The sequence below is a fragment of the Paucibacter hankyongi genome (assembly GCF_037482915.1).
Taxonomy (GTDB): domain Bacteria; phylum Pseudomonadota; class Gammaproteobacteria; order Burkholderiales; family Burkholderiaceae_C; genus Paucibacter_A; species Paucibacter_A hankyongi.
In genome coordinates this window covers 1-57507 of the sequence record NZ_JBBHJX010000003.1, presented here as the reverse complement: position 1 = coordinate 57507, position 57507 = coordinate 1, and the positions used below count along the sequence as shown (strand labels likewise).

At 62.4% G+C, this 57507-nt stretch carries 46 protein-coding genes and 1 other RNA gene (1 of these 47 only partly in view); 24 read left to right on the top strand and 23 right to left on the bottom strand.

Annotated elements, in window-relative coordinates:
* The 3 genes from WG899_RS06225 to WG899_RS06215 form a co-directional block, all read right to left on the bottom strand.
* Window positions 1-1071: the 5' end (the start) of an HD domain-containing phosphohydrolase gene (locus WG899_RS06225; RefSeq protein WP_339594764.1), read on the bottom strand. Its footprint begins 1695 nt before the window's first position; only the first 1071 of its 2766 coding nucleotides appear in the window; the start codon lies at window positions 1069-1071; the stop codon falls past the left edge of the window.
* 204 nt (window positions 1072-1275) lie between these two features.
* Entirely contained in the window at window positions 1276-2856 is a 1581-nt protein-coding gene (locus WG899_RS06220; protein ID WP_339594763.1) for a hypothetical protein, read from the bottom strand.
* Complete coding sequence (locus tag WG899_RS06215) at window positions 2853-3725, bottom strand: ABC transporter ATP-binding protein (protein WP_339594762.1); 873 nt, start codon at window positions 3723-3725, stop codon at window positions 2853-2855. The genes WG899_RS06220 and WG899_RS06215 overlap by 4 nt, the downstream gene beginning before the upstream one ends.
* Before the next feature lie 373 nt (window positions 3726-4098).
* Between WG899_RS06215 and WG899_RS06210 the strand changes: the two genes are divergently transcribed.
* From WG899_RS06210 to WG899_RS06195, 4 genes are all read left to right on the top strand, one after another.
* The gene (locus WG899_RS06210; RefSeq protein WP_339594761.1) at window positions 4099-6096 is read left to right on the top strand and encodes an NHL repeat-containing protein; all 1998 of its coding nucleotides are present in this window, start codon (window positions 4099-4101) and stop codon (window positions 6094-6096) included.
* Window positions 6097-6168: 72 nt separating this feature from the next.
* Window positions 6169-7068 (top strand): LysR family transcriptional regulator, encoded by a 900-nt coding sequence (locus WG899_RS06205; RefSeq protein WP_339594760.1) that lies wholly within the window; start codon window positions 6169-6171, stop codon window positions 7066-7068.
* Between the two features lie 126 nt (window positions 7069-7194).
* Window positions 7195-7758: an NADPH-dependent FMN reductase gene (locus WG899_RS06200; RefSeq protein ID WP_339594759.1), complete on the top strand. Its 564-nt coding sequence runs from the start codon at window positions 7195-7197 to the stop codon at window positions 7756-7758.
* 91 nt (window positions 7759-7849) lie between these two features.
* Window positions 7850-8350, top strand: a complete 501-nt coding sequence (locus tag WG899_RS06195) for an OmpA family protein (RefSeq protein WP_339594758.1) — start codon at window positions 7850-7852, stop codon at window positions 8348-8350.
* Between the two features lie 107 nt (window positions 8351-8457).
* On the opposite strand, the gene WG899_RS06190 is transcribed toward WG899_RS06195, so the two are convergent.
* Both WG899_RS06190 and selD read right to left on the bottom strand, forming a co-directional pair.
* Entirely contained in the window at window positions 8458-9999 is a 1542-nt protein-coding gene (locus tag WG899_RS06190; RefSeq protein ID WP_339594757.1) for a methyl-accepting chemotaxis protein, read from the bottom strand.
* Window positions 10000-10069: 70 nt separating this feature from the next.
* Window positions 10070-11158, bottom strand: coding sequence for a selenide, water dikinase SelD (selD, locus tag WG899_RS06185; protein ID WP_339594756.1), 1089 nt, complete (start codon window positions 11156-11158; stop codon window positions 10070-10072).
* Window positions 11159-11340: 182 nt separating this feature from the next.
* Between selD and WG899_RS06180 the strand changes: the two genes are divergently transcribed.
* The 6 genes from WG899_RS06180 (at window position 11341) to WG899_RS06155 (ending at window position 20578) form a co-directional block, all read left to right on the top strand.
* Window positions 11341-12219, top strand: a complete 879-nt coding sequence (locus WG899_RS06180) for a putative selenate ABC transporter substrate-binding protein (RefSeq protein WP_339594755.1) — start codon at window positions 11341-11343, stop codon at window positions 12217-12219.
* 15 nt (window positions 12220-12234) lie between these two features.
* Window positions 12235-13077, top strand: a complete 843-nt coding sequence (locus WG899_RS06175) for a phosphonate ABC transporter ATP-binding protein (RefSeq protein ID WP_339594754.1) — start codon at window positions 12235-12237, stop codon at window positions 13075-13077.
* Window positions 13074-13937, top strand: coding sequence for a PhnE/PtxC family ABC transporter permease (locus WG899_RS06170; protein ID WP_339595142.1), 864 nt, complete (start codon window positions 13074-13076; stop codon window positions 13935-13937). Before WG899_RS06175 ends, WG899_RS06170 begins: the two co-directional genes overlap by 4 nt.
* Complete coding sequence (phnE, locus tag WG899_RS06165; RefSeq protein ID WP_339594753.1) at window positions 13934-14743, top strand: phosphonate ABC transporter, permease protein PhnE; 810 nt, start codon at window positions 13934-13936, stop codon at window positions 14741-14743. Before WG899_RS06170 ends, phnE begins: the two co-directional genes overlap by 4 nt.
* Window positions 14744-14868: 125 nt before the next feature.
* Entirely contained in the window at window positions 14869-18852 is a 3984-nt protein-coding gene (locus WG899_RS06160) for a hybrid sensor histidine kinase/response regulator (protein WP_339594752.1), read from the top strand.
* A gap of 301 nt (window positions 18853-19153) precedes the next feature.
* Window positions 19154-20578, top strand: a complete 1425-nt coding sequence (locus tag WG899_RS06155; protein WP_339594751.1) for a WS/DGAT domain-containing protein — start codon at window positions 19154-19156, stop codon at window positions 20576-20578.
* A gap of 44 nt (window positions 20579-20622) precedes the next feature.
* On the opposite strand, the gene WG899_RS06150 is transcribed toward WG899_RS06155, so the two are convergent.
* Both WG899_RS06150 and WG899_RS06145 read right to left on the bottom strand, forming a co-directional pair.
* Window positions 20623-21396, bottom strand: a complete 774-nt coding sequence (locus WG899_RS06150; RefSeq protein ID WP_339594750.1) for a DsbC family protein — start codon at window positions 21394-21396, stop codon at window positions 20623-20625.
* Window positions 21397-21440: 44 nt separating this feature from the next.
* Window positions 21441-22394 carry a peptidylprolyl isomerase gene (locus tag WG899_RS06145; protein ID WP_339594749.1) on the bottom strand — a complete coding sequence of 318 codons (954 nt, stop codon included), beginning with the start codon at window positions 22392-22394 and terminating at the stop codon, window positions 21441-21443.
* An 83-nt stretch (window positions 22395-22477) separates the two neighbouring features.
* Between WG899_RS06145 and dnaE the strand changes: the two genes are divergently transcribed.
* Both dnaE and WG899_RS06135 read left to right on the top strand, forming a co-directional pair.
* Window positions 22478-26110, top strand: a complete 3633-nt coding sequence (dnaE, locus tag WG899_RS06140) for a DNA polymerase III subunit alpha (RefSeq protein WP_339594748.1) — start codon at window positions 22478-22480, stop codon at window positions 26108-26110.
* A gap of 248 nt (window positions 26111-26358) precedes the next feature.
* Complete coding sequence (locus WG899_RS06135; RefSeq protein ID WP_339594747.1) at window positions 26359-27630, top strand: patatin-like phospholipase family protein; 1272 nt, start codon at window positions 26359-26361, stop codon at window positions 27628-27630.
* On the opposite strand, the gene WG899_RS06130 is transcribed toward WG899_RS06135, so the two are convergent.
* Both WG899_RS06130 and WG899_RS06125 read right to left on the bottom strand, forming a co-directional pair.
* Window positions 27620-27925, bottom strand: coding sequence for a ComEA family DNA-binding protein (locus tag WG899_RS06130; protein ID WP_339594746.1), 306 nt, complete (start codon window positions 27923-27925; stop codon window positions 27620-27622). The two genes, WG899_RS06135 and WG899_RS06130, sit on opposite strands and share 11 nt — an antisense overlap.
* A gap of 57 nt (window positions 27926-27982) precedes the next feature.
* Window positions 27983-29719 (bottom strand): ABC transporter ATP-binding protein, encoded by a 1737-nt coding sequence (locus WG899_RS06125; RefSeq protein WP_339594745.1) that lies wholly within the window; start codon window positions 29717-29719, stop codon window positions 27983-27985.
* 38 nt (window positions 29720-29757) lie between these two features.
* On the opposite strand from WG899_RS06125, the gene WG899_RS06120 reads away from it, so the two are divergent.
* Window positions 29758-30900 (top strand): glycosyltransferase, encoded by a 1143-nt coding sequence (locus tag WG899_RS06120; RefSeq protein ID WP_339594744.1) that lies wholly within the window; start codon window positions 29758-29760, stop codon window positions 30898-30900.
* A gap of 23 nt (window positions 30901-30923) precedes the next feature.
* On the opposite strand, the gene WG899_RS06115 is transcribed toward WG899_RS06120, so the two are convergent.
* The 13 genes from WG899_RS06115 to gyrA form a co-directional block, all read right to left on the bottom strand.
* Window positions 30924-31937: a glycosyltransferase family 2 protein gene (locus WG899_RS06115; RefSeq protein ID WP_339594743.1), complete on the bottom strand. Its 1014-nt coding sequence runs from the start codon at window positions 31935-31937 to the stop codon at window positions 30924-30926.
* Entirely contained in the window at window positions 31934-32932 is a 999-nt protein-coding gene (locus WG899_RS06110; protein WP_339594742.1) for a glycosyltransferase family 32 protein, read from the bottom strand. Before WG899_RS06110 ends, WG899_RS06115 begins: the two co-directional genes overlap by 4 nt.
* 22 nt (window positions 32933-32954) lie before the next feature.
* Window positions 32955-33683 carry a glycosyltransferase gene (locus tag WG899_RS06105; protein ID WP_339594741.1) on the bottom strand — a complete coding sequence of 243 codons (729 nt, stop codon included), beginning with the start codon at window positions 33681-33683 and terminating at the stop codon, window positions 32955-32957.
* Window positions 33684-33696: 13 nt separating this feature from the next.
* Window positions 33697-34845, bottom strand: a complete 1149-nt coding sequence (gene lapB, locus WG899_RS06100) for a lipopolysaccharide assembly protein LapB (RefSeq protein WP_339594740.1) — start codon at window positions 34843-34845, stop codon at window positions 33697-33699.
* Entirely contained in the window at window positions 34835-35134 is a 300-nt protein-coding gene (locus tag WG899_RS06095) for a lipopolysaccharide assembly protein LapA domain-containing protein (RefSeq protein WP_339594739.1), read from the bottom strand. Before WG899_RS06095 ends, lapB begins: the two co-directional genes overlap by 11 nt.
* A gap of 53 nt (window positions 35135-35187) precedes the next feature.
* A complete protein-coding gene (locus tag WG899_RS06090) occupies window positions 35188-35514 on the bottom strand; it encodes an integration host factor subunit beta (RefSeq protein WP_339594738.1) in 327 nt (108 codons plus the stop codon).
* Between the two features lie 108 nt (window positions 35515-35622).
* Window positions 35623-37332 carry a 30S ribosomal protein S1 gene (gene rpsA, locus WG899_RS06085; RefSeq protein ID WP_263536742.1) on the bottom strand — a complete coding sequence of 570 codons (1710 nt, stop codon included), beginning with the start codon at window positions 37330-37332 and terminating at the stop codon, window positions 35623-35625.
* Between the two features lie 154 nt (window positions 37333-37486).
* Complete coding sequence (locus WG899_RS06080) at window positions 37487-39514, bottom strand: bifunctional 3-phosphoshikimate 1-carboxyvinyltransferase/cytidylate kinase (protein WP_339594737.1); 2028 nt, start codon at window positions 39512-39514, stop codon at window positions 37487-37489.
* 60 nt (window positions 39515-39574) lie between these two features.
* Window positions 39575-40453 (bottom strand): prephenate dehydrogenase, encoded by an 879-nt coding sequence (locus WG899_RS06075; protein ID WP_339594736.1) that lies wholly within the window; start codon window positions 40451-40453, stop codon window positions 39575-39577.
* 7 nt (window positions 40454-40460) lie between these two features.
* Entirely contained in the window at window positions 40461-41582 is a 1122-nt protein-coding gene (gene pheA, locus WG899_RS06070; RefSeq protein WP_339594735.1) for a prephenate dehydratase, read from the bottom strand.
* Window positions 41575-42696 carry a 3-phosphoserine/phosphohydroxythreonine transaminase gene (gene serC, locus WG899_RS06065; protein ID WP_339594734.1) on the bottom strand — a complete coding sequence of 374 codons (1122 nt, stop codon included), beginning with the start codon at window positions 42694-42696 and terminating at the stop codon, window positions 41575-41577. The genes pheA and serC overlap by 8 nt, the downstream gene beginning before the upstream one ends.
* Before the next feature lie 54 nt (window positions 42697-42750).
* Window positions 42751-43353: a DUF2059 domain-containing protein gene (locus WG899_RS06060; protein WP_339594733.1), complete on the bottom strand. Its 603-nt coding sequence runs from the start codon at window positions 43351-43353 to the stop codon at window positions 42751-42753.
* Between the two features lie 2 nt (window positions 43354-43355).
* Window positions 43356-46016, bottom strand: a complete 2661-nt coding sequence (gene gyrA, locus WG899_RS06055; protein WP_339594732.1) for a DNA gyrase subunit A — start codon at window positions 46014-46016, stop codon at window positions 43356-43358.
* 263 nt (window positions 46017-46279) lie between these two features.
* On the opposite strand from gyrA, the gene ompA reads away from it, so the two are divergent.
* The 11 genes from ompA (at window position 46280) to WG899_RS06000 (ending at window position 54948) form a co-directional block, all read left to right on the top strand.
* A complete protein-coding gene (gene ompA, locus WG899_RS06050) occupies window positions 46280-46942 on the top strand; it encodes an outer membrane protein OmpA (protein ID WP_339594731.1) in 663 nt (220 codons plus the stop codon).
* 131 nt (window positions 46943-47073) lie between these two features.
* Window positions 47074-47775 (top strand): bifunctional 2-polyprenyl-6-hydroxyphenol methylase/3-demethylubiquinol 3-O-methyltransferase UbiG, encoded by a 702-nt coding sequence (gene ubiG / locus WG899_RS06045; protein WP_339594730.1) that lies wholly within the window; start codon window positions 47074-47076, stop codon window positions 47773-47775.
* The gene (gene gph / locus WG899_RS06040) at window positions 47772-48470 is read left to right on the top strand and encodes a phosphoglycolate phosphatase (protein WP_339594729.1); all 699 of its coding nucleotides are present in this window, start codon (window positions 47772-47774) and stop codon (window positions 48468-48470) included. The genes ubiG and gph overlap by 4 nt, the downstream gene beginning before the upstream one ends.
* Before the next feature lie 13 nt (window positions 48471-48483).
* Window positions 48484-48855: a transfer-messenger RNA gene (ssrA, locus tag WG899_RS06035) on the top strand.
* A gap of 114 nt (window positions 48856-48969) precedes the next feature.
* Window positions 48970-50331, top strand: a complete 1362-nt coding sequence (locus WG899_RS06030; RefSeq protein WP_339594728.1) for a tyrosine-type recombinase/integrase — start codon at window positions 48970-48972, stop codon at window positions 50329-50331.
* Window positions 50328-51095, top strand: a complete 768-nt coding sequence (locus WG899_RS06025; protein ID WP_339594727.1) for a hypothetical protein — start codon at window positions 50328-50330, stop codon at window positions 51093-51095. Before WG899_RS06030 ends, WG899_RS06025 begins: the two co-directional genes overlap by 4 nt.
* A 102-nt stretch (window positions 51096-51197) precedes the next feature.
* A complete protein-coding gene (locus WG899_RS06020) occupies window positions 51198-51392 on the top strand; it encodes a helix-turn-helix transcriptional regulator (protein WP_339594726.1) in 195 nt (64 codons plus the stop codon).
* Window positions 51393-51607: 215 nt separating this feature from the next.
* Window positions 51608-51955: a hypothetical protein gene (locus WG899_RS06015; RefSeq protein ID WP_339594725.1), complete on the top strand. Its 348-nt coding sequence runs from the start codon at window positions 51608-51610 to the stop codon at window positions 51953-51955.
* A 92-nt stretch (window positions 51956-52047) separates the two neighbouring features.
* Window positions 52048-52311: a hypothetical protein gene (locus WG899_RS06010; protein ID WP_339594724.1), complete on the top strand. Its 264-nt coding sequence runs from the start codon at window positions 52048-52050 to the stop codon at window positions 52309-52311.
* Window positions 52295-53122, top strand: coding sequence for a hypothetical protein (locus tag WG899_RS06005; protein ID WP_339594723.1), 828 nt, complete (start codon window positions 52295-52297; stop codon window positions 53120-53122). The genes WG899_RS06010 and WG899_RS06005 overlap by 17 nt, the downstream gene beginning before the upstream one ends.
* 1088 nt (window positions 53123-54210) lie before the next feature.
* Window positions 54211-54948, top strand: a complete 738-nt coding sequence (locus WG899_RS06000; RefSeq protein ID WP_339594722.1) for a PEP-CTERM sorting domain-containing protein — start codon at window positions 54211-54213, stop codon at window positions 54946-54948.
* Between the two features lie 805 nt (window positions 54949-55753).
* On the opposite strand, the gene WG899_RS05995 is transcribed toward WG899_RS06000, so the two are convergent.
* Window positions 55754-56926 (bottom strand): Lcl C-terminal domain-containing protein, encoded by a 1173-nt coding sequence (locus WG899_RS05995; RefSeq protein ID WP_339594721.1) that lies wholly within the window; start codon window positions 56924-56926, stop codon window positions 55754-55756.
* Between the last annotated feature and the right edge of the window lie 581 nt (window positions 56927-57507).

Sequence of the window (57507 nt, the reverse complement as noted above, 5' to 3'; positions counted from 1 at the left end):
ATTCCAGGCCCCCATCAGCTGCGAGACATTGCCGGTCGGTGCGGCGCGGTCTTCGGCGCGGCAAAAATGCACCAAGGCGGTCGCCGGCACGCCCATGTCGATGGCCAAGTCGCCCAGGTAAAGCTGCGTCAGCACATGACCTTGAGAACCGGGCAATTGTTCCAATTCGGCCAAAGCCTCGTTCAGCGAGGTGCGTGCGTCGTTGAATCGACCCAGCACGCGCTGCACCTTGCCGACCTGCATCAGGGCCAGGCCTGTGGTCGGCGGCCAGCCGCCGCGGCGCGCCAGCGTCAGGCCGCGTTCGCCCCAGTCCATTGCGGCGTCCAGGTCGCCCAGCGTCGCCAGCGCATCGCCGGCGTTGCAAGCCGCGTAGATGGCATGGCGCAGCTGACCTGAGGCCATGGCGGCGTTGTAGGACTGAATGAAAAAACGGCTGGCGCCGCCGGGAGAGCCGGTCAGACTGGCCACGATGGCCCGGGTGCTGGCCAGCCAGGCCAATGCGGCGGCATCGTCGCGCGGTTCGGTCGAGGCTCGCTCGGTGTTGAACAGCAGATTCAGCGCGGCGGCGGTGGTGCGCGGTTCATGAAAGGCGTTCAGGGCCAGCGAGCGGGCCTGGGCAGCCAGCAGGCGCTGCCGGTCGCCGGCGACCCGGTAATCTTCGATGGCCAGCGCGATGCATTCATCGCGCAACGGAATATTGCCGCGCTCCAACCAGACCGAGGTCAGCGCGAGGCGTGCATCTCCGGCGCCGCAGCGGTCGCCGAATTGCTCAAAAGCGCTGAGGGCACTTTCGGCCAGATGCTCGGTGGCGTCGATGTGACCGTAAAGCCAGCTGATTTCTGCGCTGACCAATTGCAGGCGCGCGCGCGCCAGTTGCACCGCCTCTTGCTCGGGGTCGAGTTGGGTCAGCAGCGCTTCGGACTCATCCGCCAGCAGCAGTGCGCGGCGGCAATCACGCTGGCGCAAACTCCAGGCCAGAGCCAGCAGGCCGGGGAGGCGATCCAAGCCTTGCTGGCCGGCCAGTGCGGCCTCCATGCGGGCCACGTCTTCGTCCAGCGCAAACCAATCCATGGGAAACCTTGTCGAAGCGGTGCTTGTGTCAAAAGAACACCTGCAGGACTCCGTCTCAGACCGAGAGCTGCAGATGGTTTGACTATCGCCTCGGCGCTCTGTTTTGAAAACAAGAAGTTGAGGGCGCTTTGCCGCGCAAATTGTCCAGACGCCAAGCAGAACGCGCCTGGCGCCCGCCCGACGCCCGCCCGATGCAGGCCGGTCTCAGCGCCGCCGTGACTGATACGCGCACAGGCCCAAGCCAGCGGCCGCGGCCAGCAGACCCAGACTGAGGTGGGTGCCGATCGAGCTCAGCGTGGCTGCACCATTGAAACCGAGCACGTCGAGCAGGGCCAGGTCACGTGCGTTCAAGGCGATGTACAGGCCGAGCAGAAAGAGCGATAGAAAGGTCCGCGCGCTGCGTGAGCCGTGGCCCAGCAAGGCCGCGACGGCACTCAGGCTGAACACCCCGCTGAGCACCGCCAGGCTGAGCGTGCCGCCGTTCAGCGCGCTGGCGCGCAAGGCCAGCAGGCCCATGAACAGCAAGCCCAACAAGCAACTGGCGGCCAATTGACGGACAAAGCGCCGCAGCGCACCGCCTGGCACTGATCCGCCCAGTTCTTCGCAGCCGGCTTGGATGTCGCGGCTGCTGATCTCGCTGATCAACACGCCCCAAAAGCCGCCGATCACGATCAACAGGCTTGGCAGGGCTGACTCGGGCGCCAGGCTCGAGGCCAGCAGGCTCAGCAACAAGGCGAGGATGGAAGCGGGCGATGCGGCCAGGCTCAGCGCGGCATCGGCCAAGACCTGGCCCGGCAGACCGGGCAAGCGGGCCGCCAGCCGGAACAGCGGTTGAACCAGGCGCGAGAGCGGCCGCAGCCAAGTATTGATGAGGGCCAGCGGCGAGCGGCGTTTGGCGGCAGCGCTGAGCTTGACCCGATCGGGGGAGTAGCGATGGAACAAGCGTGCGGCCAAGTAGACGGGCAGCAGCGTCAAGGCCAGGGTGATCACACGCATGCCAATCAGCACGAGCGGCCAGGGCGTGCTCAGCAGCGTCAAGGGCGTCAGCTTGGGGTCAAAGCTGCTCAGGCCCACATTGACCCCTTGGGTATGCAGCAGCGAGGTCAACAGGCCGACCGAACTCAAGAGGCCGGTGAAGTCCAGCAGCACCACCGGGTGCACCGCGCGCTGGGCTTCGTCGACGATGCCTATCATGGCCAACATGGCGACCCAGAAAACGAAGTACAAAAAATCACCGGCCTTGCCCATCAGCATGGGCACGCTATCGAACAAGAGGGCGCAGCTGGCGATAAAGCCCAACAGTGGCAACAGCACCAGCGCATAGTTTTGCAGGTAGAGCAGCGGCTGCAGCGGCCCCTCGCCCAGCTTCACTTGGTAGGCCATGGTGGAGACCATGAAGGCCAGGGTGAGGCCGCCCAGATAGGCGACGCCGGCCAACCATCGGCTGGCCAGAAACAGGCCGTTGCCGACCTGCGTGGCGGCGATCACCTGGCCCACGCCGCTGCGCAGGTCTTCGGCCATGCGGCCGCGAAGCAAGAAGAAGCCCAGCAGGGCCAGCAGCGGCGCGAGCAAGGCGGCGCTGCCCAGCGACAAGGCCGCACTGGTGCCCAGCACGCGGGTGTTGTTGGCCACCAGCATGGCGGTGTTGTCCACCGGCGCGGCCACCATCAACCAAGACAGGCCCAGCATCAGCAAGAGCGCGATCACGGTGCCGAGTCGGCGCGAACGCAGCCGCCATTCATTCAGCAACAAGACCTTGAAAGCGCCGAAGTCTTGCGCGCTCATGCCGGCATCTCCATGCAGGCATAGCGGCGCGCCATCAAGGCCTCTTCCAAGCTTGGCTCGGCGGCACGGGCATCGCGGACCGGCGCATGCGGGTGGGCGATGCGCACATTGACGCTGTGGCCTTGGCGCTGTGCGTGCAGCACATGGACCTGGGCGCGCAGCGCGTCGAGCTCCCCTGCGTCGATCTCGGCCTGCCAAATCTGGCCGCGCGCCGCTTCCAAAATTGCTTCCGGGCTTTCAAAGGCGACCAAGCGGCCCTGGCGCATGATGGCCAGTTGACCGGCAATGCTCTCCACGTCGGAGACGATGTGGGTCGACATGATGACCAGCTTCTGGAAGCCCAGTTCGGCCAGCAAATTGCGAAAGCGCAGCCGTTCTTCGGGGTCAAGGCCGGCGGTCGGTTCGTCGACGATCAGGATGTCGGGGTCGTTCAGCAGCGCTTGGGCGATGCCCAGGCGGCGCCGCATGCCGCCGGAGAAGCTGGCCGCTTGCTTATGCGCCTGCTCTTGCAGATTCACCAGGGCCAGCAGTTGGCGAATACGGTCGGCCGCGTTGCGCACCCCTTTCAGAGCCGCGAAATACTGCATGAACTCGAGTGCCGTCAGATTCGGGTAGACGCCAAAGTCCTGCGGCAAGAAGCCGAGCCGGCGGCGGATCGCCTCGGGTTTTTTGCAGATGTCTTGGCCCTGGAACAGGATTTCGCCGCTGCTGGGCCGGGCCAGGGTGGCGATCATCTGCATCAAGGTGGTCTTGCCGGCGCCGTTGTGGCCGATCAGGCCGACCACACCGCTTTGCAAATCGAGCGAGACATCGTTGACGGCGGTGATGTCGCGACCGAAGGTCTTGACCACATGGCGAAGTTGCAGCATTTGGGGTGTCCTTGTGTTTTGTGGGTGCGGCGGGCCGCCGGTCAGTCCGGTGACAATGCCGGCACGAACTGCATGAACCACACGATAGGGATTCCCGTCGCTGCCGGCCTGTGGCTTGCGACAAAACGTAAAAACGCTGGGATGCACGGTTGAAGTTCGCCCGCCCAAGACCAACTTCGCCCTTTTTCGAGATCCGGCCCCGTACTGAATGAAGCAAAGACTCTTGATTGGTTTGGCCGTGGCGGCTGTGTGTGCGCTGCTGGCGTTTGTCCTTGTTGGCTTGCCCAGGCCGGTGGCGACAAAGCCGGGGTCTCCCGTGGTGGCGGCTCCCCGAGCTGTCGAGCCAGCCGTCCCCGAAGTGGCTGCAAAGCCCATGCCGACGCAGTGGGGTGTCGCAGCGCAATTCAGCCTGCGCGCCGGTGATGGCCATGCCGGCCTGCAGGACGGGCCGGGCCCTCAGGCCCGCTTTGCCGACCCTTATGGCCTGGCGCTGGCCCGCGGCGGCCTGCTCTACGTGGCCGACGGCGGCGCCAACAACCGCATCCGCCGCATCAATCCGGCCGGTCTGGTCAGCACCTTGGCCGGAGGCGAGGAAGGCTTTCGCGATGGCTTAGGGGCGGCGGCTGCTTTCAACACCCCGTCTGGCCTGGCCCTGGATGCCAGCGGCAACTTGTATGTGGCCGACACCGGCAACCATGCGATCCGCAGAATCAGCCCGCGCGGCGAGGTGACGACGCTGGCCGGCAATGGCCAGGCCGGCTTTCGCGACGGGCCTGCGGCGCAGGCGCAGTTCAATGGCCCGATCGGTGTGGCGGTGGACGGGCAAGGCCGGGTGTTCGTGGCCGACACCTACAACGACCGGGTTCGCGTCATCAGCACTGAGGGTCAGGTGTCAACCTTGGCCGGCGGGCGCTTCCCTGGTGATCAAGATGGTCTCGGTGCCAAGGCGCGTTTCGACAACCCCTGTGCGCTGGCCGTCGATGCGCAAGGGGTGCTGTGGGTGGCCGACAGTCGCAATGACGCGGTGCGACGCATCTCGCCCGAGGGACTGGTCAGCACGCTGGTGCGCGGCAATCCCGACGACGACAAGGATCCCTTGCGCCGCCCAATCAGCCTGGCGCTGAGCCATGATGGCTATCTCTATCTGGGTGTGATGCGGCGCGGTGCCATTCTGCAGGTCTCGCCGGCGGGCCAGGTGCATGTGCTGAGCCGTGGGCCTGTGGCGCAGTTGGCGCGGCCGGCGGGCATGGTGCTGAACGATCAGGGTGTTTTGCATGTGGCCGATGCCGCCAGTTACCGCGTGCAACGCCTGCAGTTGTTGGCACCGGGCGAAGCCGAACAGATTCAGCCCGCAGAGATGGGGCCGGCGGCCGATCTGCCGCTGCCGGCCACTGCGGGGCGCTGGCCCTTGCGCCCGCAGCAGCAATGGCATGAGGTGGTGGGCACGCCCGGCGAGGTGCGTGGCCGCCACCGCGGCGACAGCCGAGACCATCTGCATGAAGGACTCGACGTCAAAGGTGTGAATGGCAGCGAGGTGGTGGCGATGGCCGACGCCAAGGTCAGCAGCCCGCTGGCGACCTGGGCCACCGGCCAGACCAGCGAGGGCTTGTCCCTCGATACGCTCAGCTATATCCATATGCGCGTCGGCCGCAATGCGCGCGGCCAGTCCTTCGATCCGAATCGCTTTTTGCTGCAACAAGAAGAGCGTGGTCGCGGTGAACGCATGCGCCTGCGGCGCGGCACGCGCTTCGCGGCAGGCGAGGTGCTGGGGAGCATCAATGCGATGGCCCATGTGCATGTGGAGTTAGGCGTCAATGGCTATAAGCGCAACCCACTCTTGCTCGGCTTCAGCGGCTTTGCCGACCATGATGCGCCGCGCATCGAGGCGATCGAGCTGTTCAGCGACGATGGCCGGACCCGCTTGCAGCGCAAACAGGCCGGACGTCTGCTGGTGCCGCGCGACGCCGCCGGCGTGCAACTGGTGGTTGACGCCTGGGACCGGGTCGACGACAACGAAGACCGTCGCCGTCTCGGCCTGCACAGCCTGGGCTATCAAATCCTGCTGGCGGATGGCAGCCCGGCGCCCGGCTTTGAGCAAGCACGGGTGGAGATCGAGTTCATGCGTCTGCCGATCGATGACGAGGCGGTCAAGACCGCCTATGCGCCGCGCAGTGGCGTCACCGTGCACGGCAGTGCCGTCACTCGCTTTCGTTATGTGATCAGCAACCAGGTGCGCGACGGCCGCGCGGCATTCGGGCGCTGGCAGACCCAGTTATTGCCTGCGGGTGATTACCTGCTGCGCATCCAGGCGCGTGACTTTGCCGGCAACCTGGCCCAACAAGGTCGCGACTTGCCGCTGCGCCTGTACTGATATCGTTGGCACCTCGGCACGCGAGTGTCTGCGCGGCGCTGACTTTGGCTGATGTTCCTGTGAGGCTGTGTTTTGGATCGATTGCATTTGATCAGTGTGTTTGTGGCCGTCGTCGATGCCAATGGCTTCGCCGGCGCGGCGCGCAAGCTCAATATCTCGCCGCCGGCCGTGACCCGTGCCATCAACGAGCTGGAGACCCATCTCGGTGTGCGCTTGCTGACGCGCACCACCCGGGTCGTGCGTGTCACCGATGCTGGCACTCGTTATGTGGAAGACTGCCGGCGCATCCTGGCCGATCTGGCCGAGGCCGATGAGTCGGTCAGCGGTCTGCACAGCGCGCCCCAGGGGCGCTTGACCGTGACCGCCCCGGTGCTCTTCGGCGCCATGCACATGACGCCGATCCTGACCGAGTATCTGCAGCGCTACCCCGAGGTGCAGGCCAGCTGCATGTTTCTCGACCGGGTGGTGAACATGATGGAGGAGGGGGTTGACGTTGCGTTGCGCATTGGCGAGCTACCCGATTCATCGCTGCAGGCGGTGCGTGTCGGCAGCGTGCGTCGCATCATTTGCGCGGCGCCCGAGTATCTGGCCCGGCAGGGCGAACCGCAGCGACCCGGCGATCTGGCGCAACACACCCTGGTTTCGGCGGGCGGCGTCTTGTCTTGGGCGGAATGGCGCGTGATGGAGCATGGCTTGCCGCGCATCATGAAGTTGCAGCCGCGCCTGAGCACCACCTCCAACGACTCGGCCATCAATGCGGCGCTGGCCGGATTTGGTCTGACGCGGCAAATGTCTTATCAGGTGGCCGATCATGTGCGTGAGGGACGACTGAAGATCGTGCTGAGTGACTTTGAGATGCCCGCCTTGCCGGTGCATCTGCTGCACCGCGAAGGGCGGTATGGCTCGCGCAAGGTGCGGGCCTTTCTGGACCTGGCGATCGAACGCTTGCGGGCCAATCCGGCGCTGGCCTGAGCGCGATGGGCGAGGTTCCGACTGACACCAGGTTTCGAGGCCGAAAAACCGCTCATGATCGCGAGCGGTTTGGGCCGCTAGGGATGTTTGAATAGCAAGCACCACTCCTCTCCAAAGCCACCCCTCATGACACTCAAATACTGGCAAGTGCTGACCTTGGCCGGCAGCCTGCGGGCAGCTTCGATGAACCGCGCCATGCTGGACATGGCGGCCGCCTGCGCGCCTCCGGGCTTGCACCTAGAGTCTTTTGACGGGCTGGGCGATCTGCCCTTGTTCAACCCCGATCTGGAGGCGAACGAGCCTGCCGCAGTGGCCCGCCTGCGCGAGGCGATTGCGGCCGCCGATGCGGTCTTGATTGCCAGCCCCGAGTACGCCCATGGTGTCAGCAGTGTGATGAAAAACGCTCTCGATTGGATGGTCGCCCATGGCGTGTTTGTCGACAAACCGGTGCTGCTGTGGAATGCCTCGCCGCGCGCCTCGATCGCGCTGGCCGCGCTGCGCGAGACCTTGTCGGTGATGACGGCCGATCTGGTCGAAGGGGCGGAACTGTGTCTGTTGATCCAGTCGAAAGACGGTCAGCCACCGAGCAACCCGGATCCGGCCGCCATGCGGCGGGCGCTGGACACATTGCAGCAAGGTTTGCAGCGGCGGCAACACAGCCGGTTGGCGGGGCTGGTGTCGGCCGAGTGAGCCTCAGCGAGGCGGCGGGGCTTGTTCTGCCTTGCCTTAGAATCCGCCCCGATCGAATTCAATCCTGCCCGTAACCTTCTGGAGTTAGCCCATGTCCAACGACAACCAAGACAATAGCGAACGCATCGCCCTCTGGCTGGTGGGCCTTGTTGTCGCTTTTGTGCTGGTCAGCGTGACCGCCTTTGTCATCATCAAGCAGCGCCATCATGCGCAAGCACCGGTGGCTGTGGCTGCTGCCGCAGTCGAAGAAGCCTTGTATGACGCACCGTTGAGCGGCGACGTCGTCGGCGTGGTGCTGTTTGCTTTTGCTGAATCGGCCGTGCCCGCCGAAGCCGCGCCCGAGTTGGCCAAGGCTCTGGCTGCCTTGATCGCCGCCCCCGCGCGCAAGATCGTCATCGCCGGCTTCCACGATGCCAGCGGCGACGCCGCCAAGAACGCCGAGTTGGCCAAGGAACGCGCCAAGGCCACTCGCGCCGCGCTGACGGCCGCCGGCATCGACGCAGCCCGTTTGCTGCTGCGCAAGCCCGAGTCCACTTTGGCCGAAGGCACCTCCGAAGAAGCTCGCCGCGTTGAAATCCGCTTGGTCGACTGAACCATCGGCTGAATCGACTGATTCAGTGATTCCAGGGCAGTTGCCCTACAAGAAAGGCCGCTCTCGAGCGGCCTTTTCTATTGTGCGGGCTGCCGCAGCCTGGCTGCTCAGCGCAACTTGAAGACGGCGACGGTCTGCACCAACTCCTCGGCCTGGCTTTTCAGGCTGCTGGCCGAGGCGGCCATCTCTTCGACCAAGGCAGCGTTTTGCTGCGTCGTGTGGTCCATCTGGGTCACCGCCTCGCCCACTTGCGCGACACCGGAGGCCTGCTCCCGGCTGGCCGAGTCGATCTCGCCCATGATGTCGGTGACGCGCTTGATGGAGCTGACCACCTCGGTCATGGTGATGCCGGCCTGATCGACCAGGCTGGTGCCGGCCTCGACCTGCTCGACGCTGGCGTTGATCAGATGTTTGATCTCCTTGGCGGCCTCGGCCGAGCGACCGGCCAGGCTGCGCACCTCGCTGGCCACCACCGCAAATCCACGCCCTTGCTCACCGGCGCGGGCGGCTTCGACGGCAGCATTCAAGGCCAGGATATTGGTCTGGAAGGCGATGCCATCGATCACGCTGATGATGTCGGAGATCTTCTTCGAACTGTCGTTGATGCCCTTCATGGTCTCGACCACATCGCCGACGATCTTGCCGCCTTCGACCGCAATCGTTGAGGCGCTGACGGCGAGTTGATTGGCTTGCTTGGCGCTGTCGGCGTTTTGCCGGACCGTGGCGCCCAATTGCTCCATCGAGGCCGCGGTTTGCTCCAGCGCACTGGCTTGTTGCTCGGTGCGGGCGCTCAGGTCCAGATTGCCCTGCGCGATCTCGGCGCTGGAGGTGGCCACCTGCTCGGCGCCTTGGCGCACGCGCTGCACCACATCGGTCAGGCTGTGCTGCATCTCGTTCAAGCGGGCCATCAGGCTGATGCGGTCACCCGGCTGCAGGACCACCTCTTGGCTCAGGTCGCCGGCCCCCACACGGGCGCTGACGGCGGCGGCATCGGCCGGCTCGGCCCCCAATTGCTGGGCGATGGTGCGTGTGGTCATGAAGCCGAGCACCCCTGCGGACACCAGGCCCATGATGATGGCCAGAAAAGACAGCAGGCGGATATTGTTGTAGCGGGCCACCGCGGCTTCGAATTCCTGCTTGGCCACGTCAAGCTGCAATTGCAACAAGGCCTCGGCCCCTTTTTGCACCGGTGCATAGAGCTGGGGCAGGGTGTCTTTGACCAAGGCCTCGACGGTCGGGATGTCGTTCGCTTTCAGCGCCGCCACGGCCGGCAACAGGCCCTGTTGCACAAATTTCTTTCGATCGGCCGCAAAGGCGGTGGCAAGTTGTTTCTCCTCCGGCGTCAGATAGGTCAGCATATAGGCGTCCCACAGCTTGGTGATGGCGGCGATATTGCTCTCCACCGTAGAGATGGCCGTCTCGATCGCCTTCGGCGTCTGGTCCGCCAGGGCCGTGGCAATGGCCAGGCGGTTGCGCACCACCATCGATTCGATCTTGCCCAACTGCACCGCTGGCACGGTGCGGTCTTCGTAGACCGAACGCAGCGCCTCATTCGAGGACGATATGCCGAACAGGCCGAGGCTGCCTACGCCTATCAAGGCCACAGACAGGATTGCCACCAGGATCATCAAACGCGTCGATATCTTCATCTATTCGCTCCCTTGAAATACCCGATGGGACCGCAGTCCCTGGCCCTTTATTGAAAAGTGCCAATGCTGCTTAGCCTATGCGTAACTGCCCCGGTTTGTCTAGCGCGGTGGCGATATGGCCCAACACCGCCGCCGCCTCAAACCCGTGGCGCTTGAAGACGGCCAAGACCTCGTCCACCGAGTCCGGCGCGCAGGAGACCAACAAACCGCCGCTGGTCTGCGGGTCGCTGAGCAAGGCGCGTGCCTCCGGGGCAAAGCCTGCGGGTAAATGCACATCCTGCCCGTAGGCGGCCCAGTTGCGCCCCGAGGCGCCCGTCACCACGCCCTGTGCCGCCAGCTCTTGAACGCCGGCCAGCAGCGGCACGCGCGCCCAGTCGATGTGCACATCGCAGCCAGCCCCGCGCGCCAACTCCAGCGCATGGCCGGCCAGGCCAAAGCCGGTCACGTCGGTCAGCGCATGCACACCGTCCAGCGCCGCCAAGTCTGGGCCGGGGGTGTTCAGTTGGGTGGTGGTGGCGATCATCTGTTGATAAGCATCGGCACTCAGCCGGTCTTTCTTGAGGGCGGCCGACAAAATGCCGACGCCGATCGGCTTACCCAGCACCAGCACATCGCCGGGGCGAGCGTCGGCGTTGCGTTTGACCCGCTTCGGGTGCACCAGGCCCAGGGCCACCAAGCCGTAGATTGGCTCCACCGAATCGATGGTGTGACCGCCGGCGATGGGAATGCCAGCCGCGCGGCAGACCGAGGCGCCGCCCTCCAGGATGCGGCCGATGGTGGCCGTGCTGAGCACATTGATGGGCATGCCGACCAGGGCCAAGGCCATGATGGGGCGCCCGCCCATGGCGTAAACATCGCTGATCGCATTGGTGGCGGCAATGCGGCCAAAGTCGAAGGGGTCGTCGACGATGGGCATGAAGAAGTCGGTGGTGGCGATCAACGCCTGCTCTTCATTCAGTTGGTAAACGGCAGCGTCATCGGAGGTCTCGATGCCGACCAGCAATTCGGGTGGCACCGGCAGGGCCGTCGTGCCCTTGAGGATTTCGGACAAGACGCCGGGGGCGATCTTGCAGCCACAGCCGCCGCCGTGCGAGAGTGAACTCAGGCGCGGTTCTGTGCCTTGGGGGCCGGGGAGGGAGGTTTGGGTGGGCGCGCTCATGGGGGACTCCAACAGTTCTTTGATCTTGGGCAGCAGGGCAGGCAGCATAGCCGGCCCTTGCCCCGGCTGCACCTGCCGTGGCAAGCGTAGGCGCCTGAGTAGGAGCATGAGCGGCAGACCGGCTAGGATGCGAGGCCTTGCGCAGGGCGACCCGGCCGGCGCGCATTTTTCGGAGCTGTCTGATGTTGAATTCCCCTTTGAGCCCTTCCGTCTTGTCCTTGGCCCGTCGCAGCCTGCTGGGCGCTGCCTTGACCCTGCTGGCTGGGCTGAGCCAGGCGCAACAGGTGTTCCGGGTCACCGCCATTCCCGATGAGTCGCCGACCGAATTGGCCCGCAAGGCGGCGCCTTTGATGAAATATCTGGAGGCGCAACTGGGCGTCAAGGTCGAATTCACGCCGGTGACCGACTACGCCGCGGCCGTTGAGGCCCTGGTCAACAAAAAGGTCGACCTGGCCTGGTTTGGTGGTTTCACCTTTGTGCAAGCCAATGTGCGCTCTGGCGGCAAGATGCTGCCCTTGGTGCAGCGCGAGGAAGACACCAAGTTCCGCTCGGTCTTCATCAGCTCCGACCCGGCCATCAAGACGCTGGCCGACTTGAAGGGCAAGGATGTGTCCTTCGGCTCGCAAAGCTCGACCTCCGGCCACTTGATGCCGCGCAGCTTCGTGCTGCAGGCCGGCATCAACCCCGACAAGGACTTCCGCCGTGTCGCCTACAGCGGCGCCCACGACGCCACCATCGCTGCCGTGTCCGCCGGCAAGGTGCAGGCCGGTGCCCTGAATATCTCGGTGTGGGAAAAGTTTGTGGCCGAAAAGAAGGTCGATAGCGAGCGCGTCAAGGTCTTCTACACCACCCCCCCTTACTTTGACTACAACTGGACGGTGCACGCCGATATGCCGGCCGCACAGCGCGAGAAGCTCAGCAAGGCATTTTTGAGCCTGAGCCGTGACGACGCCGCCGGCAAGGAGATTCTTGAACTGCAGCGTGCCACCCGTTTCCTGCCCAGCCAGGCCGACAACTACAAGGGCATCGAAGCCGCGGCCCGCAGTGCCGGTCTGCTCTGAGGCGACTGAGCGTCAATGCTTGAGTTGAGTTCTTGCGCCGCGGCGCCGCTGCTTCCGGGCGCTGATGCGGCCGGCTTGCGGCCGGTCTTGCGGGATGTCTCGCTGCGCATTGAAGCCGGTGAACAGCTGGCCTTGATCGGGCCCTCGGGCGCCGGCAAGACCACCTTGTTGCAACTGTTGGCCTGCGCGCAACGGCCGCTGCAGGGTGACTATGTCTGGCAGGGACAGCAGCCCTGGCGTTTGCCGCGGCGTGAGTTGCAGGCCTTGCGCGGCCGTCTGTTCCTGGCGCCGCAGGTGCCGCCCTTGCCCCCGCGCCAGCGCGTGGTGACGGCCGTGTTGGCCGCCCGGCTGCCGGCCTGGAGCCTGTGGCGCAGCCTGCGGTCCTTGTTTTACCCCAGCGATATCGAGGCCGCCCACGCGGCGCTGGCCCGTTTTGATTTGGCCGAGAAGCTGTTCGAGCGGGTCGACCGCTTGTCTGGCGGCGAGCGTCAACGCGTCGGGCTGGCCCGCGCCTTGTTGGCGCCGGCCCGGCTGTGGTTGCTGGATGAGCCGCTGTCGGCTTTGGACCCTCAGCGTGCCGCCCAGGCGGCCCAGGTGCTCAGCCAGGAGGCGCGGGATCGCGGCGTCACTCTGGTTGCCTCGCTGCACCATGTGGAGATGGCCTTGGCGCATTTCCCGCGCATCATTGGTTTGCGCCAGGGTCAGGTCTTGTTCGATCTGCCGGCCGCCGCCGTGACGCCGGACCTGCTCGCACAGTTGTATGCGCAGCAGGAAGGCGAGCGCAGCAGCCCAGAGCCGGCACTCGCGCCGCCCTGTGTCGATGCGCCGGTGGCCGAGTTGCCGATGCAATGCCGATGAAGGCCGGCGCTTTGAACGGGCTGAACGGGCGAACGAGCGCGCAGACCGCGGCGCGGCGTGATCCGGCCTGGCTGGGGCGCTTGTTCTGGCTGTCGGCCTGCCTTTTGCTGCTGTGGCCCTTGTTGTGGGTCACCGAGTTCAAGCCCTGGCAGCTGTTTGAGGCGCAGAGTCTGGCGGTGAGCGGGCGATTTCTGGCCGCCTTCATCCCGCCGCGCTTGGATGCGGAGTTCTTGCTGCTGGTCGCCCGCGAGGCCTGGCGCACGGTCGCCATGGCCACCGCCGGCGTCAGCCTGGCCTTGTTCTTTGCCATTCCGCTGGCCTTGATGGCGACGCGGGTGCTGTCGGTGTCGGCCTTGGCCGGGCCGATGGCGGCGGGCCCGGCGCTGCTACGCCGGGCGGTCAGGGGCTTGTTGATTGTTTTGCGCAGCGTGCCCGAGTTGGTTTGGGCATTGGTGTTTGTGCGCGTCGTCGGGCTCGGGCCAACGGCCGGTGTGCTGGCCATCGCGCTGAGCTATATCGGCATGCTGGGCAAGGTGTACTGCGAGGTGCTGGAAGGGGGCGACGCCGAGCCGACCCGCAGCCTGCTGCGCAATGGCGCCGGCCGTATGCAGGCCTTTGCCTATGCCTTGCTGCCGCAGAATGCCGCTGAGTTGAGCAGCTATACCGTCTACCGCTGGGAGTGCGCGATTCGTTCCTCGGTGGTGTTGGGTTTTGTGGGCGCGGGTGGCTTGGGCCAGCAGCTGGACTCGGCCATGAAGATGTTCAATGGCGCCGAGGTGTCGACCATCTTGCTGGTCTTCATTCTGCTGGTGGCCTTGGCGGATGGTTTGAGCAGCGGCCTGCGGCGGATCTTGTCATGAGCCGCGCCGCGATGCCTTCCGCCTCGCCGCTGCTCAGAGCGCGCCGTCAGGCCGGTGTTGTCCTGCTGGGGCTGGCTCTGTTGGTGGGCCTGAGTTTTTGGAGCCTGGATCTGCAGTGGGCCCAGCTGTTCTCGGCCGATTCGGCGCGCAGCATGGGGCGCTTTCTGGCCGAGTTTGTGCCGCCCGACATGAGCCCGGTCTTTTTGCAGCAGGTCGGCTGGGCCTGTGTGGAGACTTTGGCCATGTCGACGCTGGGCACGGCCATCGCTGCTCTGCTGGGCCTGCTTTTGGCCTTGCCGGCCGCGCGGCTGCACCGGGGCGATGCGGCCTGGGGACGCGGCCCAACGCGCTGGCTGCTGAACGCCTTGCGCTCTATCCCTGAGCTGGTGTGGGCCAGCTTGCTCTTGATCTCGGCCGGCCTGGGGCCGTTTGCCGGCACCTTGGCCTTGGCGGTGCACACCAGCGGGGTGCTGGGGCGTTTGCTCGCCTCGGCGATCGAGAATTGTCCTGAGGGGCCAGGTTTTGCCTTGCGGGTGCAGGGGGCAGGGCGTCTGCGGGTGTTTTTGTACGCCACCTTGCCGCAGTTATTGCCGCAATTGATCAGCTACAGCCTGTACCGCTGGGAGAACAATATCCGCGCGGCGGCGGTATTGGGCCTGGTAGGCGCCGGCGGTTTGGGGCAGCTTTTGAGCTTTCATATGGGCCTGTTCCATATGAACAAGACCGCCACCATTTTGGCAGCCATGCTGATCCTGGTCGCGCTGGTGGATGCGGCCAGCGACCGCCTGCGCCGGGCCTTGAATTGAGCCACTAATTCCCGTTTGCCGGGCCGGCTCGGCCGTGCACAATAGATTCGAAGCGCCAAGTACAGCGACCGCTGATGCTTGGTTTCCTTCGCTGCCTTGGCGGTGAGCTTGCAAAGTGAGCCTCTATGCCCCGAAAGCCTCTTGCTGCAGAGTCCAAGCAATTGCGCCGCAGTTTGGCTGTGTTGTTCGGGTTTGGTTTTTTGCTGCACGGCCTGAGTGTGTGGCTGGCCCGCATCCTGGGCTTTGAATGGCATTTCCCCCATCTGGCCTTGCACGCCGGCGTCGAGGTGGCGGGCGCGATGCTGGTGCCGATGGTGGCCTATCTGCTGATACGGCTGGACGCCATCAAGCAGGGCAGCAGTAGCAACCTCCAAATCGCCGCGGCCTTGTTGGCGATGGCCTGTCTGGACGGCCTGCACGGGGTGCAAGCGGCCGGCAATACCTTTGTCTGGCTGCACAGCTTGGCCACCTTGTTGGGCGGGGGGCTGCTGGCGCTGGTCTGGCTGCCGGCGGATCGCTTTGGCCCACGGGGAGGCAAGACCTGGCCCCTGGCCTGCCTGGCGCTGGCGGCCTTGCTAGGGCTGCTGTCCTTGTTGGCGGCTGAGGATTTGCCCCGCATGCTGGTGGATGGGCAGTTCAGTACCTTGGCGGTCTTGCTGAACCGGGGCGGCGGCCTGGGCATGTTGCTGGCCGCGCTGCGCTTGCTATGGAACTATTCGCGCCAGGGGCGCTCGGCCGATTTATTGTTTGGCCTGCAATGCCTGTTGCTGGGTGCGGCGGCCGTCATGTTCGAGCAGTCCTCGCTGTGGGACCTGCCGTGGTGGACCTGGCATGGCCTGCGCTTGGCGGCTTATTTGATGGCCCTGTGGCTGGTGTTTCACAGCAAATCGACGGCCGAGCAGGACATCAGCCAGGAGCAGGCGCAGCAAAGCGGGCAGTTGCGGCGCGACAACGAGGCCTTGCTGGCCATGATCAATCAGCAAGCGATCGTGTCGGTGACCGACCGGGCCGGCCGCATCACGGCGGCCAACCCCGCTTTCAGCCGCATCAGTGGCTACAGCGAGCAAGAGTTGCTCGGGCAGAACCACCGCATCGTCAACTCCGGTGTGCAGTCGCGCGAGTTCTGGGCCGAGATGTGGGCCACCGTTGCGGCCGGCTCTGCCTGGCGCGGCGAGGTGTGCAACCGCGCCAAAGATGGCTCGTTGTACTGGGTCGATACCTTGATCGCGCCCTTCCTCGATGAGGCCGGTGGGATTGAAAAATACGTGTCGATCCGCTTCGACATCAGCACCGCGGTGCGCGCCAAGGCCGAGGCGCGCCGCAATGCGGACTTGCTCAGCGGCGCGATCGATGCGGTCGGTGGCGCCTTTGTGCTCTGTGATGCCGATGACAAGGTGGTGATGTGGAACGAGAAATATCGTGATCTGTACCCCGAGTCGGCCGAGTTGCTGGCGCAAGCAGGCATCGATTTCGAAACTCTGACCCGCCATCAGGCCCGTTGCGGCCGCTTTGCCGACGCGCGGGGTCGCGAGGAGGATTGGGTGGCCGCGCGTATGGCGCAACACCGCCGTGCCGACAGCGCCTTTGTGGTCAAGATGGACAACGAACGCTGGATTCGCGTGATCGAGCGACGCATGTCGGACGGCCACATCGTTGGCTTCCGCCTGGATGTGTCTGAGTTGATGCGCGCCACCGAGGCGGCCGAGCAGGGCTCGCGCGCCAAGAGTCAGTTTCTGGCCAATATGAGCCACGAAATCCGCACGCCGATGAATGCCATCTTGGGCATGTTGGCCTTGCTGCGCCGCACCGAGTTGACGGCGCGCCAGGCCGACTATGCGGCCAAGAGTGAGGGCGCGGCGCGTTCCTTGTTGGGCATCTTGAACGACATTCTGGACATCTCCAAGGTCGAGGCCGGCAAGATGGAGTTGGACCCGCGGCCGTTTCAGATTGACGCCTTGCTGCGCGAGGTGGCGGTGATCCTGTCCGGCAATGCCGACGCCAAAGACCTGGAGTTGTTGTTTGATATCGACCCCGATCTGCCCCCGCAGTTGCTCGGCGACGCGCTGCGTTTGCGTCAGGTCTTGATCAACCTGACCGGCAATGCGCTCAAATTCACCGAGCGCGGCGAGGTGCGCCTGACGCTGCGGGTGTTGCAGCGCAGTGCGCAGGATGTGACGCTGGAATTCAGCGTCAGCGACACCGGTATCGGCATCGCGCCGGAAAACCAAGCGCGTATCTTCAGCGGCTTTACCCAAGCCGAGGCCTCCACCACCCGGCGCTATGGTGGCACCGGCCTGGGCGTGGCGATCAGCCAGCGCTTGGTTGCCTTGATGGGCGGGGAGCTGAAGTTGCTCAGCACCTTGGGGCAGGGCAGCCGTTTCTATTTTTCAATCAGCTTGCCGCTGGTCGTGGGCGAAAGCGCCCGAGATGACTCGCGCCAACCCCAATTGGTGCTGATGCTGGACGACAACCCCGCTGCGCGCGAGCTGTTTCAGCGCATGGGGCATGGCTTGGCTTGGCAGGTGGATCAGGCCGACAGCCTGGCGCAGGCGCTGCAGCATTTGGGGCGCCGTGCCGATGCTGGCGAGCGCTATGACGCCATCTTTGTGGATTGGCCGATGCTGGGGCGGCAGGCTAGGCAAGGACTGACGCAACTGCGTGCATTGGCCCCGGCGGGTAGCACCAGCATCATCGCGCTGTTGGACGCGCAGGGCCGCGAGCTGCTGTTGCAGGCGGGTGAAGCCGACTTGGCGCGCCTGGACGGCACGCTGCTCAAACCCTTGACCGCGTCGATGCTGCTTGACGCGCTGATGGATGCGCGTGCTGGTCGCCAGACGAAGGCGGGTGCATCGAGCCGGGCGCGTGTGGGCGCCGCTGCGGAGCAGTCCCGACCGCTTGCCGGCGTGCGGCTGCTGCTGGTTGAGGACAACCCGAACAACCAGCAGGTGGCCTGCGAGTTTCTGCAGGAGGCTGGTGCCTGCGTACAGGTGGCCGACAACGGCAGTTTGGCCGTCGAGTTTTTGCGTGCCCAGCCTGATGCGGTGGACCTGGTCTTGATGGACATTCAAATGCCGGTCATGGACGGCTACACCGCCACCCGATTGATCCGCAGCGAACTGGGCTTGTTGGACCTGCCGATTGTGGCCATGACGGCCAATGCGATGGCCTCGGACCGGGCCGATTGCCTGGCCGCCGGCATGAACGAGCATGTGGGCAAGCCTTTTGAAATCGAACCCTTGCTGGCTGTGTTGCTGAGCCAGCTTCGGCCGGGTGTGGTGCGCGCTGGGGCGGAAACTGGGCGCGCTGATGAAGTCAGCTCTGAAGTTGCAGCTGGTAAGGCGCTCAGCAAGGGCGGGGCCGAGCGGGTCGGTGCCGAGGCCGGAGGTGTGGATGCAAGCAGCCCGCCCTCGCGCTTCAAGTTTGCGACCCTGGCGGTGCCTGCGGCCCTGGCTCAGCGTGCGGCGGCGCAGGGCATTGAGTTGCAGCCGGCCATGGACCGTTTCATGGGCAAGGCAGCCCTGTTCCAGCGCATGGTGCGCTCCTTCAGCGTCACTGCGCTGGCGCTGCCGGGGCAACTAGAGAGCATGCTGGCAGAGGGGCAATTGGCCGAGGCGCAGATGGCCCTGCACGGCATCAAGGGTTTGGCCGCGACCTTGGGGGCGGTCGATTTGGCGCAGTTGACCGGCGAGGGCGAGGGCATGCTCAGGCGAGGTGCCGTGCCGGGCTCCGATTGGCGCCAGGTCTTGGCCGGCCACATTCAAGCGGGCACCAAGGAGCTAGCGCATTTGGCCGACGAATTGCTGGCTTTATCCGTGGCGGCGCAGACCGCCGAGGCGCCAGCGCCTGGGGTCTCGTCGGCAGTGACGACACCTTTGGCTAACGCCAACCCGGCGGGCTTTGCTGCCGATCTCAAGGCGCTGATGGGCTTGTTGAAAGACTCCGATATGGGCGCCCTGGATGCTTTTGAGCGTTTGCGCGAGCGGCATGCGGGTCAGTGGCCTGCGGCGATGGATGCGGTGGACAGTGCCCTGGTGGGCCTGAATTTCGAGCAGGCCCTGGGCTTGCTGGCAGACGTTTTGACCCAACTGACAGAGGGGCGGCGGGGCTGAAAGGAAGGCTGGCTGATCTATCGAATCAGCCTATCGCTCCAGCTCGGGCCGGCATGTTCCATCGCCATGAATATGCGCCTGTGGCCGACTTCTGTGCTCCTCTGGCCGAGGCCATCGGGGGAACGGTTCCGTTCATCTGGCTCAAGCGAAAAACAGGCCCTCGCCACGTTCCTGGGGCTTTCCCACCTCTCCAAATGGAGGGTGTGCAAAACCAATAGCTTGGCTCGCAAAGTCAGGTCAGCTTGTTCACCGGAACTCATCATCGCGCCTGGCAGCGTGGATGATGGAAAGGTAGGCGGGCATGGATCAGCAGCAGCGGCAGCAGGTACAGGGTGAGGCAAGGATGTCGCGGCGCGACTTCTCTTGGTTTCGCATGGATGGTGATTGCAATCTGATGGTGATCAACAGCCTGTTGATGTTCGAGGGCCAACTGGATTTTCCGGCCCTGCGCGCCACCCTCGAGCAGCGACTGCCCAACTATGCGCGCTTCACCCAGGTGGTCGGTCGCAGTGCCTGGGGGCGGCCGCTGTGGCTGGCGGCCCCGGATTTCGATCTCGCTCAGCACGTCGAGTTAGACCCGGAGCAGGGCGCGCTGGATGACACCGAGTTGCATGCATTGCTCGCCAGCGAAGCACCGCGGCCTCTGGCGTCCGGACGGCCGCTCTGGCATATGCGAGTGATACGCCGCGCCGAGGGCGGCTTTGCTATTTTGTTCCGCCTGCATCACTGCATCACCGATGGCCTCGGCCTCGTCCATGTGCTCAAACATTTGACCGACGAGACCATGGCCATCGGCCAGCCACCGTCGCTGGAATGGCACCCTCAACACGCCAAGGTTTCTGCACCGTCCGGCCTGCTGTGCTCAAGGTTGCGGCGCATGCTGTTCTGGGCCCGCATCAGCGCGCAACTGGGTCGGCTGGCGCTGCTGCTGCCGGACCGGCGCAGTTCACTGAAAAAACCGCTCAGCGGCGACAAGGCCTTGGTGCAACTGCCACCCCTGAGCTTGAATCTGGTTCGCAGCATTGCCAAACGGATGAACGCGACCATCAACGATGTCTGGGTGGCGGCGGTGGCCGGTGCCCTGCGCGCCTATCTGCAGGAGCGCGGCGAGCCGGCGGCCGGGCGCTCGCTGCGGGCGGCAGTGACCTTCAATCTGCGCAACAAGGGCGACGCCTTTTTGCTGGGCAACCATTTCGGTCTGGTGGCCGTCAACCTGCCCAGCGATGTCGAACGGCCGCGGGATCGGCTACTGCAAACGAATGCCCGCATGAATGCGATCAAGGCCTCGCACCAGCCCCATGCGACGATGTTTTTCTTGACCTTGACCGGCTATTTGCCGCGCGTGCTGCAAAGCTGGGTCTTGAAACTGTTCACGGCCAAGGGCTCGGTGGTGCTGACCAATGTGGAGGGGCCGCCCGAGCCCCGTTACTTGGCCGGCAATCGTCTGCTGGATGCGATCTGTTGGGTGCCGCAGGCCGGCACCATGGGGGTGGGCTTTGCGCTGATGTCTTATGCGGGGCAAATCCAGATCAGCATGTTTGCCGACCGCAGCCAAGTCGAAGATCCGCAGCGCCTGATGGCGCTGGTGGCCGAGGCCTTCGCCTGCTTGGAGGCCGACACCCGGCTGAATGCCTTGGCCGATCAGCCGACTGAGCATGCAGGCGGGCAGCCAGCCGGGTCGGCTCCGGTGGGACTGGCCGCGCAGGCCATGCGCGCTGATGCCTGAATCGGCCTTGAGTCGGGCTTGATTCGGTTTCAGCGTGGCTGGTTTTAGCGCGTCTTGGTCGCCAGCAGCTGTTCAAGCTCGGCGGTATCCAGCCCGCCTAGCGCCATGCGGCCGCTGACCGGCACGCTGACCGGCGTGGCATTGATGTGCAGCCTCTGGCCGAGGGCCAGATTGCGGTCCATGGCGCTGCTGTCGCAAGCGGCTGCGGCCGGTGCGGCTGCTTTGCCGTCCAGCATCCAGTCGAGCCAGCTCTTGCCGGCGTCCTTGCTGCACCAGATATTGCGGCTCTTTTGCATCGAGTCGGCGGCCAGGATGGGCACCAGGAAGGTGTAGATGGTGACGTCCTTGACCTGGCGCAGATCCTTCTCCAGACGCTTGCAATAGCCGCAGTTGGGGTCGGAGAAGACCGCCAGCTTGCGCTCGCCGCTGCCTTGCTTGAGCACGATGGCGTCCTTCAGCGGCAGCGTGGCGAAGTCCACCACATTCAACTCATCTTGACGCACTTGGGTCAGATTGAGGTTCTTTTTGGTGTCCAGCAGGGCGCCCTGCATCAGGTAGTTGCCGCCGGCGTCGGTGTAGAACAGGTCTTTGCCGATGCGCACCTCAAACAAGCCCGCGAAGGGCGTTGTGCTGATCTGATCGATCTTGGGGAAGGTCGGCATGCGCTCGCCAATGCTCTTGCGAATCTGCGCCGCCTGGCTGGCCGGCGCCGGTGCGGCCGAGGCCTGGCTGGCAAACAGGCCGACCAGGGAGAGCGCCAGGCTGACGGCGCTACGGCCTAGGACGGAGGAGGGCAAGCAAGCCAATGAATTGAACATGTCCAAACTCAACAGTGGGCGAAATTCAGAAAAAGGCCGGCGGCTTATTTGGCTGCCCGCGTGGGCACGTTCAGGCCGCACAGGTCGACATGCTGATGCTGGTGCACGAACCAGCCGCCACGCGAGCGACGGCTCTGCAAGAGCTGGGGCCAGGTTTTGCCATCGGTGCGCAAGACCTGCAGCGCAGGACGCTCGGCGACGGGGATGTCCGCCAGGAGCCGCAGGCGCAGGATGCTGGTGCGCTGCTCCGCCTTGTCGTAAAAGCCCATATTGGGCCCACCGCGCTGCAGGCTGGCCAGCAGTTCGATACCCTTCAACACCCGGCCGACCACGGTGATGTTCAGGTCCAGTCCGCGCGGTGCTTGCCCGATCACCGCATAGAGTTCTGCGCCGGTGCTGGAGTCGACCGCATCGCTGCGGCCGGCGCCGACCGTGGCATAGCAGTGCGCCATCCAGGCTTGGCCGGTCTTCGGGTTGGCCGCGACCGGAAAGCCATCAACGAAGCCGGTCAGCGGCGCCCAGCCGTCCAGATCGGGCAGGCGGGCGAAATCGGCCTTGGGAATGTTCTTGAGTGGCAACGAAAACTCGGCCGGAATTTTGGCGCTGGCGCCGGCGCTCAAGGGCTTTGCCAGGCCGGCCTCATCGGCGTTCGGGTCGCCCCATTGGGCGACGAAGTTGTCCTGCACGCGCACGATGGCCAGGCCGTCGTAGAAGCCGCCCTGCGCCAGCGCACGGATATTGGCCACATGGCGGGGTGCAAAGCGCGGTGCCAGCTCGATCAAGACCTGACCCTGGGGCAGCTCCATCAGGAGGGTGTTTTCGGGGGCGAGCGGGCGCCATTCGCTGTCCGGCGACTGGGCGATCAGCTCGGCGCTGCTGAGGGTTTTGCCGGCGGCAGCGTTTGTTTTTGCGGCCGCGCTTGCGGCCAGGGCGGGGGTGCCGCTGCCTGCGATCAGCAGGGCAGCAGCCAGCCAGGAAAGGCGGGGCTTGATCAGCATCTTGGTGTCTCCTCCAGGTTCGGCAGCATAAGCGCTCTTGGTGACAGTCCTGCGGCGCGAACTTGCCTTCGTACAATGCCGCAATGGCCTTTGTACATCTGCGCACCCACACCGAGTTTTCCGTCGTCGACGGCACTTTACGCATCGAAGATGCCGCCCCGCTGGCGGCCAAAGATGGGCAGGTGGCCTGCGCCATCACCGATTTGGCCAATATGTTTGGCGGCATCAAGTTCTACAACGCGATGCGCAAAAAGGGCGTTAAGCCCATCCTGGGCGCCGATTGTTGGTTGGAGCCGGAAGGCTCCGACAAGAACCCCAGCCGCCTCTTGCTGCTGGTGCAGAACAAGCAGGGCTATCTGAATCTGTGCGAGCTGCTGTCGCGCGCCTGGATTCAAAACGTGCAGCGCAACCAGGCTTGCCTGAAATGGGAGTGGATGGCCGAACTGCATGAGGGCTTGATCTGCCTGTCGGGCGCGCAATTTGGCGGCCTGGGTCAGGCCCTGCTCAGCGGCGACAAGGCGCGCGCGCTGGATTGGACCCAGCGCTTCACCGAAATTTTCCCCGGGCGCTTTTATATCGAGCTGCAGCGCGCCGGTCTGGCGGGCCAAGAGGCCTTGGTGCAGGCCAGCGTGCCCTTTGCCGCCGAGCAGGGCTTGCCGGTGGTGGCCACACACCCGGTGCAGTTTCTGGGCCCGGATGATTTTGAGGCCCATGAAGCGCGCGTTTGCGTGGCCGAGGGCGAGACCCTGACCAACCCCAAGCGCATCAAGCGCTTTCTGCCGGGGCAGTACTTCCGCAGCCAGGCCGATATGGAGGCGCTGTTCGCCGACATCCCGTCCGCGATTGCCAACACGGTGGAAATTGCCCGCCGCTGCTCGATCAGCCTGGTGTTGGGCAAGCCGCAGCTGCCGAACTTCCCGACGCCCTTGCTGGAAGACGGCACGTCGATGCCGATGGAGCAGTACTTCCGCCAGCTGTCCTTCGAGGGGCTGGAAGACCGACTCAAGCTGCTCTTCCCCGACGAGGCCAAGCGCGACGCCGAACGGCCGCGTTATGTCGAGCGCCTGGAGTTTGAGCTGGGCACCATCATCAAGATGGGCTTCCCCGGCTACTTCTTGATCGTGGGTGACTTCATCAAGTGGGCCAAAACGCACGGCTGCCCGGTGGGCCCGGGCCGGGGTTCGGGTGCCGGCTCTCTGGTCGCTTATGTGCTCTTGATCACCGACTTGGACCCGCTTCAGTACAACCTGCTGTTCGAGCGCTTCTTGAACCCCGAGCGGGTCTCCATGCCCGACTTCGACATTGACTTCTGTCAGGGCAACCGCGACCGGGTGATCGATTACGTCAAAGACAAATACGGCCGCCCGGCGGTGAGCCAGATTGCCACCTTTGGCACCATGGCCGCCAAGGCGGCCTTGCGCGACATTGGCCGGGTGCTGGGCATGGGTTATGGCCAGGTGGACTCCATCGCCAAGCTGATCCCGGCGCCGCCCGGCAAGACGGTGACGCTGGCCAAGCTGCCGGAGAACTTTGACCCCGACAAGGAGAAGATGATCTTCGCCCGCCATGAGGCGCCCGAGATCAATGAGCGCGAGGCCCAGGAAGAAGAAGTGGCCGAGTTGCTGAAGCTGGCCGCCCGTGTGGAAGGCATGGTGCGCAATATCGGCATGCACGCCGGGGGCGTGCTGATCGCGCCGGGCAAGATCACCGACTTCTGCCCGCAGTACCAACAGCCCGGCTCCAACTCGGCAGTTAGCCAGTACGACAAGGACGATGTGGAAGCCATCGGCCTGGTGAAGTTCGACTTCTTGGGTCTGGCCACGCTGACGATTTTGGAGTTGGCCAAGGACTTCATCGTCGCCCGCTACCCGGATCAAAAGAACTTCGCCTTCGAGACCATTCCGCTCGATGACCGCAAGACCTACAAGCTGTTCTCCGAGGGCCTGACCGAGTCGGTGTTCCAGTTTGAATCCAGCGGCATGCAGCGCATGTTGAAGGACGCCAAGCCTTCGCGCTTGGAAGACCTGATCGCCCTGAACGCGCTCTATCGCCCGGGGCCTATGGACCTGATCCCCACCTTTGTGGCGCGCAAGCACGGCAAGGAAGTGGTGGAGTACCCGCACCCGCTGACCGAACCGGTGCTGGCCGAGACCTACGGCATCATGGTCTATCAGGAACAGGTGATGCAGACCGCCCAGGTGCTGGGTGGCTACAGCCTCGGCGGCGCCGACATGTTGCGCCGCGCCATGGGTAAGAAAAAGGCCGAGGAGATGGCCGAGCACCGCGCCATCTTCCGCAAGGGCGCGGCCGTCAACGGCTTGGATGAAAAGCAGGCCGACGAAGTTTTTGACTTGATGGAGAAGTTCGCGGGCTACGGCTTCAACAAGTCGCACGCCGCCGCTTACTCGCTGCTGGCCTATCACACGGGTTGGCTCAAGGTGCATTTCACGGCCGAGTTCTTCGCCGCGAACATGACCATCGAAATGGACGACACCGACAAGCTCAAGGTCTTGTTGAATGACGCCAAGCTCTTCGGCATCGACTTCGAGCCGCCCAATGTCAACCTCGGTGTGCACCGTTTTGAGCCCATCATGCCGGGCGACGGCGTGTTCCCGAACTGGGCGGCGCCGGGCACGCCCGGCGGCCGGCCCAAGCGCATCAATTACGGCCTGGGCGCCGTCAAGGGCACGGGCAAGGGCGCGATCGACTCCATCGTGGCGGTGCGCGAAAAGGGCGGACCCTTCAAGAGTTTTTATGACTTCTGCTGCCGCATCGACCGCAAGGCCTGCAACAAGCGCGTGGTCGAAGCCTTGATCAAGGCCGGCGCCTTTGACTCCTTGCAGCCGGACCGTGCGCGCCTCTTAGCCAGCGTCGCGCGCGGCTACACCCATGCGGAAACGCAAGAGGCCAATGCCGACCAAGGCGGTTTGTTCGACTTTGGCGACAGCCACGCATCCAGCACCGCGGAACCCGACTTGGTGGATGCCGCCCCCTGGACCATCAAGGAAAAGCTCAGCCTCGAGAAGACCGCCATCGGCTTCTACCTGAGCGGCCATTTGTTTGACCAAAGCGGCGAAGAAGTGCGCCGCATGGTGCGCCGCCGTGTGGCCAATGTGGAAGACGCGGCGCAGAGCCGTGAGGTGGTGATGCTGGCCGGCATCGTCAGCGACTTGCGTGTCATCAACGGCAACCGCGGCCGGGTGGCCATCTTCAAGCTGGACGACAAGAGCGATGTGATCGAGGCGGTGGCCAACGAAGAACTGCTCAATCTGCACAAAGAGCTCTTGGTCGATGACGAGCTCTTGATTCTGCAGGGCAAGGTGCAGATGGACCGCTTTGCTGGGGGCTTCCGCTTCAATGTGCAGGCGGTCTGGGATCTGGCCGCTGCGCGGGTTCGCTTTGGCAAGTATTTTTATGTGCCGGTGAAACAAAGCCTGCCGGCCTTGCAGGAGGTCATCAAACAATGGCCGCCACGCCGTTTGGAGACCGAGCAAGGTGCGGTGAATCAGGGGCTGCGCATGCAGACCCATCACTTCTTGAGTGGCGAGTATCAGGGCGCGGAGTTCAAGATCGATCTCGGCGATGAGAGCAAGTTCTGGCCTTGCGACGAAGCTCTGGCTGCTTTGGGCGTGAGCATTGGCTTGGCGCCAACGGCGGGTGCGGCAGAGGCTAAAAAAGGGCCGGTGTCGCAAATCATCTATGAAGCCGGGGCCTGATAGGGATTGATTGGGCTTGATGTGGCTTGATGTGGGCAAAAGATATCGGCGCGATTGACGCACCAGAGCTCAGCACAGATCATGAGGTTCACCGGCTTTTCGGCTTTGCTTGGCCTAGCGCTCATCAAGCGCTGAACTTGTAGGCGGGGCAAGGCCTGCTTTTTCGGCGACGAAAGGCGGGTAAATTCAACGATGATGGCAATGCCTTGAATTCAAACCACGCAGTGTCGAATCCCAACAGCCCGCCAGTGCCCTCCCAACCGTCCACGGGTCTGATCTTGACCGGTGGCGGGGCGCGCGCCGCCTATCAGGTCGGCGTCTTGGCGGCCTTGGCCCAGCTGCGTCGCGATGCGGGCTTTCAGGGCTCGACCCCGTTCCCGGTGGTGGCCGGCACTTCGGCCGGCGCCATCAATGCAGCCACCTTGGCCTGCCACGCGGATGATTTTGATGGTGCCGTCGATGGCTTGGTGCATCTGTGGCAGAACCTGCATGTGGACCAGATCTACAGTGCCGACGCCTTCGGCATCATCCGGACCGGTGCGCGGTGGTTGACGATGATGAGTCTGGGATGGGCGTTTGTGCGCTGGCGCCGGACCAGCCCCCGCAGCCTGCTGGATAACGCGCCACTTGGGCGGCTGCTGAGGCGCTGGATCCAGATGGAGCGAATCGAAGAGATGCTGGCGGCCGGCCATATGCAGGCGCTGGCCATCAGTGGCTCCAGCTACACCTCCGGCCAGCACGTCACCTTCTATCAAACGCACAAGGACTTCGAGCCCTGGCTGCGCTCGCAGCGCATTGCGGTGAAGTCTCGCTTGACGGTCGAACATCTGATGGCCTCGTCTGCCATTCCCTTCATCTTCCCGGCCGAGACTTTGGAGTTGGATGGGCAGAAAGAGTGGTTTGGTGACGGATCGATGCGCCAAAGTGCGCCGATCTCGCCGGCCATCCACCTGGGCGCAGACCGGGTGCTGGTGATCGGTGCGGGCCGCATGCATGAGCCGCCCGGCAGCCGTCGGCCGGCCCTGGTGACCGGCCATCCGAGCATGGCGCAGATTGCCGGTCATGCCTTGTCGAATATCTTTCTGGATGCGTTGGCGGTCGACGTAGAACGGCTGCAGCGCATCAACAATACCTTGTCCTTGCTGCCAACGGCCGCGCGCGAGGAAACCTCGCTGCGCCCGGTGGATGTGCTGGTGATCGCGCCGAGTCGACGCCTCGATGATTTGGCGGCCGAGCATCAAGGCAGCTTGCCGCCCACCATCAAGGGGCTGTTGCGCAGCGTCGGCGTGTCTGGCGAGGGCAAGGGGGCCAGCGGTTCCGCCCTGACCAGCTATTTGCTGTTTGAGCCTTCGTTCACCGGCGAGTTGATCAATCTGGGCATGAGTGACACGCTGGCGCGTCGCGCCGAGGTGCAGGCCTTCTTTGGTTGGCCGGCGCAAGCGCCGCAGGTCGACCCGGCCGCCATGCGGCGCCGCAAGGCGGGCTTTGCGGAGACCGTGCCGGGCCTCATCAATTCTTGAGTTCGCCCCTAGGGGCTGACGGACTTGCCGGCTCGGCATAGGCTTGGCCGGCGACGCGCAGCCCTTGCGCAGAAAGCTTGGCTGCGGTGGCCGCTCCGATGCCATGCACACGTCGGCGCAGATCGGCCCAATCCTTGAATGGCGCTTCGCTACGCGCCGTAAGCATGCGTTCCACCAGAGCCGGCCCCAGGCCGGTCAGCGATTCAAGCTCGGCGCGGCTGGCCTGATTGGCTTCCAGCAATAGCGGCTGCGCCTCGGCGGGCTGTGACCCAGCTAGCCAACAAGCCAGGGCCATCGTCGAGACTAGCAGGCAAGTTCGACGCAACACGATGACCTGCCTTCAAGAAACGATTCAATCGCCGTGCTGGGCCCGCACCATGGCCGCATAGGCGCCGTCGCGCGCGCTCAAGTCAGCGTGGGTGCCGCTTTCCAGCAGCCGGCCGCCGCCCAGCACATGGATGGTGTCGGCCGAGCGGATGGTGGACAGGCGGTGGGCGATGACGATCAGTGTCTTGCGTCCGGCCCATTGCTCCAAGGCTTGCTGCACCGCGCGTTCGCTTTCGGTATCGAGCGCCGAGGTGGCTTCGTCAAAGACCCAGATCGGCGCGTCTTTGTAGAGGGCGCGCGCAATCGCCAAGCGCTGGCGCTGGCCGCCGGACAGCTTGCTGCCGTTGGCGCCAATCATGGTGTCCAGACCCTCGGGCAGCTCGATGGCGAACTCCCACAAATTGGCGGCGCGCAGGGCGGCCTCGAGCTTGGCTTCGTCGCGCGGCTGAGCGTAGGCAATGTTGTCGGCCACCGACGCATCGAAGAGCACGATGTCTTGTGAAACGACAGCGAATTGCTGGCGCAGGCTGCTCTTGCGGATGTCTTGCACTTCCACGCCGTCGATCAGAATGCGGCCGCTGTCGGCCTGGCCGAAGCCCAGCAAGAGATGAATGATGGAACTCTTGCCCGCACCCGAGGCGCCCACCAAGGCGGTGGTGTGGCCGGCTGCAAAGTTCAGATCCAAGCCATCCAAGGCCGGGCGATCGGCGCCGGGGTATTGCAGGCGCACCTGCTGCATCTGAATCTCACCCTTGCAGGCCTTCAATTCCTGTGTGCCCTTGTCGGGCTCGACCGGCATGTCCAGCAAGCTCATGCAGCCGCGGGCGATCACCATGGCGCTGATGATGGGTTGCATCAAATCGCTCAGGTGCCGCAGGCGCGAGGTCAGCAGCAGCAAGGCGGTGACAAAAGCGGCAAAGTCGCCGACGCCGGTCTTGGCCTCGCGGGCTTGCAGCAAGGCCAGGCAAACAATCAGCGACAAACCCCAGCTGGCGACAAACTGCGACAAGGGTTGCGACAAGGCGCCTGCGGCGGCCTGCTTCAAGGAGTTGCGCTGTACCTCTTGAGCGCGTTCGGCGAAGCGGGCGCGTTCGTGGTCGGCCGCATCAAAGCTGCGCACCACTCGCCAGGCGCGGGTGACGTCATCGACCTTGTTGATCAGGTGCAATTGCGCGTCATAGGCCAAGCTGCCCATTTTGCGTACCCGGCTGTTGACGGTTCGGATCACAAAAGCCATTGCCGGGGTGGCCACCAGCGACAGCAAGGTCAGCTTCCAGTTCAGCACGATCAAATAACCGAGCATGGCGATGGCAGGGAGTCCGTCGCGCAAGACGCTGATGAAGGGGCCGCTGATCAGATTCATCACCTGCTGAGGGTCATTCACCACCTTGCTGACGGCCGTGCCGGGCTGCAAGCTGGTGAAGACGCGCGCATCGGCCTTCAGCAAGGCTTCCAGCAAGGCGCAGCGCATGTCCATCACGGTGCGTGATATCGACCAATTCAGCAGGTACTGACCCAAGAAGCCAAACAGACCGCGGACGGCGAACAGGCCGATCAAAACCACCGGCACCCACCAAACGGAGAAGGACTGGGTTTCGAAGCCTTCGCCAAACACGGTCTTGATCAGCTTGGGGATCAGCGGTTCGGTAGCGGCCACGGCGGCGTAGGACAGCAGGGTCAGCGCCAGCCCGCCGCGATACGGTTTGACAAACCTCGCCAGGCGGCGCGCCACGGGCTTGTTGTCGGAAGAATCAGTCGTCATGGCCAGGGATTGTCGCTGCAGTTTCTATACTGCATGGCATGACAGTGACAACAAAGCCCGGAGAGGCGCAGCTTCCGAAAGCTTGGCGCACCAATGGCCGCATCAAGGTGCTGCATTTCGTCACCGGCGGCTTTTCGGGTGCGACCCAGGTGGCCGTTGATTTGGCGCTGGCGGGGCTGCAGAGCGAGCGGATTGATCCGGTCTTGGTGCTGCGCCGCAAGCGCAATACCGATGCAGCTCGCGTGCAGGCGCTGCGCGACAAAGGCTTGCAGGTGTGGGTGCTGCCAGGTTGGGCGCATCTGGCGACGATCTGGGCCTTGCGCCGCTTGTGTCTGGAGCTTCAACCCGATGTGCTGCTTGCCCATGGCTTTCCTGAGCATTTGCTGGGGCGCTGGGCGGGACTGTGGGCGGGCGTCAAGCACCTGGTGCAGGTGGAGCACAACTCGCGAGAACGCTACAGCTGGTGGCGGCTCAAGCAAGCCAAGTATTTGAGCCGATACAGCGCCAAATTGGTCGGCGTGTCGGAAGGGGTGCGGAGGCACCTGGTGCAGCTGGGCATGCCGGAAGCCAAGACCTTGGCGATCCCGAATGGCATTGATTTGTCGCGTTATGCCGCGGCGGAACAGCTCGCGTTTGAGGACAGAAAGCCGGGCCTGGTCATGTCGGCGCGCTTTGCCCGCCAAAAAGATCACCTGAGTTTGATTCGGGCCTTGGCTTTGTTGAAGGCGCAGGGCCTGTCACCGCTCCTGTATTTGGCCGGGACCGGCAAGTCCAGCTATCGCCAGGCTGCGCAGGAGTTGGTGCTGCAACTGGGCTTGGGTGAACAGGTGAAGTTCCTCGGCCATCACGGCGATATGCCGGGCTTGCTGATGCGGCAACAGATCTTTGTCTTGTCGACCCACTATGAAGGCATGCCGTTGGCCTTGGTTGAGGCGATGGCGGCAGGTTGCGCTTGTGTGGCGACCTTGGTGCCCGGCGTAGAGGGTGTGCTGGAAGCGGAGGTGACGGGCTTGTTGGTGCCGGAAGCCGACGCGCAAGCCTTGGCCGATGCTTTGGCTCGGCTTTTGCGGGCCCCTGAGTTTGCCGCGGGGCTGGGCCGCAATGCACGCCAGCGCGCCTTGCAGGCGCACGGCCGGGACTTGATGACGCAGCGCTACGAGGACTTGCTGGTCTCGCTTTGATTCGCGAGCCTAAAGTCTAGGCGTCACCGAGCGGCGCGCCGAGTCCAGTAGTGAAACTGTAAGGCCCGCAGCCAGCGGCCGCGCCTCAGATAGGCGCGCATCAAAGCGCTTGCGCTCATCGGGGACGAGTTCTGCCAATGTTGCGCATAGCGCGCCAATGCGTCGGGGTCTTGGCTCTGCCCAACCAGCTTCACTCTGCGCTTGCAGGCGCGGATAAAGGTGCGCGCACAAAAGTGTGCGACTTCGAAGCGCGTTTGATCGGAATGGGGCAGGTCGGCTGCGTTCAGGGCTGCTCCGAAACCCACCATGGCCAGCATCCAGTCCTCGATCTTGGCGGGCGAGAGGTTCGCCAAAATGCTGCCGGCGCGCTGCCGATAGGCGAGCCAGACTTCCGGGACATGGATGTAGTTGCGGGCCTGCAAGGCCAGATAGGGCGACACCGCGAGGTCTTCAAAGGTACGCCCCACTGGGAATACCAAACCGGCGGGCCATGCTGAGCGTTTGAAAATTTTCGACCAGGAATGCAGTTGGCCGGCTTCAAACAGGCCGCCGAGCAGGGCGCTGCGGTCTTGGCTCAAGACGCGCTTGGGGCCTTTGAAGGTGGCGATGTGGGCATAGCGTGGCTGACTCAAACGCTGTGGATTGTTCTCGTCGTCGAAGGCCCTGAAATCACACAGAATCAGATCGGGAGCATGGCGATCAACCGTCGCTTTGAGTGAAGCGATGGCTCCAGGCTCGAGCAGGTCATCGGAGTCGACAAACCAAACGTATTGGCCTTGAGCGGCGCTCAAGGCCGTGTTTCGCGCAGCGCTCAAGCCTTGGTTGTGGGTATGCCGGATGCAGCGCAGCTGCTGCGGATGCTTGCCCTGCAAGTCGGCCAATATTTGCGCCGAGCCATCGGGCGAGGCATCGTCAACAAAGATCAGTTCCACCCCTGTATCGGCTTGGGCGAGGATGGATTCGGCGCAATCGGCAAGATAGGCCTCGACCTTGTAGACCGGCAGCAGGATGCTCAGCCAGGGCAGATCCGTGCTCATGCCTTGTCTGACCGGGAGGGCATGCCGAGCAGGCGCGCCAGAGCGCTGCGGCGATAAACCCGGCCCCGATTCCAGCCTTGTTCCACCACGCGACGATCACCGCCGCGCAACTTGATCAGCACCGGCAGGCGCTTGGGGCAGGGGCTGAGGGCCAGGCGAGCATTGAGGTGCCGTTTGCGCCAACGCAGCGCCGCATGGAAGCCCAGGGCCGAGTCTTCGGCGCGCAGCAGGGCCAGTCGGTAGGCCTGACGGGGCTGGTCCAACAAGACGGCCGCGGCCATGTGCATGATCAGATAGCTTTGATCCTTGGGACCCAGGCCTTGGGCCACGCGGGTGAGCTTGCCCTGTGCATGAAGCGTCTGAAGATAAGCCTCTTCGCCCTGGCTCAAGGCTTGGCCAAACTCCTCGGCCAAGTCTTGCACGAAGGGGCTGCCGGGCGGCGCGGCCATGAACCAGTTTTCGACGATGGGCTGCTCGGGCCGGGTGGTGAAACGGTCGATGTAAAAGCCAACAAACTCGGCCCGGCTTTGCTGCTGCAAGTCATGAGCCCAAGCCAGGCTTTCGCACAGAAGCGCCGAAGCGTCGATCCAAAAACCGCCATGCTGGGCCAGCAATTGCAGGCGCAACCAATCGGCTTGTCTGAAGTGGGGCAGTTGCTGCAGCCGATTTTCAAAAGCGCGGGTGTCGACCCAGTCGCGAATATTGCCCTGGTGCAAAAGGCGCACCTCATGATCAGGGGCAAAGCGCTGCCAGTTGGCTTGGCAGCGGGCAATGAAATCCGGCGGCGGGGTTTCATGCCAATAGGCCCAGATCAGTTTGGGGATGGGCGCGGGCGGAGCCGGTTCTTCCGCAGTCGACGGCGGCATCACCAGCACAGTCTTGGGCCTGGCCGGGACGCTGGCGAACAGAATCTGCGCGCCTTCCCAAAGCAGCGCGAGCAGCAGCAAGGCCAGCAGGGCCAAGGCGATTGTCAAAACAAGGGCGAATCCACTCATGCCGGGCAGGGCGTCCGTCGGCTTATTCGCGCCAATGGTCCGCGATCCAAGGCGCAGGGCGAGCATGTCGCCAATTGCCATTGTTCCGACCGGCCAGTGCGTCGGGCGGGTTCATCACGCCGTGGAAGATCAGAATGCGAGCGCCCTTGGGGATGATGGGGTCGCGCCAATAGCTGGTGGGCCAGGTCGGGATGCAGTGGTATTTGTAGCTGGCGCACCAGCTTGAGTCCCAATACTTCACCTTGCCCTGCTTGTGCAGCACATCGGTCAGATAAGCCTGTTCGTTACGGAAGTCGGCCTTGGCCTGGGCCTGGTTCTCGCGAAACTTCTGCAGCACATCGGCATGGGCGCCGAGTTGGAAACGGTAGACCGAAGAATTGCCGGTGATGCGCCAGGGGCGTTTCCAGTCATGGATGATCAAGAACTCGCCCGGCACTTCAAAGAAGGGCGTGATGTCGCCCACGATCACCACGTCCAGATCGAGGAATAGGGCCGTGCCTTTGAGGCCATAAAGGTCGGACTCAAAGGTGGTGAGCTTTTTCCAGCCGCGCTCGGGTTCACCGTTAGGCAGGGTCAACTCGGGAATCGGCAGGCATTGCACTTCATCGCGAATGCCTTCGCTGCGGTCCGTCAAACAGACGAATTTGAACTCGCCCTTGAGGTGGCGGCGCACCATGGCATAGAGCCGGTTGACGTATTCGGGGCCGTACTTGGTGCCCCATTTCATGCAGAGGATGACGCGCTCGTCCATGGTCCTGGCTTTCTTAGAGTTCTTCCACGTGGCGCGGTGGGTAGGTGTCCCAGTTCAGGCAACCGGGGCACTGCCAGAAATAGTGCTGCGCCTCGAAGCCGCAGGCGGCGCAGCGGTAACGCTGCAGCGGGCGCACGGCGCGGTCGATGGCGCCTGTGACCAGCGGCGACTCGGCCTCGGTCAGTTGGAATTGGCTTTGTGTCAGCAGCGTGCGGGCGGCCGATAGGCTGGGCTGCTCTCGCAGATGGCGGCTGAGGCGCTCGCGCTGTTGGGCCGCGGTGGGTTCGAGTTGAGCGATTGCTCGCAGCAGATGCATGCCTGGCGCCCGGCCGTACTGATCGCTCAAAATGGCCAGAGCGCGCTCTTGGCTTCCGCAAGCCATGGCGGCCTCGGCAAATTCACGCGCCACCAGATTGAAGGCTTCTGAGTTGACCGCCAACAGCTCCGCGTAGGCGTTCATGGCCTGTTTGTGCTCGCTCAAACGGGCATGCATCTGCCCCAGCAACACATGGGCACGCGCCGACTGCGGCGCAACCTTGCGGGCTTCGGAGAGCAGCTTTTGCGCTTCAAGGTCTTGATCGCGAGCCTGTGCTTCCAAGGCCAACTCGCACAGGTAATGCGCAATGCGAGCGGCGAAGGAGGCGGTGCCCGTCTGCTCCAGCAGGCGTGCCACTTCGGCGGCCTTGCGCCAGTCACGGGTGCGCTCATACAGGGCCAGCAAGGCCAACTCGGCCTCGTTTTCGAAGGGCGTGCCCATCAGCGCCTGAAAAGCGCTTTCGGCGCGGTCAAACAGGCCCGCTTTGTAGAAGTCTTGCGCCAAGGCGTGCTGAGCACGGTCGCGTTCGCTGCGTGGCAAATCACCGCGTTGCAGCAGGTGCTGATGCACCCGCACCGCGCGCTCGTACTCGCCGCGGCGGCGGAACAGATTGCCCAGCGCGAAGTGCAGTTCGGAGGTGTCCGGGTCGTGCTGGACGGCTTCGATGAAGGCGTCGATGGCCTTGTCTTGCTGCTCGTTCAGCAGCAGATTGAGGCCTTTGAAGTAAGCCTTGGGTGCACTTTGTTGTTCGCGCTTCCACTGCCGGGTGTCGAGTTTGGAGGCGAGCCAACCCAGGGCAAAAGCCGCGGGCAGCACAAAGAGCAGCCAGCGAAGATCAAAGTCCATCGTGGATTACGGCGGGAGGGGTCAGGGGAGCGTTGCCGTCTTGGCCTTCTGGTGTGGCTGCGGACGTGCGATTGACGGCGATGCGCCGGTGGTGCCACCAGGCCGGTACCATGGCCAAGACACCCAGGGCACAGCCCATGCCAAAGGCGATTAGGACGACGATCACCAGCGGCGAGCGCCATTCGCGACCGAAGAACCAGCGCACGATGACCTCGTCGCTGTTGTTCAGCGCGAAGGCAAAAAGTGCGAAAAAGAGGAAGGCTCTAAACAGCCAGATGAAGATGCTCATTGAGCGGCGATTCTAGTGCGGCCGCTGCATGCAATCTGCGGACTTAGGGGCGCTCAATCAGCAAACTGTTGCTTGGCTGGCACTTCGGTCGTTGCTTGCCCGCTGGCGTCGACGGCTTCGCGCAAGGCCTTGCCCGGCTTGAAGTGGGGGACCAGTTTTTCTGGGATCAAGACTTGTGCGCCGCTGCGTGGGTTGCGCCCGGTGCGGGGCGGGCGGCGGTTGACCTGGAAGCTGCCAAAGCCGCGAATCTCGATCCGATGGCCACGCGCCAAGGCATCCGACATGGCGTCAAGAATGGTCTTGACGGCAAATTCGGTGTCGCGCTGCGTCAGTTGACCAAAGCGGTCGGCCAGCAAGGCAACAAGGTCGGAACGGGTCATGGGGGCGGTTCAGAGTGGGCAGAAGGTTCTCATAAAAAAGGCCCGCGCTCCTTGCGGAGGCGGGCCTGTTCGGCATTGCACAGCCCCCGAAGGAGCTGAGGGCAATTTTTAGCCTTGGTTGTCCAGCTTGGCGCGCAGCAGAGCGCCCAGGCTGGTAGTGCCGGCGTTTTCACGCTCGGACGTGGCCGACAGGCGCTGCATAGCTTCCTGGTTGTCGGCGTTGTCCTTGGCCTTGACCGACAACTGGATGTTGCGGGTCTTGCGGTCGATGTTGATGATGACGGAAGTGACTTCGTCGCCTTCCTTCAGCACATTGCGGGCATCTTCCACGCGGTCACGGCTGATTTCCGAAGCGCGCAGGTAGCCCAGCACTTCGTCGGCCAACTCGATCTCGGCGCCACGGGCGTCCACAGTCTTGACCTTGCCGGTCACCGTCATGCCGCGGTCATTGACCGTGGTGTAGGTGGTGAACGGGTCGCTGTCCAACTGCTTGATGCCCAGGGAGATGCGCTCGCGCTCGACGTCCACGGCCAGAACCAGGGCTTCGACTTCTTGGCCCTTCTTGAAGTTGCGCACAGCAGCTTCGCCGGTTTCGTTCCACGACAGGTCGGACAGGTGCACCAGACCGTCGATGCCTTGAGCCAGGCCAACGAACACGCCGAAGTCGGTGATCGACTTGACGGGGCCCTTGACGCGGTCGCCGCGCTTGACGGTTTCAGCGAAATCTTCCCAAGGATTGGCCTTGCACTGCTTCATGCCCAGGGAGATGCGACGCTTGTCTTCGTCGATTTCCAGGACCATGACTTCGACTTCGTCACCCAAGGTGACCAGCTTCGAAGGAGCAATGTTCTTGTTGGTCCAGTCCATTTCGGACACGTGCACCAGGCCTTCGATGCCCGGCTCGATTTCAACGAACGCGCCGTAGTCAGCGATGTTGGTGATCTTGCCGAACAGGCGGGTGCTGGTCGGGTAGCGGCGGGCCACGCCGAACCACGGATCGTCGCCCAGCTGCTTCAGACCCAGCGAAACGCGGTTCTTCTCAGCATCGAACTTCAGGATCTTGGCGGTCAGTTCCTGACCGACAGTGACCACTTCGCTCGGGTGACGGACACGGCGCCATGCCATGTCGGTGATGTGCAGCAGGCCGTCGATACCGCCCAGGTCCACGAATGCACCGTATTCGGTGATGTTCTTGACCACGCCCTGAACGATGGCGCCTTCGGCCAAAGTTTCCAGCAGCTTGGCGCGCTCTTCGCCCATCGAAGCTTCAACCACAGCACGGCGCGACAACACAACGTTGTTGCGCTTGCGGTCCAGCTTGATGACCTTGAACTCCATGGTCTTGCCTTCGTACGGGCTCATGTCCTTGACCGGACGTGTGTCCAGCAGGGAACCCGGCAGGAAGGCGCGGATGCCGTTGACCAGAACGGTCAGGCCGCCCTTGACCTTGCCCGACACGGTACCGGTCACGAAGTCGCCCGACTCCAGTGCGGTTTCCAGCGACAGCCACGAGGCCAGACGCTTGGCCTTGTCGCGCGACAGGATGGTGTCGCCGTAGCCGTTTTCGATGGCGTCGATGGCCACGGAAACGAAGTCACCGATTTGAACTTCCAGCTCGCCCTGGTCGTTCTTGAATTCTTCGATTGGCACGTAGGACTCAGACTTGAGGCCTGCGTTCACGACGACGAAGCTGTGCTCGATACGCACGACTTCGGCGGAAATCACTTCACCGGCGCGCAGGTCGGAGCGCTGCAGCGACTCCTCGAACATGGCGGCAAAAGAGCCGGCGGCGAAGGATGTGGTTTGGGTTTGGGACATGGTGTTTCCTGGCCAGCTGATCAAGGCGTTTGACCGGCGGACGATGGGTGCTGGGCCTTGCGGCTTCGCGGGTTAGGTTGTGGACAAGACCGGTCTTGGGGAACTGACGTTCGAATGGAAGACCGGTCCGGCGTGTTACTGAGTCTTTTGCAGATCAACGCTGGTCTGCAAACGACCCCGCTTGAGCCCACCAAGCCAGCACCAATTCCTTTGATTCCTCAATGGACAGGGCCGAATTGTCGAGCTCGCGCGCATCTGCGGCAGGGGCTAGGGGCGATGCCTTGCGGGATTTGTCCTGCAAGTCACGCGCCTCCAAATCTTGACGCAAGCCCGCGATACTAGCCGAAATTCCCTTGGAAATCAATTGCTTGTAGCGGCGCTCAGCCCGCGTGGCGGCGCTGGCCGTGAGAAAAACCTTCAGTTGCGCATCGGGGAATACGGCCGTGCCCATATCGCGCCCGTCGGCCACCAAGCCGGGCAGGCGGCGGTAATCCAGCTGCAATTGATTCAGCGCGTGGCGCACCTCAGGGTGGGCGGCGACCTTGGAGGCCAAGAGGCCGGTGGTTTCCAGGCGCAGGGCCTCTGTGATGTCATCTTCGCCCAGGGTGACGCGGCCTTTGCGGAAATGCAGGTCCAGGCGGGCGGCGATTGCCGCAACGGCTTGGCCGTCGTCCAGGTCGACACCGGCGCGTTGCGCGGCCAGGCCGCTGGCCCGGTACAACATGCCGGAATCCAACACCACATAGCCCAAGGCATGGGCGACTTCATCGGCCAGGGTGCCCTTGCCGGAAGCGGTGGGCCCGTCGATGCAGATCACCGGAATGTCTTTGCTGCGCGCCTTGCTGACCTCGAACAGGGTTTCGAAGTAATCGGGGAAGGTCTTGGCCACGCAGTGCGGCTCCAGAATCCGCACCGGCACCGAGGCGTGGGTCTTGTCCGCGACCAGGCCGTTGAAGGCGGCGAGCGAGAAGCACATGGCGATGCGGTGATCGTCATAGGTGTGGATGGCAGCGGCTTGCCAGGCCTTCAGCGGATGCACGCGCAGCCAGTCCGGGCCTTCTTCAACCTGGGCGCCGAGCTTGCGCAATTCGGTGGCCATGGCGGCGATGCGGTCGGTTTCCTTGACGCGCCAGCTGGCGATATTGCTCAGCAGCGTCGGCGCGTCGGCGTACAAGGCCATCACGGCCAAGGTCATGGCGGCGTCGGGAATGTGATTGCAGTCCAGCTCGATGCCGCGCAAGGGCCAGGCACCGCGGCGCACTTCCAACCAATTGGGGCCGGCTTCGACCTTGGCGCCCATGGCCTGCGCCGCTTCCACAAAGCGCACATCGCCTTGCAGCGAGGCGCTGCCCACGCCTTCGATGCGCAGCGGGGAGTCCAGCGCCGCCAAGGCGCCCAGGGCCACAAAGTAAGAGGCCGAGGAGGCATCGCCTTCCACATGCACCGTGCCCGGTGAGCGATAGCGGCTGCCGGCCGGGATGGTGAAGCGCTGCCAACCCTCGCTTTGCACCTGGATGCCAAAGCGCTTCAGCAGTTCCAGCGTGATGTGGATATAGGGCTTGGAGATCAGCTCGCCGATGACCTCGATGACCACGTCTTGCTCGGTCGCGACCAAGGGTAGCGCCAGCAACAGTGCCGTCAGGAACTGGCTGGACACATCGCCGCGCACCTTGACCGGCTGGCTCAGGTCTAAGGCCGACGGGCCGCTCAAATTCAAGGGCGGATAGCCCTCTTGGCCCAGGCAATCGATCTTGCAGCCCAGCAAGCGCAGGGCATCGACCAAGTCGCCAATCGGCCGCTCGTGCATGCGGGCCACGCCGCTCAGTTCGAACTCGCCGCCTTGGGTGGCGGCCAACACTGCCAAAGCCGCCGTCAGCGGGCGCATCGCCGTGCCGGCATTGCCCAGGAACAGCTTGGCTTCATCAACGCTCAGGCGCCCGCCGATGCCGGTGACCCGCAGCTTGCCGTGGTCCGAGGTTTCCAGATGGCAGCCCAGGGCCTTCAGCGAATCCAGCATCACGGCGGTGTCATCGCTGTCGAGCAGATCGTGGACCTCGGTCACGCCTTCCGACAAGCCGGCCAGCAGCAAGACGCGGTTGGAGATACTTTTGGAGCCCGGCAGGCGCACGGTGCCGGCCGCGCTGCGCAGCGGCGGGAGGTCGAGGAAAGGAATCTTGAACATGGTGTCAGCAAAAAAGGTTGCGGTAGAGGGCCGCGCGCGGCATGCGCCTGCGCTCTCGGTCTACTTGGGCTGGCGCGGTGCCGCCAATTGCCACTGGGCGCGGGCTTCCGAGATCAGGCGGATGCGGGCTTCCAGCGCTGCGGCGTCATCGTTTTTCAACAGCGCTTCGATGGCGTCCAGTGCTTGACGGAAACGTTGCGACTGCACCAGCACCTCGGCCTTGTTGGCCATCAGGATGTCACGCCAGACCGAGGGTTCGCTCGCGGCGATGCGGGTGAAATCACGGAATCCCGGACCCGCCAGGCTCAGGAAATCGCGGCCGGCCGGTTGTGCGGCGACCGATTGAAAGTAGGCAAAAGCCAGCAGATGCGGCAAATGGCTGACGGCGGCAAAGGCGGTGTCATGGTTCTCCGGCGTCATCTTCAAGACGCGGGCGCCGAGCGCCGACCAGACATCGGTGGCGCGCTGCACCAGGCCTGCATCGGTCTGCGGCAGCGGGGTGAGGATGACCTGGCAGTCCTGGTATAGCGTCACATCGGCGTTTTGCACGCCGCCCGATTCCTTGCCGGTGATCGGGTGCGCCGGCACAAAGCCATTGATGTGCTTGCCCAGGGCGCGCTGCGCCGCGGCCACCACATCGCCCTTGGTCGAGCCCACGTCCATCACCAAGACCTTGGGCGTCACCAGGTGGCGGATCGCCTTCAGCGTCGACTCGGTGGCCGAGACCGGCACGGCGATCAAGACGATGTCAGAGCCCGAAACGGCCAGCAGCGCTGATTCGGCCGCCACATCAATGACGCCCAAGCGTTTGGCCATCTCGGTGGTGGAGGGCGACTTGCTGTAGCCGACCACGCGTTTGACCAGGCCGGCTTTCTTCAGTGCCAGGGCGAAGGAGCCGCCCATCAGGCCGCAGCCGATCACGCCAAGTTGGTCGAACATCGCCGGTCTATGCCTTCAGAGGGTAGGAGCCAATCACCTTGAAAAAGGCGCTCAGCTCGCGCAATTCTGTCAGAGCCGCTGCCACATGGGGCTGCGTGGGGTGGCCGTCCAGATCGATGTAGAAATAGTAATCCCACTGGCCGGTGCGTGCTGGACGCGACTCCAGGCGTGTCATCGAAACGCCATGGGTCTTCAGCGGCACCAGCAGATCATGCATGGCGCCGGGCTTGTTGGGCACCGACACGATGAGGCTGGTGCAGTCGTTGCCGGTGGCGGGCGGCGTGGCCATGGTTTGCGGCAGGCAAATGACGGCAAAGCGGGTGCGGTTGTAGGCCTCGTCCTGGATGGCGTGCGCGGCGATGTGCAGGCCAAAAATGGTGGAGGCGCGCTCGCTGGCAATGGCCGCCCATGCCGGGTTGGTGGCTGCCAGGCGAGCGCCCTCGGCATTGCTGGAAACCGCGCGGCGCTCGGCATTGGGCAGATGCTTGGCCAGCCAGTTCTGGCATTGCGCCAGTGCTTGCGGATGGGCCAGCACGGCCTCAACGCCTTCCAGCGAATTGTCCAGCCGCATCAGGTTGTGGCGGATCAGCAGGCTGACCTCACCGACCACATGGGTGGGCGTGTGCAAGAACAAATCGAGCGAACGGGTCACCACGCCTTCGGTCATGTTCTCCACGCCGACCACGCCGTACTGGGCGCTGCCGCTGGCGGTGGCATGGAAGACTTCGTCGAAGCTATTGCAGTAAATCAGGTCGGCCGCGCCGCCGAAATACTCGATGGCGGCCTGCTCGCAAAAAGTCCCCAGCGGCCCCAGCACGGCGACGCGCTGCGGCGATTCCAAAGCCAAGCAGGCGGACATGATTTCGCGCCAGATGGCGGCGACATGCTCGTCTTTGAGCGGGCCTTTGTTGGCGGTCTTGATCTTCTCGATCACCTGCGCCACACGGTCCGGGCGGAAGAAGGGCGAGCCTTCGCGGCGTTTGATTTCGCCCACTTGCTCGGCCACATGGGCGCGGTCGTTCAGCAGGGTCAGGAGTTGCGCGTCCAGCGCGTCAATCTGCTGGCGCAGGGCGAGTAGTTCAGGAGCTGCGGTGCTGACGCCCGCGCTCTCAGCTGGTTTCTCAGCCATATTGGGTCTCAAAGTCCTTCAGGTAGGCCACCAGGGCCTGCACGCCTTCAAGAGGCATGGCGTTGTAGATCGATGCGCGCATGCCGCCCACGGACTTGTGGCCCTTGAGTTGCAGCAGCTGTCTCTCTTTCGCTCCGGTCAGGAAGGCTTGAGTGAGGGTGTCGGTATTGAATGCGCCGCGCAGGTAGAAGGGCACATTCATGCGCGAGCGGCAGTCGGCCGCCACGCGGTTTTCAAACAGGGGCGAGGCATCCAGCGCGGCGTAGAGCAGCTGGGCCTTGTCGATATTGCGCTGCTCAATGGCAGCCAAACCGGTCTTGCCGGCATAGCTGAAGGCCTTCAGCCACTTGAACACCAGGCCGGCCACGTAAATGCCGAAGGTGGGCGGCGTGTTGTACATGGACTTGGCCTCGGCCACCGTCTTGAAGTCAAAGGCCGAGGGACAGATGCTCATGGCGTGGCCCATCAAGTCTTCGCGCACAAAGACCAAGGTCAGGCCGGCGGGACCGATGTTTTTTTGCGCGCCGCCAAAGGCCAGGCCGACAAGCGACCAGTCTATGGGGCGAGACAGCTGTTGCGATGAGCAGTCGATCACCAGCGGCGCATCGCTGCCCAGGGTTTTTAAATCGGGCAGCTCATGGAACTCCACGCCGTCGATGGTTTCGTTGGAGCACAAGTGCACATAGGCCGCATCCTTGCGCAACTGCCAAGTGCTGGCAGCGGGCAGGGCGGTGAAGCGGCTGGCCGCGCCGTCGGCGGCTACTTGGACGTCGGCATAACGGCGTGCTTCCTGGGCACTTTTCTTTGACCAGGAACCGCTGACGACCACATCGACCTTGCCGCCGCGCGACAAATTCATCGGCACGATGGCGTTCTCGGCCAAGCCGCCGCCCTGCATGAACAGGATGCGGAAGTTGGCCGGCACCTGCAGCAGCTCTCGCAGATCGCGCTCGGCCGCTTCGGCGATGGAGGTGAACTCGGCGCCCCTATGGCTCATCTCCATCACGCTCATGCCTGAGCCTTGCCAGTCCAACATTTCAGCGGCGACCTGCTGCAAAACTACTTCAGGTAATGCGGCGGGGCCGGCAGAAAAATTGAACGGGCGCTGGCTCATCGATTCAAGGCTGAGTGGACAGGGTGAGTGGCTGTAGGGACGGCCGAGTGGGGTTTACTTCTTCGGTGCGGGTGCGGCCGCAGGGGCGGAGGCCGCAGGCTTGGGCGTGATACCCAAGTTCTTGGCCGTGGCTTGCTGCAGGGTCTTGAACTTGGCGTCCAGGGTCGGGCCGGCTTCAGCCATCAGCTTTTGAGCCAAGGCGTTTTGCATCTCAGGGCTGACTTGCTGGTACTTCTTGCTCACCGGGTTGTCCAGCCAGGCGATGATTTGCTTGAGCTCTTCTTCGCTGAACTTTTCGTCCAGGATGGGGCCCCAGGTCGCAGCCGACAGCTTGGCGCCCTTGTCCTTCATCAGCGGCACAGCGTCGTCGACGAACTTGCGAACGTCGGCCTCGATGGCCTTGGCGGTAGCTTCGCGCTTTTCTGCGGGAACCTGGGTTTGCAGGGCCTGGCCGGCGCCTTGCATCATCTGGCCGACCGGCTGCTGAATCAGCATGCGGGCGATGTTCTCAACGCCGGGTTGCTGCAGCTGGATCATCTTGGCGATCAGCTCCTTCTTGGCGGCGCTGGGAGCGGGCGTCGAAGCGCCTTGCGCAAAGGACGTGCCGGCGCACGCAAGCAGGGTTGCTGCGGCCAAAATCTTCAGGGACTTGTTCAAGCTCATTCCTTGTTAGCGTCATCGGCAGCACCGGGATTGGTGCCTTCTTCGTTCGGGGTTTCGGCCTCGGCCGAGCCTTCGTTGGCATCGTTTTCAACGATGCGTTGCAGGCCGGACAGTTTAGAGCCGTCATCCAGTGCGATCAGGGTCACGCCTTGGGTGGCGCGGCCCAGTTCACGGATCTCAGAGACGCGGGTGCGAACCAGCACACCGCGGTCGGTGATCAGCATGATTTCATCGTCAGGACGCACCAGCGTTGCGGCCACCACGCGACCATTGCGCTCGCTTTGCTGGATGGCGATCATGCCCTTGGTGCCGCGGCCGTGGCGGGTGTACTCGAGGATGTTGGTGCGCTTGCCGAAGCCGTTTTCGGTGGCGGTCAGCACGCTTTGCGATTCATCCTCAGCCACCAGCATGGCGATCAGGCGCTGCTCGGGCTCGAGCATCATGCCGCGCACACCGCGAGCCTGACGGCCCATCGGACGCACATCGTCTTCGTCGAAGCGAACCGCCTTGCCGCCATCGCTGAATAGCATCACATCGTGCTTGCCATCGGTCAGTGCGGCGCCGATCAGGAAGTCGCCCTCATCCAGGTCCACAGCAATGATGCCGGCCTTGCGCGGGTTGCTGAAGTCCTTCAGTGAGGTCTTCTTGACGGTTCCCAGGGCGGTGGCCATGAAGATGAAATGATCTTCGGGGAAGACGCGGAACTCGCCGGTCAGCGGCAGCACCACGGTGATCTTCTCGTCCTGCTGCAGCGGGAACATGTTCACGATGGGCTTGCCGCGCGAGGCGCGTGAGCCCTGCGGCACTTCCCAGACCTTCAGCCAATAAACGCGGCCGCGATTCGAGAAGCACAGAATCCAGTCGTGCGTGTTGGCGATGAAGAGCTGGTCGATCCAGTCGTCATCCTTGGTCTGCGTGGCTTGCTTGCCGCGACCGCCGCGTTTTTGCGCGCGGTATTCACTCAGCGCCTGGCTCTTGATGTAGCCGGTGTGGGAGAGCGTCACCACCATATCGGTCGGGGTGATCAGGTCTTCGGTGCCGAGTTCCTGCGCGTTCGGCTCGATGGTGCTGCGGCGTGCGCCAATCTTGGTCTGGCCGAATTCTTGGCGGATATGTGTGAGCTCGTCGCCGATGATGGCGGTGACGCGCTCTGGGCGGGCCAGGATGTCCAGCAGATCAGCGATCTGCGCCATGACTTCCTTGTACTCGCTGACGATCTTGTCTTGTTCCAGACCGGTCAAGCGCTGCAGGCGCATCTGCAGAATTTCGCTGGCTTGGTCGTCCGACAGGCGATAGAGGCCATCCTCTTGCATGCCGAAGGCAGCAGGCAAACCTTCCGGGCGGAAGGCATTGCGCCCGCCAGGCGTGTCACCCTCGGCGCGCACCAACATCTCACGCACCAGCGAAGAGTCCCAGCTCTTGCTCATCAGGGCGAGCTTGGCGACCGGCGGGGTTGGCGAGTTCTTGATGGTGGCGATGAACTCGTCGATATTGGCCATGGCCACGGCCAGGCCTTCCAGCACATGACCGCGCTCGCGGGCCTTGCGCAGATTGAAGACGGTGCGGCGGGTCACGACCTCACGACGGTGTTCCAAGAACACCGTGATCAGGTCCTTCAAATTGCACAGCTTCGGTTGGCCGTCGACCAGGGCCACCATATTCATGCCGAAGGTGTCTTGCAGCTGAGTCTGCTTGTATAGATTGTTCAGCACCACCTCGGGCACTTCGCCGCGCTTGAGCTCGATCACCACCCGCATGCCGGACTTGTCCGACTCGTCCTGGATGTGGCTGATGCCTTCGATTTTCTTCTCATGCACCAGCTCAGCAATGCGCTCGAGCAGGGTCTTCTTGTTGACCTGATAAGGGATCTCGTCAACGATGATGGACTGGCGCTGGCCGCGGTCGATGTCTTCGAAGTGCACCTTGGCGCGCATCACCACCTTGCCGCGACCAGTGCGGTAGCCGTCACGGGCGCCGGTCAGGCCGTAGATGATGCCGGCGGTCGGGAAGTCCGGCGCCGGGATGATTTCCATCAGCTCATCGACGCTGGCTTCGGGGTTCTTCAGCGCGTGCAAGCAAGCATCGACAACTTCATTCAAGTTGTGCGGCGGAATGTTGGTGGCCATGCCCACCGCGATACCGGTTGAGCCGTTGACCAGCAGGTTCGGAATGCGCGCCGGCAAGACCAGCGGTTCCTTTTCGGAGCCGTCGTAGTTAGGTCCGAAATTGACGGTTTCTTTGTCAATATCGGCCAGCATTTCGTGGGCGATTTTGTCCAGGCGGATTTCGGTATATCGCATGGCTGCGGCGTTATCGCCGTCCACCGAGCCGAAATTACCCTGGCCGTCCACCAACATATGACGCAGCGAAAAGTCCTGTGCCATACGCACGATGGTGTCGTACACCGCGCTATCACCGTGTGGGTGATATTTACCAATCACGTCGCCGACGATACGGGCCGACTTTTTATAAGGCCGGTTCCAATCGTTATTGAGCTCGTGCATTGAAAAGAGCACGCGGCGATGCACGGGCTTGAGGCCGTCGCGGGCGTCAGGCAGGGCACGGCCGACGATCACGCTCATCGCGTAATCGAGATATGAACGGCGCATCTCCTCTTCGAGGCTGATGGGCAATGTTTCCTTGGCGAACTGGGTCATGCGCTTGTGCTCGGCTCTCACCCGTCAGGTGGGCCTCGTCGTTGGGGACTGGAATTGCGATTCTAAGCGGCGCCGGCTGTAGCAGCCGCGCAACAAAGCTGAGATCAGAGTCGCGAAGCACCGCCACAATACGAAGTTATCGGTGCCCTATGGCACAATCGATGAGTCCCTAGGAGAAACCCGTATGCAGGGTTTTTCTAAGGTTTTTTGTTCAAGTACTGGGCAATCGCAGGGCAACTGCGGCATTCCTTGAGAGGAGAATCATGAAGAAATTGAACCAAGTGGCGTCGCTTATCTCCGTCGCCGCAGTCGCTGCCTTCGCTTCGTCTGGCGCGTTTGCGCAGACGGTTGACAACTGGCGCGCGACCGATGGCACCGTTTGGAAGAACGGCACGAACGAACTGTGCTGGCGCGATTCCAACTGGACCCCGGCAACTGCCGCTGCTGAATGCGACGGCGCGCTGAAGCCAGCTCCTAAGGCTGCTCCTGCTCCCGCACCGGCTCCTGCTCCTGCTGTGGCCCCTCCTGCAGCGCCTAAGCCAATCGTTGTGCCTCCGAAGCCTGTGAGCGAGAAGGTCACCTTCGCCGCTGACGCATTCTTCGACTTCGACAAGTCGGTGCTGAAGACTGAAGCCAAGGCCAAGTTGGACGACCTGTACAGCAAGACCAATGGTCTGAACCTGGAAGTCATCATCGCCGTCGGCCACACCGACTCGGTGGGTAGCGATGACTACAACCAGAAGCTGTCGGTCCGCCGCGCTGAAGCCGTCAAGGCCTATCTGGTGAGCAAGGGTGCTGAGAAGAACCGTGTTTACACCGAAGGCAAGGGCGAGAAGGCTCCTGTTGCTGACAACAAGACCGCCGAAGGCCGCGCCAAGAACCGTCGCGTGGAAATCGAAGTGGTTGGTACCCGCAACAGCAAGTAATCAGCGGTCAAGCGCTTCGGCGCTTGCCACACTGAATTGCTAGTAAAAGCCCCGCCTGTGCGGGGCTTTTTTGTTGGCGTAAGCCTTCTTGCAAGCCCAATTGCAAATCCAATTTTTCATAGCACTCCGCCATGACCAACGCTGACCCTCAAGAACTCGCCAAGTTTGGTGATTTGGCCCACCGCTGGTGGGATACCGAGAGCGAATTCAAGCCGCTGCATCAGATCAATCCGCTGCGTTTGGATTGGCTGTCCAGCCTGTGCCCGCTAGCGGGCAAGCAGGTACTCGACGTAGGCTGTGGCGGCGGCATCCTTTCGGATTCGATGGCACGTCGTGGCGGCCAGGTTCTGGGCATTGACTTGGCGACCAAGGCTTTGCGCGTAGCGCAGTTGCACGCCATGGAAGCGGGCACCGAAGGCGTGGAATACCGCGAAATTGCCGTTGAGGCTTTGGCGCTGGAGCGGCCGGCGTCGTTTGATGTGGTGACCTGTATGGAAATGCTGGAGCATGTGCCCGACCCGGCCTCGGTGGTGCGGGCTCTTGGCGAACTCGTCAAGCCGGGAGGTTGGGTGTTTTTGTCGACCTTGAATCGCAACCTCAAGTCGTTTTTGTTTGCCATCGTCGGTGCTGAGTATGTGTTGAAGATGATCCCGGCCGGCACCCATGAGTACGCGCGTTTCTTGCGGCCCTCCGAGTTGGCTCAGTTCTGCCGAGATGCGGGCCTGGAGATGTACTCGAGCCGCGGCCTCAGCTACAACCCTTTGACCCAACGCTATTCAATGGGCTCGGATACCGACGTCAACTATCTACTGGCATGTCGCAAGCCGCTATGAGTTCGGGAGCAATGCGCGAGGCCGGGGTAATGCTTGCGCCGGTGCGAGCCGTCTTGTTTGACCTTGACGGAACGCTGGTCGACAGCGCGCCCGACTTGGCCGGCGCCGTCAATGAGATGCGCGTCATGCGGGGCTTACCCGCCATGCATCTCGAGCAGTTGCGACCGATGGTCGGTGCAGGCGCACGTGGCATGCTTGGCTTGGCATTGCAGGTGCGGCCTGAAGACGCCCACTACGAGGCTTTGAAGGATGAGTTCCTCAGTCGCTACGAAGCACGCCTGGCCTTGGAGACGCGACTCTTCCTGCACGTGCAGACCATGCTGGATGCACTGGCCGAGGCCGGCATTGCCTGGGGCATTGTGACCAACAAAGCCGAGCGCTTTGCCTTGCCCCTGACGCGGCAATTGGGCCTGCATGACGCGGCACGGGCCGTGGTCGGCGGCGACACCACGCCGCATTCAAAACCGCATCCGGCGCCCTTGCTGGAGGGGGCTCGGCGCGCCGGCGTGGCGCCCGAGCATTGTGTGTATGTTGGTGATGACGAGCGAGATATCTTGGCGGGCCAAGCCGCGGGTATGCAAACCATTGCCGCGGCCTGGGGGTATTTGGGCAATGGCAAGCCTGTTGAAGATTGGCGCGCAGATATTGTTCTTTCTTCGCCCGCCCAGCTCTTGCAAGTGCTGGGACTGCCCTAAAATACCAAGTTCTGGGGCCGACCAGGTTTCGACGTGGGTGCGGATCCGGAGTAGGGCATGCCGAGCACCAGTCCGCTCGTAAAACCACTGGAAACAAAGTAACTGCAAACGACTCTACGTTCGCACTCGCCGCTTAATTGCGCGTGAGCTTCTCAACGGTTGGCCAATGGGCCGGGCTTAAGTCGCAAGATGGACAGCTGAGAAGTCATTCACATTGGCTGGTTTCTTGCCGGGTCACTCGGTAGGGAACAAGATTTAGTGACTGGCGGGAAGGATAGCGTGCCACTGCGCGATTCAACCGTGAGATTCAAATCAGCCGGCTAAGCATGTAGATCTGCCCGGTGATGGCTTGCGGACGGGGGTTCAATTCCCCCCGGCTCCACCATTACAACCTCCGGCAAGGTGCGGAGAAGTCCAAAAAGCCCTAAGTAATCAACGACTTAGGGCTTTTTCTTTGTCCGGAGAAGTGCGAGAACTTCCAAGAGCTTCCGTCGCTTTTTTGCAAGAACATCAGCAAGAACTCCATAATGAGTGCTCTCGCAGTCAGGGAGTTCTTGCAGTGGCTAAAAACCTTCTTTCCGACAAAACACTAAAGGCCATCAAGCCGGGGGATGAGCGGAAACGCATCAATGACGGCCAAGGGCTTTATCTTCAGCTTTTCGTCAATGGAGGTGCAACGCACGGTTGGCGCTTCACTTACACGTCGCCCGTGACCGGCAAGCGCAACATTCTGAGCTTTGGCACCTATGGGCGGGTGACGCTGGCGCAAGCACGCGAAAAGGCAGAAGAGGCCCGGGCGCTGGTGGCCCAAGGGGCAGATCCAAGCAAGGAGCGTCAGGCGGCCAAAGCCGATCTTTTGGACATGCGCGAAGCGGAGCGGTTGGCAGATGCAGGCCTGCCCCCCAAGAACTCCTTTGAGGCGGTGGCCCGCGATTGGCTCAAAACCGTGCATGAGGTCAAAGTCAGCCCTGGGCATGCCGAGCGCACCCGTATTCGCCTGGAGCAAGATGCATTCCCTTGGATAGGTCGCCGACCCATAGCTGAAATTGAAGCACCGGACTTGCTGGCCTGCCTGCGCCGGGTTGAGGCCCGGGGTGCCATAGAAACTGCGCATCGGGTCAAGGATGCCTGTGGCCAAGTGTTTCGCTTTGGCGTGGCCACGGGAGCTTGCGAGCGCAACCCTGCCGCCGACTTGAAGGACGCCATGCAGCCGGTGCAGACGCGCCACCATGCCGCCATTACTGACCCCGTGCTAGTGGGTAAGTTGCTGCGCGACATGGCCGACTATCAGGGCCACCCCGTGACCCGCACGGCGCTGGCGTTGTCGGCTTTGTTGTTGCTTCGACCGGGTGAATTGCGACACATGGAATGGGCTTGGATTGATCTGGATGCGGCAATGTTGACCATCCCTGCTGAACTTATGAAGCGCAAGAAAGTAGACAAGGTAGGCGGTCCACCGCATCTGGTTCCCCTTGCTGACCAAGCAGTCGCGCTGCTGAAGGATTTGCAGCCCTTAACCGGGGCAGGCAGGTTTGTCTTCCCAGCCCTGACCACCGGCCAGCGCTGCATGAGTGAAAACACAGTTCGGAGCGCGCTGCGACGGCTGGGTTACGGAAATGACGATATGACTGCCCATGGCTTCCGCGCTACCGCCAGAACCATGATTGCCGAGCGACTGAACGTTGACCCTGCGGTGATCGAAGCGCAGTTAGCCCATGCCGTAGCCGATTCCCTTGGAAGGGCCTATAACCGAGCGCAATACCTTGAGCAGCGGCAATCCATGATGCAGGCTTGGGCTGACTACTTGGACAGGCTGCGGCAGGGAGCGGAAGTTGTGCCACTCAACCGGAAAATAGCATGAGCTCTGAGCATTCTGATTACCTTAGCCGGATTGTTAGTGTGCTTCGAGATGAGGATGCCGGGCAGACTCTTAGCGGTGAGGAGGTGCAGAGGGTTTGCGACACACTCAACACTTTAGGCAAAGCTGAAGTCGTGGCGCTTTCGAGGCTACTTGCCGACCGGACGCAGACCGTTGCATCGACCGCCGAAGTAGATCTGCGTGAGCGCGTTTACTCCCTAACAAATAGCGCTGTAGGGGAATCCCAGTCACAGGTCTTTGATAGTCTTTGCAAGCAGGTTTTTGTTGTTTTTGGGGACGATGCTACAGACGCCGAAATTCTGGCGAACTCAGCCACCCCTGATCTTGTCCGTTATCTGACCAAGGCCTTGCGATCATTTCACAACAGAGCTTTGAGCGGCGCATCGCCTCGGAAGCGAAATGACGCACTTGCGAGGGCAATGCTGTCCGCCGCTCCTATTGGAGGCAAGAACAGATTGAAAGAAATGGAGCAGGCGATTATTCAAGCGGCCCGCAACGCCAGTGCTGCAACTCGTCGTAGTGCTGAGCACACCGCAGCAAATCAAGGCCTTCAGCCGCAAGCAGAGCGGACGCGCAGGAGTGCTGAAAAAGCAGCACTTGCGGCCGCTCTTGAGGTGTTTCACCCTATCGAAATCGGTGCCAAGAATGCTGAGGGCTGGGACGAAAAATGCCGCAGAGAGGCAGAAAGAAAAGTGCGAAAGCTGTTGGCTGAGGAATGCTTGATCAGAGAGTCAGACCCGAAATGAATCAAGGCAGGGGGTAATTCGGGCATCTTTACCCCCCGTGACCGGTCGGACCTTTATCCCCAAACTCCAGTTGTTCTTTGTTGCAACCTACTGGAGACCAAGATGACCGAAACCGAAAAATTGATCCGCATCTCTGAGGTGATGGCCAGCACAGGCTTGGCGAAATCAACGCTCTATGCAATGCAGCGAGCAGGGGAGTTTCCGCAGTCGCTGGCGCTGTCGCGCCGCTGCGTTGCGTGGCGGGAATCGGAGGTGCAGGAATTCATAGCATCGCGTGTTCGCACCACCAATGACTGAGCGACTGACTATGAACACAAACACCTCCTCAGCCGCCCATGCTGACGCTGCGATTCAGCAGCCAGATACAGCTATTACGAACGCTAGTGCAGTCACCATTTTTCTTGCGGCTGCGCGTTGCTGGAGCGTCCGGCACATGGGCTCAGCATCGTTCTATTCAGGCGTAGATAGTCTTGGGGCCCCGTTTTTGGTGGCGCTGGAGAATGACAGCCATCATGCCGCAGTCTTCCGCCGACGCAGCTTTGATGACTTTGAGCGCGCAACATCCGCTGACGGTCAGCAGCGCAAGAAATGCGAAGGCCACAGCCATGACTGAGTCAAGCCGAACGACAGCGAAGCACGACCTGTTGAAGTGGATCGAGCAATACACCCAGCAAGCCCGGGAGCATGTGCAGTGTCTTCGTGAAGACCCGGGTGCGGATCGACAGCGCCGAGAAGTCGCTGAAGCGATGCTGGAAATTGTTGACCCCGCCTTCCACCTCGCATCGATCGATACCGGAATTGAGGGTGGCGAAGTCACGATCGAAACCGAGGCTGGATTCATGTGGCCACCCCATGACTAGCCTCGTGACCTTTTGCCGTTCAAGTAATCAATGACTTGAGCGGCTATTTAATATGAGCAATTCGCAACCAACAGCGCAAACGAGAACAGAAAATGCAAACTTCATACCTTGACGCCGGCCAGATTGCCGAAACGCTTAAAGACAGCCACATCCTCGCTCAGATCGAATCGCCAAGCTTGAATGGCTTTCCCGTCACCTATGTCTTGGAGTTTGAGCGACAAGACATTCTGCTCGTTGTGAACAAGGACGGTAGCGGCATGGTGGTGTATCCGTGCGGCGGCTATGGCCACGAAGAGGGGTCTATTCACGACCAAGCCCGAATGAGCCTTAGAGAAGCCCGTGCTGCTGCTTGCTGACGAGACCTACTTAGAAGATGGCCCTGCCGGCGCGGCAGGGCCTGACGCGCCAATAATTCTGTCGGTTTTTCAGCTGAGACTTCAATTGGCGAGCAGCACCAGCGCAATCGCGGACTTCAAGCGCCGCACCGCCACCCTGGAGACGGATGACACACAAACTCTGGTGCTGAGAGTTGGCACGACCACAGACCCACTTGTTTTGTGGGCGATCCATCTTGAGTTGGATCGACGCGACGTGCCGCCCTGCATCAGATGGCCGACCAATGATGGCGATGGCGGCCAACTTGAGTTCATTACCTTCCTTGCCGATCTGCACTGGCTCTGCAAACGCTCCCCCTCCCACCGCCCAAAATTCAAGGGCTGGAGTGGAGCCTTCAAGCACTCGCCGGACAGTCAGGAATGGCACCTTGCAGCCCATCGACAGTACGCGTGGATCATGAGGCGAGGCCTTGGCTTGTCGCATCAATGTGCGAAAGGGCTGGCGCTGGTTGACGAACAGCGCTTGGACTTGATGACCTTGCCGACCACGGCGATGCAGGCTGAACGTCGCAAGCTTCAACCAGGGCCGTTTGAACGCACTCGGGTGGTATTGCAAAGCAACGCTCTTTTGAAGCCGGACAGATCGGGGCGCGTGCTGCCCAGAGACAGCGCCGAACGCCGCGCCAAGCTATGGCGGGTGTACTTGCTATCTGGGCGCAGGCAAACCGTCACGGCAGTGAACTGGAGCCTCCTGACGGGCGAGTGCGTGACCAGACAGGCCCTCATGAAGACTGTGCAAACAGTCGCCAGCATCCTCCGCATCAAGCCATGAGCCCGTTCCCAGGTAAAACTTGCTCCAAGTTGTTGATTTATAATGATTATTCGGCCTAAATGTCAGCGAGTTGTCAATGGAAACGCAGGTTTTCCAGCCAATTCGGCTAGTTATCAGGATCGACGCAGAATTAGCGCAAAAAGCCAACCCTGATAGCGCAAAAAGACCGCATGAAAACGCGCCGAGTGCGCGTGCGATGAATGGCAATGGCTCAGAGCCGTGTCATGCGGATACCCGAACGACATGGCAACAAGGTGTGGCCTCGGACCTCGCTGCTCGGGCGCTCGCCCAAGTGTTGCGCGAGACGAATTGCATATTCGTTCTATTGGGATGCTGCGTCCCTATCGAAGATAGGGGGTAGCTTTGCAACCTCTTCAACCCAGCATTCATCGGGGATTTAGAGGTTGCGAATCTGAGCTAGCGATGGGGTTGCAATTGACCGATGAGTTTGCAACCCCTACTTGCAACCCCTTTTGCTTCCTGCAGGATGCCCCGGAGTACCTTGCACCCCTTATCTGGATTGGCGATGGCCCAAGGCCTTGAAGAGAAGTTTTTTTGCTCCTCCGCATCGCGCCCTATAAGGTTTGGCCCAATTTGACGCCTATCCTGGGCTGTTTTTTCTAGCTTCTTGGTGAATGGCGCAATCACACGGTAGATCGTCAAGTTGTTTGTGAGTCGCGCACCGTAGCCGACAATCTGAGTTCGGTGATCAATTTCTACGCGGTCAATGGGACCTAAAAGCGGTTGAGTCTGACCGAATGATGGTAGGGAGCGAGTCTCAAGTCCTCGGTGCCCGCTTTGTGCCCATACCGGGCATTCGACCTCAGCACCTCAATCGCCCAGGCTCATGCCGTGAACGGTGATTTCCGGGCTTCATCCGCCCCATGTGGCGATCCAAAAACACAGTCGCTGGCTAGTCGGCGCCCAAACTTGCGCATCAGGCCGGCCCCTGACTTGAGGGGGCACCCCTTGATTGGGGGGAGGGGGGGGGGTGTCATTGCTTCACTTAAAATCCGGCCGGCTTTGAGTTGTTCTGTTTGGTTCGGTGTTTGTCATTGAATTGCCAGTTGTATCTTGAAGGTAATTCCTTGAAACATGATCGAGACCTGCCCCTGTGGGTGATGCTTGGTCTTAACTTAATCAAAAAAACCATGAACAACTTGATGAAGAAGACTTTGAAGTCGTCCGCGCTGCTGGGCGCATTGGCCATGATGGGCTCGGCACTGGCGGGGCCTCTGTACACGACGGATTTCGGCGCAGTCGTGCCTGGCTATTACCAGAATGACGACAACGTTTTCTCTCTGACGCTGCCGTTTCAGGTTCAGTTTGGATCCGGGGGGGCGGTGAGCGCATTGGTTGTCTCCAACAACGGCAGTATTTATGGCACGGACGGCAGCCTATATGTTTTCGCCGCTGACTTGGATTCCCGCAACCCCAACAGTGGCACTAGCACGGCTGGAATTTATTACCGGGCAGATGGTGATCGCGCCATCATTTCCTGGGTTGATATGGGCCTATGGCCTTACAACTACTCCGATAGCTACACCTTTCAGGTCGTGCTGGATGGGTCAAGCAACGAGGCGGGCGTCTTCTTCGCTGACGCGTTTCCGACAGCGAGAGCTGGGTTTATGGGCATGAACGTTATGGTCAATGGGCAATCTGTCGGCAGTACCGCCACTGGCCTGGGCGGAACAACGCGCTACTACAACCTAGCCAGCGGCAACCAGATTTCCGGCTTCAGCAATGCCGTGCCTGAGCCGGGAAGCTTGGCGCTAGCCGGGCTGGCGCTTATCGGCGCAGTGGTAGCGCGGCGCAAGACTCGCTGAATCTCAGACTCCTGTTTAGGGCCCGTCGCGTGCGGGCTCCTCTCTGCAGTAGCCTCGGCGTTCCTATTGCCCTGTGCGAAGGATGCTGGCCGGAATCGGCCTCCGAAGACTGCACGGGCTGGCTGCGCGAGTTGAACTCGGAACTACTCATTGGCATGCCCGCCTGCCTTCGTCCGGCCTTGATGCCTTGGAGGCGGATAGGGACGCGCAATATCCAGCACCCGACGAACGGGTGCTACTGGCAACTCGGCAACCCGCTCGGCGGATGGCGGCAAAGCTGCCGCTAGTCAGAGGTGGCGGCCGATTTGGGGAGGGGCTGAATGCCCGGTATGGGCACGATCCTGACGGTGGCGGCCGGCTGCAAGGTGCCCAAAGCCGTCACACGGTTCCTGGAGCGCGCAGAACAAAACACGAGTACTGACCAGTTTCCCAGGCCAAATCTGTCGGCGGCTTTGCAAACAAGCTGAGCTTCGTTTTTGCACCTACCCCCCATGTAGCAGGGGTAATTGAGACGTTATGTTGTTGGCGCCGACCAGGAACTGAGCCACCGCGCCGACAATTGATTGAGCAGTCTCTGGTGACCAATACTTCAGTGCCTATGAGGGCTATCAGTCAATCTACATGGCTCAACGGATGGCGACACCGGTTCCAAAAGTCGCTTAATTGGACGTCAGCGCCAACAGCGCTGTGCTCAGCGCGTGACCTCAGGCAGCCGTGGCCGGTAGCTTGTCCGCGCACTCGAACTGCAGCGTCACGCCTCGGCGGCCATCCGGTCACGCTTGCCGCCAAGGTCATCTTCGATTGCTTAAAACTGAGTGCACAGGCTCTTGCATGCACTCAAACAAGCACTTCGGCCCGAACCCCTGACACATGAATCTTCGCAGTGGCTGATGCGCACGCCGCACTGCATTCGGGACTGCCGGGCCGCGTCTTCTCCGGCTTGCTGGTTGGCTCGATCTCTCTGTCGCGCCAGGTTCTCTGCGCTGTCTTGTCGCTGCCATGCATTGAGTTGATCGTTGGCCTTGATGGCCAATGGGCTCTCGGCAAAGCGGGAAATGATGGCCCGGTAGATCGCATTGGCCTTGCTACTCTCACCGTTGCGGCCGTAGTTCCCTGCGGCCAGATACATGGCCTGAGCATTCTTGCCGTTGAGGGCGGCTTGATAGGCTTTCTCTTCGGCGGCCGCCTGGCGTGCCTGAGCTTCTTCTTCGGCCTTCCTGGCAAGTTCGGCCCGTCGTTTTGCATCTGCGAGCTCGCGCGCACCCTGCTCTCGCTGATTCAGTGCAAGCGTTGATGCTGCAACATATCTGCTGAAGAGCGGAAACTTCTCGGCGGTATTGCCGCGTACCAACCTGATGCTCAGACTCGACTGCAGTCTGCTGCTCACGATGTCTTGGACCTGCCGCTCAACAAATTCACTCGGCGTAATGTTCCAAAACGATGGCCAAAAAAAACCGTCACCATCGCGGTAGAACCATGGTGCAAAGACTGCCGGATTGATCTCTGGTCGAACACAGCCAACCGTGTGCAGCGTTTCAACTTCCGTATGCTCTGGTATTCGCCAATCGGAATGCCCGCCCGTGCGGTCCGCTGCAGCAAACTTCACGGCGGACACGAAATCTGTTGCGAACGCTTGACCACCTTTGCAAGAACCATTTACGTAGATTTGGCCAAGTTGGCAGCGCTGCCATTCCAACCCAGTGCGCGGATCTATGGCCGTGCCTTCCCGCGTGAGCTTGAAACCGTTGTAGTGGTAGCCAATGCCTTTTGGCATCGCGTAGAACTGTGGATCGTTGCAGAGGATTTGACCGGGCTTGACATGAGCCGTGCCAAAGTCTTGAATGGATTCGCTGCTGGCGGCGGGCGTTGACGTTGAGGGCGGTGTGCTTTCCGGATAACCCGATTGAGTCTGCGCGAATGCAATGTTGGAAGTCTGATTGAACGCAAGCAACAAAAGGTAGGCTACAAAGACTCTCACGGTTTTTAACTCCTGCTTGGCTCTGAGAAGGTACTGTTTTTGAAATTTGAACAGATAGCAAATTCAACCGCCCCACGGCAAGTATGACGCTCCTGGAACGGCTGACCCATGCGGATTTCCTATTAGCAAGGCTAGCATCGCTTGGCTGAGGCACTTGGCGCGCCACCAGCACAAACTGTTTGCACTCATTCGGGCTGAATCTTGCTGGGAGTGGCCAGTAGCAATGTGCCCATTCACAGTGTCGCCCATGGCAAACACTTTGGTCGCCCCACCGCCCAGCCGACAGTTGCCAAGAAAAGCGCTGATCGATCTGATCGGGGGCGGTTTTTGCACGAGATCCCTGTCTTCTGGTTCTCGTTCCCCCAGCCGTCTCTGGTGGCCGCGCGCCGGCGCGATGCGCGGGGCTTCAGGCTCGGCGCCGATGTGTGTCAGCTTGTTGCGGACCTCAGGGCCATCAGTGATAAATGCGATCAGATTGAAATTGTCTCCACACTGAGGGCCCAGCAGCAAAATGCCTCGTAGATCCGCGCAATCAACGCCGCCCACAGGTAGCGCGCCGCTGAGGCTCGCTTGGGTGCAAC

What these genes read in the sequence shown, in the direction of transcription:
- WG899_RS06095 (WP_339594739.1), bottom strand. Translation starts at nt 35,134, where the DNA reads ATGAGCATCTTCATCTGGCTGTTTAGAGCCTTCCTCTTTTTCGCACTT.
- WG899_RS06125 (WP_339594745.1), bottom strand. Translation starts at nt 29,719, where the DNA reads ATGACGACTGATTCTTCCGACAACAAGCCCGTGGCGCGCCGCCTGGCG.
- WG899_RS06210 (WP_339594761.1), top strand. Translation starts at nt 4,099, where the DNA reads ATGCCGACGCAGTGGGGTGTCGCAGCGCAATTCAGCCTGCGCGCCGGT.
- ubiG (WP_339594730.1), top strand. Translation starts at nt 47,074, where the DNA reads ATGACCAACGCTGACCCTCAAGAACTCGCCAAGTTTGGTGATTTGGCC.
- WG899_RS06025 (WP_339594727.1), top strand. Translation starts at nt 50,328, where the DNA reads ATGAGCTCTGAGCATTCTGATTACCTTAGCCGGATTGTTAGTGTGCTT.
- dnaE (WP_339594748.1), top strand. Translation starts at nt 22,478, where the DNA reads ATGGCCTTTGTACATCTGCGCACCCACACCGAGTTTTCCGTCGTCGAC.
- WG899_RS06020 (WP_339594726.1), top strand. Translation starts at nt 51,198, where the DNA reads ATGACCGAAACCGAAAAATTGATCCGCATCTCTGAGGTGATGGCCAGC.
- gph (WP_339594729.1), top strand. Translation starts at nt 47,772, where the DNA reads ATGAGTTCGGGAGCAATGCGCGAGGCCGGGGTAATGCTTGCGCCGGTG.
- lapB (WP_339594740.1), bottom strand. Translation starts at nt 34,845, where the DNA reads ATGGACTTTGATCTTCGCTGGCTGCTCTTTGTGCTGCCCGCGGCTTTT.
- WG899_RS06145 (WP_339594749.1), bottom strand. Translation starts at nt 22,394, where the DNA reads ATGCTGATCAAGCCCCGCCTTTCCTGGCTGGCTGCTGCCCTGCTGATC.
- rpsA (WP_263536742.1), bottom strand. Translation starts at nt 37,332, where the DNA reads ATGTCCCAAACCCAAACCACATCCTTCGCCGCCGGCTCTTTTGCCGCC.
- WG899_RS06105 (WP_339594741.1), bottom strand. Translation starts at nt 33,683, where the DNA reads ATGGACGAGCGCGTCATCCTCTGCATGAAATGGGGCACCAAGTACGGC.
- WG899_RS06215 (WP_339594762.1), bottom strand. Translation starts at nt 3,725, where the DNA reads ATGCTGCAACTTCGCCATGTGGTCAAGACCTTCGGTCGCGACATCACC.
- WG899_RS06015 (WP_339594725.1), top strand. Translation starts at nt 51,608, where the DNA reads ATGCCGCAGTCTTCCGCCGACGCAGCTTTGATGACTTTGAGCGCGCAA.
- WG899_RS06190 (WP_339594757.1), bottom strand. Translation starts at nt 9,999, where the DNA reads ATGAAGATATCGACGCGTTTGATGATCCTGGTGGCAATCCTGTCTGTG.
- WG899_RS06110 (WP_339594742.1), bottom strand. Translation starts at nt 32,932, where the DNA reads ATGAGTGGATTCGCCCTTGTTTTGACAATCGCCTTGGCCCTGCTGGCC.
- WG899_RS06170 (WP_339595142.1), top strand. Translation starts at nt 13,074, where the DNA reads ATGAAGGCCGGCGCTTTGAACGGGCTGAACGGGCGAACGAGCGCGCAG.
- ompA (WP_339594731.1), top strand. Translation starts at nt 46,280, where the DNA reads ATGAAGAAATTGAACCAAGTGGCGTCGCTTATCTCCGTCGCCGCAGTC.
- pheA (WP_339594735.1), bottom strand. Translation starts at nt 41,582, where the DNA reads ATGGCTGAGAAACCAGCTGAGAGCGCGGGCGTCAGCACCGCAGCTCCT.
- WG899_RS06010 (WP_339594724.1), top strand. Translation starts at nt 52,048, where the DNA reads ATGCAAACTTCATACCTTGACGCCGGCCAGATTGCCGAAACGCTTAAA.
- WG899_RS06195 (WP_339594758.1), top strand. Translation starts at nt 7,850, where the DNA reads ATGTCCAACGACAACCAAGACAATAGCGAACGCATCGCCCTCTGGCTG.
- WG899_RS06150 (WP_339594750.1), bottom strand. Translation starts at nt 21,396, where the DNA reads ATGTTCAATTCATTGGCTTGCTTGCCCTCCTCCGTCCTAGGCCGTAGC.
- WG899_RS06155 (WP_339594751.1), top strand. Translation starts at nt 19,154, where the DNA reads ATGGATCAGCAGCAGCGGCAGCAGGTACAGGGTGAGGCAAGGATGTCG.
- WG899_RS06120 (WP_339594744.1), top strand. Translation starts at nt 29,758, where the DNA reads ATGACAGTGACAACAAAGCCCGGAGAGGCGCAGCTTCCGAAAGCTTGG.
- serC (WP_339594734.1), bottom strand. Translation starts at nt 42,696, where the DNA reads ATGAGCCAGCGCCCGTTCAATTTTTCTGCCGGCCCCGCCGCATTACCT.
- WG899_RS06115 (WP_339594743.1), bottom strand. Translation starts at nt 31,937, where the DNA reads ATGAGCACGGATCTGCCCTGGCTGAGCATCCTGCTGCCGGTCTACAAG.
- WG899_RS06200 (WP_339594759.1), top strand. Translation starts at nt 7,195, where the DNA reads ATGACACTCAAATACTGGCAAGTGCTGACCTTGGCCGGCAGCCTGCGG.
- selD (WP_339594756.1), bottom strand. Translation starts at nt 11,158, where the DNA reads ATGAGCGCGCCCACCCAAACCTCCCTCCCCGGCCCCCAAGGCACAGAA.
- WG899_RS06080 (WP_339594737.1), bottom strand. Translation starts at nt 39,514, where the DNA reads ATGTTCAAGATTCCTTTCCTCGACCTCCCGCCGCTGCGCAGCGCGGCC.
- WG899_RS06090 (WP_339594738.1), bottom strand. Translation starts at nt 35,514, where the DNA reads ATGACCCGTTCCGACCTTGTTGCCTTGCTGGCCGACCGCTTTGGTCAA.
- WG899_RS06175 (WP_339594754.1), top strand. Translation starts at nt 12,235, where the DNA reads ATGCTTGAGTTGAGTTCTTGCGCCGCGGCGCCGCTGCTTCCGGGCGCT.
- WG899_RS06220 (WP_339594763.1), bottom strand. Translation starts at nt 2,856, where the DNA reads ATGAGCGCGCAAGACTTCGGCGCTTTCAAGGTCTTGTTGCTGAATGAA.
- WG899_RS06075 (WP_339594736.1), bottom strand. Translation starts at nt 40,453, where the DNA reads ATGTTCGACCAACTTGGCGTGATCGGCTGCGGCCTGATGGGCGGCTCC.
- WG899_RS06180 (WP_339594755.1), top strand. Translation starts at nt 11,341, where the DNA reads ATGTTGAATTCCCCTTTGAGCCCTTCCGTCTTGTCCTTGGCCCGTCGC.
- WG899_RS06160 (WP_339594752.1), top strand. Translation starts at nt 14,869, where the DNA reads ATGCCCCGAAAGCCTCTTGCTGCAGAGTCCAAGCAATTGCGCCGCAGT.
- WG899_RS06130 (WP_339594746.1), bottom strand. Translation starts at nt 27,925, where the DNA reads ATGGCCCTGGCTTGTTGGCTAGCTGGGTCACAGCCCGCCGAGGCGCAG.
- phnE (WP_339594753.1), top strand. Translation starts at nt 13,934, where the DNA reads ATGAGCCGCGCCGCGATGCCTTCCGCCTCGCCGCTGCTCAGAGCGCGC.
- gyrA (WP_339594732.1), bottom strand. Translation starts at nt 46,016, where the DNA reads ATGACCCAGTTCGCCAAGGAAACATTGCCCATCAGCCTCGAAGAGGAG.